The sequence below is a fragment of the Paraburkholderia sp. GAS334 genome, from assembly GCF_050436625.1.
GTDB lineage: Bacteria > Pseudomonadota > Gammaproteobacteria > Burkholderiales > Burkholderiaceae > Paraburkholderia.
Genome location: NZ_JBNDMO010000021.1, coordinates 56,916 through 111,784 on the forward strand (window position 1 = coordinate 56,916; position 54,869 = coordinate 111,784).

Sequence of the window (54,869 nt, forward strand, 5' to 3'; positions counted from 1 at the left end):
ACGATTCCGTCTGAGGCTCAGTGGGGCAAGCTGTCGGCGGTCAACATCGACACCGGCAAGATCGCGTGGGACTTCAAGACCGATCAGCCGTTGATCGGCGGCGTGCTCGCGACGGCCGGCAATCTCGTGTTCAACGGTGAAGGCAACGGGCTCTTCCGCGCATTCGATGCCGCGACCGGCAAGAAGCTCTGGGAATTCCAGTGCGGCGCCGGCGTGAACGCGCCAGCGGTCTCCTACACCGTGCACGGCAAGCAGTACGTTGCCGTCGCCGCGGGCGGGAACACGCAGATCGACTTCAAGCGGGGCAACTCCGTCATCGTGTTCGCGTTGCCGTGACTGGCGCATGGTGACCGCTATCGATGACGCCCGCCCACGCCGCCTGACATGGCGGGCGTGGGCGGCGACGCTGATGTTTTGCGTGAGCGTCGCAAGCCTGCTGCCAGCTGAAGTCGCGCGTGCCGATGCCGAAGCCGGCAAGGCCAGGGCGCAGGTCTGCGCGGCCTGTCATGGCCCGATGGGAAATTCAACGACGTCTGACTATCCGGTTCTCGCTGGCCAGAGCGCGCGCTATACCTATCTCGAACTGCGCGACTTCAAGGAAGGGCGCCGCACCGATCCGCGCATGTCGCCGATGGCGGCAAACCTGTCGCGGGAGGACATGCTCGATCTCGCCGACTATTTCGCCGCGCAGCAGGTTGTAGCGATACCGTACAAGGCTGATCCGGTGCGCGTCGATGCGGGGCGTCGCAAGTCGGCGGAGGTGTTGTGCACGATGTGCCATCTGGGCGGCTTTAGCGGTCAGAATGAGATTCCGCGTGTCGCCGGGCAGCACTACCCGTACATCGTGAAGCAGTTGCAGGACTTCCGCGAACGCAGGCGCACCAACGACGCCGGCAACATGACGAGCCTCACGAAAGGCCTCAGCGACGAGGACATCATGAATCTGGCCGCGTATATCGCGAACCTGCAGTAACTTCGGCGCCGATATGGACAACCGTCGTCGCGCAATCGACGCTACGTCCTTCAAGGGGAGACGTGATCATGAAGAGAACGACGGGCATCCGGGCGGCCGTCGCGATGCTGGCCATCGCATTGAGTGGCGCGCCGTCCTTGAGCGTCGCTGCCGACGACATCAGTCTCAACCAGCAACTGCTGAACGCAGCGAGAAGCGGCGACGTAGCGGGCGTCAATGCTGCGCTGGCCGCAGGCGCGGCGACGGATTCGCGTAATCGCATCGGCGACACGGCGCTGATCACGGCGTGCAAGAAAGGCTCGACCGGGATGGCGCGCACGTTGATCAGCCACGGTGCGAATGTCAGCCAGGCCGACGTGGCGGGCATCACGCCGCTGATGGCCGCCGCTTACGGGGGATCGGACGCCATCGTCAGGATGCTGCTCGAGCACAAGGCGGACATCGAGGTCACCGACCGCGTCGGAAAGACGGCGATGGAATACGCGGCGGGTCAAGGTGCGACGGCCGTGGTGCAGTTGCTGCTGGATGCGGGCGTCGAGGTGAACCGGCTGTACAAGAACGACCTGACCGCGCTGATGTGGGCCGCCGGCTACGATCGCGCGGACACGATCAAGCTGCTGCTCGCGCGTGGCGCCAATCCGGCACTGCGCGACAATCGCGGGATGACGGCACAGGACATCGCCACGCAGACCCACTCGACGCATGCAGCGATGCTGCTGCCCGCGACCCGGGCGAGCGGCTCCTGATACCCGCCCGGCGATCAGGCGATACGCTCAGCGCGATATCCACCGTCGCAGGAAATACAGCAAGACGCGCGCGAAGGTGAGCGGTACTATCGCGCCAAAGCTGGAAGCGGCCGCGCCGCTGCCGGCACAGACCGTTTTTCGGCCGTCCGGAATCTTCCCCGCGTACCCATGACCACCTCCGCCACGATCACCCTTCCCGAAGACGATGGCCCGCGCGCCGTCCTCTGGCGTTCCGAAGCGGCCGTTCCGCCGCCAAAGCGCGTGACCATCGCCGACGATCGCCTCACCGCAGACGCCGCCTACCGTCTCGCCTGCGAAGGCACGGCGCTCTTGTATCGCGGCGACTTCCAGAACGCGCGCCAGTTGCTGCAGGCGATGACGCGGCGCGTCGAACGCAATCCGCGCAAGGAAGCGGCCTCGCTGAAAGACGCGTTCAATTTCCACCGGCAGGCGCAGTCGCAACGCGCGCGCGTTCTCGGCATGGTGCTGATTCCGCTGGAAGGCGACTACACGATTCCGCTGCGTCGCGCGCCGGATGTGCGGGAGGCTTGCATCGAGACGTACGGCCCGGCGACGGACGAACGGTCGGTCGTATCGCTGCGTGAACTGCTCGGGCTGATCGGTGCGCACGAATGGCGCAAAAAGGGCGTCGAGATTCCGGTGCTCGCGGATCGCATCCATCCACACTACGGCGTGTTCTCGCCGGTGCGTGGCGAATACGTGGATCTGGTCGCGCGTACGCCGTTGCCCTCGCTGGAAAAGGCGTTCGATATCGGTACGGGCACGGGCGTACTGGCGGCGGTGCTGGCAAAGCGCGGCGTGAAGAAGATTGTCGCGACCGATCAGGATCCGCGCGCGCTCGCCTGCGCAACCGAAAATTTGACGCGACTGGGCTACAACCGCCAGGTCAAGGTCGTGCAGGCCGATCTGTTTCCTGAAGGCCGCGCACCGCTCGTGATCTGCAATCCGCCGTGGGTGCCGGCGCGGCCCGCGTCGCCGGTCGAACACGCGGTGTTCGATCCCGACAGCCGGATGCTGCTCGGTTTCCTGAACGGCCTCGCGGATCACCTGTCGCCGGGCGGCGAAGGCTGGCTGATCCTGTCGGACTTCGCGGAGCATCTCGGCTTGCGTACGCGCGAAAGTCTGCTTGCCGCGATCGACCGGGCGGGGCTCAAGCTGGTGGGTCGCGAGGACATCAAGCCGCGTCATCCGAAATCGACCGATACGAGCGATCCGCTGCACGCCGCGCGCGTGGCTGAAGTGACTTCGTTGTGGCGGTTGCAGGCGCGCTGAGGTTCAGCGATGCGCCGCCGATGGCGGTTGTGTTGCCAGGGAGCCGACGTAATCGGCGGCGCCTTGCCCTGCGACCAGCCCGCTCGCGAAGCACGCCGTCAGCAGATAACCGCCCGTCGGCGCCTCCCAATCGAGCATTTCGCCCGCACAGAAAGCACCGGGAATCCGCTGCAGCATCAGACGCGCGTCGAGCGTTTCGAACGGGATGCCGCCCGCGCTGCTGATCGCTTCCTCGATTGGCCGCGTGCGCGTGAGGCGCAGCGGCAACGCCTTGATCGCATGGGCGAGATGCTGCGTGTCGGCGAATTCTTCCTTCGACAGGCACTCGCGCAGCAAACCGGCTTTCACGCCCGTGATACCGAGCCGGCCGTGGAGATGCGTCGACATCGAGCGTGATCCGCGCGGCCGTGTGACCTCGTCGACGACACGCAGAGCGGAATGCGCCGGCGCAAGGTCGAGGTGGATCACGACTTCGCCATCGGCCAGCAGCCGGTCCCGGATCACCGACGAAAGGGCGTACACCAGACTTCCCTCGACGCCCGTTTCTGTCGAAATGAACTCACCTTTTCGATAATGGACTTTTTTGTCTACATCGATGACCGAAATGGCGACGGGTTTTACCGGCTGTCCGGCGAAGTGTTCGCGGAAATAGCTGCTCCAACCGGCGTCGAAACCGCAGTTGGCCGGAAGAAGCGGTGCGACGGGCACGTCGCGCGCCTGCATCAGCGGCACCCACGATGCGTCTGATCCGAGCCGTGGCCAGCTGCCGCCGCCGAGCGCGAACACAACGGCGTCGGCCTTCACGTGAAGTTCACCGCTATCGGATGGCGTCGTGAAGCGTAGCGTGTGCTGCCCGCCGACCGCACTCTCCCAGCCGACCCACTTGTGCCGCATGTGAAACCGCACGCCCGCTTCCTTCAATCGATGCAGCCAGGCGCGCAGCATCGGCGCGGCCTTCATGTCGGTCGGGAAGACGCGGCCCGAACTGCCGACGAACGTCTCGATGCCCAGTTCCGTCAGCCACGCGCGCAATGCGTCGGGCCCGAATGCGTCGAGCAGCGGCGCAATCTGCTCGCGACGCGCACCGTACCGTCCGAGGAACGGTGCGAGCGGCTCCGAGTGCGTGATGTTCATGCCGCCCTTGCCGGCCATCAGAAACTTGCGTCCGACCGAAGGCATCGCGTCGTACACATCGACACGCACGCCGCGCCGCGCCAGCGCTTCGGCGGCCATGAGTCCGGCGGGGCCGCCGCCGATGACGGCGACAGAAACGGAATCCTGGGAAAGGGGCATGCAGCGTAGACAGAAGAAGAGGGAAGGGTGAAAAGGGCGCGAGGTCCGCCATTTTCACATCCACAGCAGACGGGAGCAAACGCGCCGGTCACGTTTTGAATTCGCGTCGCGCGAAACCTATACTTTCAGCATCGTTTCCCATTCGATGCGGAGCCGCGCGCGCCGCGTTCATCTTCCCGCTTCCCGCTTCCCGCGTGCCGGGCTGTCCAGTCAGGTCGACCCGCAGACACATCCACGCGTCCCGCCGCTGTTCCTTTGAGGAGACGATCATGACCCGCAAGTACATCGACTGTCGCGAATGTCCGAGCGAAACGAACTGCTCGATCGCGCTATCCGCCGATTCGGAAAGCGAACTGCTCGAGGCCGCCGTGCAGCATGCGGTCGCCGTTCACAAGCACACCGATTCGCCCGAGTTGCGCGCGGAACTGAAGACGATGTTCCATGACGGCACGCCGCCCGTCGAAGGGCCGCGACTGGCGTAGCCACGCCAGTTGATGGCGCGTGAAAAACCGGGCGCGGCGGCTCGCCCTACGCGCCGCCTCCAGCGTCTGCCGGGAACGGCTCAGCCGGGATACTCCTCATCGACCTTCAGACCGGCGAGCTTGAAGATCACCCGCAGCGTCTGCGGTTTGATGTCGCGCCGTGAGGCGAGCGTCGTCATCACGAAGTCGAGCACCTTTGCGTATTTGAGTAGCGTGAGACAGGTTTCCATGTCGACGGCGCCATCACGCATCAGTTCGGCGATCCGCAGCATCTCCACCGAGATGTCGCGCGCCATTTCGAGTTCGATCTGCTGCTTTTCAGTCCACGCGGGCGTGGTGAGAAGCTTCGTCAGCATTTCCTGGAACTTCTGCTCCGCGTTTCCGTTCGGTATCGCGTCCATTGCAGCCTCATTTTCGTCCGAGCGTGCTTCTTGTCCGGTCACACGGCGCGCTGCAGGTTACGTAACGTTCGGCCCCATGTTCCGGGGCCGACCTCCCACACGCTAGCTGGTTCGCTCAGAACAGCTGCTTGTGTTGATGGTTTCTGCCGCGTGCCACAAGTGCGAGCGCGGTTTTGCCGTCCGTTCGCGCATCGCGCAACCGCGCGCGATCTGTCGCTTTCGGCATGAAATGTTCCAGGTGCACAGTGTGTCGCCGGCTGTTTTCTCGCTCTTCGCGCGGACGCACCCGGTTCGAGTCCGCGCTTTTCGGTAAACTGGCAGTATCTTTTCAATCCTTCCGTCATCTGTCGCACGTTCACGGTGCAGTTGGCGCTGCACAAATTCGATGTCGACCCGATCCCCCAAATCCGCGAAGCCGCCGAAAGCGGCTAAAACCCACGATATCCGTCCGAACCAGTCGATCGAGCTGCTGAAGGAACTCCATATCCTCACGCGCGACGGCACAATGAATCAGGACAGCCGCCGCAAGCTGAAGCAGGTCTACCATCTGTTCCAGTTCATCGAGCCGCTGCTGAAAGACCTGAAGGACGCGCAGGGCAGCCTCACGCTCGTCGATCACGGCGCGGGCAAGTCCTATCTAGGTTTTATCCTGTACGACCTGTTTTTCAAGGAGCAGCACGACACGTCGCACATCTACGGCATCGAGACGCGCGAGGATCTCGTCACGAAGTCAGAAGAACTGGCTTCGCGGCTGGGTTTCGAAGGGATGTCGTTCGTGAATCTGTCGGTGGCCGAATCGATCACGTCGGAGCGTCTGCCGGCCACGATCGATATCGTCACCGCGCTTCACGCGTGCAACACCGCCACCGACGACGCGATCCGCTTCGCGCTCGAGAAAAAGGCGAAGTACATCGTCGTCGTGCCGTGCTGCCAGGCGGAAGTGGCGGGCGTGCTGCGCAGCAACAAGAGCCGGTCGCTCGGGCATGCGCTGACGGAAATCTGGCGCCATCCGCTGCATACGCGCGAGTTTGGGAGCCAGATCACGAACGTGCTGCGCTGCCTGCAACTCGAAGCGCATGGCTATCAGGTGAGCGTGACGGAACTTGTCGGCTGGGAGCATTCGATGAAGAACGAACTCATCATCGCCCAGTACAAGGATCTGCCGCGCCGCCGGCCGGCGGAACGGCTTAATGAAGTGATGGAGACGCTTGGTCTCAGCGAACTACACGAACGGTTTTTCGCGCCGGAAGTAGTCTAGCGCTCGCGTCTGGTTTTCGCGTTGAGTGCTCATCTTCCGACGGTGCAGCTTCGCGTCATTCTTTAGCCGGCTCACTCATCCACTTTTGCCAGCCTTCGAGGCCGAGCCGCTGCATCGTTTCCTGATTGCGTTCGTAGATATCGGCGGCGTCGGGGAATGCATCGACGGCGCGCTCGATGCTTGCCTCGCGCAACAGATGCAGGATCGGATACGGCGCGCGGTTCGTGTAGTTCTCGATATCGTCAGGCTCAGTGCCGTCGAATTGATACTGCGGATGAAAGCTCGCGATCTGCAGTTCACCTTCAACGCGCATCTGCTTCAGCATCCGGTCCGCGAAAAACAGGCAGTCGTTGTACTCGAGGAAATCCGTGAGCGCGTTCGGGATGATCAGCAGCGTGGTGTCGATCGCGGCGGGATCAGCGTCGACCAGCGTCTGCAGTTCGGTTTCGAGATCGATCAGCACGCCTTCCCTATCCGTGGCCTCGCTGATCGCGTAGCGGATCTGGTCTTTCACATGCACGCTCTTTGCGAACGGGCACAGGTTCAGTCCGATGACCGCGCGCGTCAGCCAGTGACGGGTGGCGGAAAGGATCGTTTCGCGGGTTTCGGCGGACAGCGGCATGGCGGGAGAACAACGTGGAAAGCCGTATTTTAGCGGCCTTGCCGGCGGCGCTCATGCACGGCGTTGCAACGCTGAATCGTTTTGTCGCGGATCGCACGTAGTTTCGCGCCCGACGGCGAATCGATCGCGCTGCAAGCCCCGACGCTTATGCCCCGGAATGTCTCTTGCAGGCGATGTTGCGGATCGGCCAGTCCGTTCCGATCATTCTCCCGTGGAGACCGCTCATGAAAACCCGTCACGCTGTTCCGGTCATCGTTGCGCTCTCGTGCGTCTGGACATGTGCGCGTGCTGAGGATCCGCAAAAGCTGTCGAAAGAAGAACTGCAGCAGGTCATTCCCGGCTCGAAGGTGAACAGCACCAGTCCGCGAGGTTTTGCGCATCGCTGGACCAACGATGCGTCAGGCGAATTCACCGCCAACTGGGAAACGCCGCCCGGACAACGGCCGTTTTCCGGCAATGCGCCCGGCAAGTGGATGATCACCGACGACGGCAGGTACTGCGTTGAGATCGAATGGCCGAAGCTGCAGCAGGAAAAATGGTGCGCGGCCGTCCAGAAAACCGGTGAAGGAAAGTTCGCGCTGGTGACAGAAGGTGCCCGCGGGATTCCGCCGCAGCTGGAGATATCGAAGTAGCCTGGGTTGCGGCGACGCGTCGGCCGGATTGCTGCTAGCGACGTACGAAGCGTTCTGCGGGACGCGCGAGCGACGACCGGCGCGTGCCTTCTGATGTCAGGTCGCGCCCTGCGGCGCGCCTGCGCACGCCCCCGCGATCAACTGCGCCGCGACGCGCGGCGCAGCGAGAATCGGTCCGCAGCCGGGACCGTATGTCTGGCTCGCCGCATAGACACCTTCGATCAGCAGGCCGAGCGCATTGGCGAGTGCCTCGGGATCGTCCGCGCCCGCTTCGGTGGCGAGCGACAGGATCCGCGCCATCAACCGCGCCTTGTTGCCGACGACAAACTGGCGCGCCGGATGCATCACATCGGGAAACTCGACGGCCACGTTCACAAACGGACAGCCCCGATAGTCATCCACCGAAGCGCGCACGGCCAGATCGTCGAAATACTGCTGAAGCTGCTTTACCGGCTCGCCAGGATGCATCGCGAAGCTCTTTTCGACGTAGCCGAAAAACTGCGCATCCTTACGTTCCAGATAAGCGATGACAAGATCGTCTTTTGACGAGAACTGCCGGTACAGGCTCATCTTGTTGACACCCGCCCGCTCGACGACCGTGTCGACGCCGACCGCCCGCACGCCATCGCGATAGAACAGTTCGTCCGCAGCCCGGATCAGTTGCGCCTGCGCGTCGGGACCGGCCGTCTGCGTGCGTGTGCGACGCGTCGCCGTCCGTTTTTCCGTTTCGCTCTGTGCCATGGTCGTACCACCTTCGGATGCTGACGCTTGACATGTTACCGACCAGTAACTAATATCGCAACACGCATTGTGACAGATCTGTCACAAGTCTCTTGCTGAAGTGGTAACAATTCGCGATAGCAACGAAAAGCGGCGCCATGCGCCGGCTGGAGAAACCGATGAACTGGGCTGCAAGACTGATTGGCGGGCGCTTCCACTATGGATGGCTGACCGTGGCGGTGGTGTTTCTGGTGTTGCTCGCCGCGGCTGGCACGCGGGCGACGCCCAGCGTCATGATGCTGCCGCTCGAGCATCAATTCGGATGGAGCCGCGCGACGATTTCGCTCGCGATCTCTGTGAACATCGCGCTGTACGGCTTGATGGGGCCGTTTGCGGCTGCGGCCATGCAGCGATTTGGCGTCCGTCCGACACTGCTCGTCGCGCTGGCGACACTGGCTTCGGGTGTCGCGCTGTCGTCGCTGATGACGCAGCCGTGGCAGATGATCCTGATCTGGGGCGTGATGGTCGGCGGGTCGACGGGCGTGGCGGCGCTTTCGCTGTCGGCCACCGTGGTGACGCGCTGGTTCACCACGCACCGCGGCCTCGTAATGGGCATCCTGACCGCCAGTTCGGCGACCGGCCAGCTCGTGTTCCTGCCGCTGCTGGCCGCGATCGCGCAGCATCATGGCTGGCGTCCCGTGGTGTGGGTGGTCGCGGGCGCTGCGGCGATCGTGTTGCCGCTGGTCGCGTTCCTGCTGCCGGAACGTCCCGCCGACATGGCGTTGCGTCCGTACGGTGAACCTGCCGACGCGCCCGTTTCGTCGAATGTCACGAAGCAGAATCCGCTGGCGATCGCTTTCGGCACGTTGGCCATGGCGAGCAAAACGCGCGATTTCTGGCTGCTGTTCTTCAGCTTCTTTATCTGCGGCGCAAGCACGAACGGTTACGTCGGCACCCACCTGATCGCGATGTGTGGCGACTACGGTATGACCGAAGTGCAGGGCGCATCGCTGCTCGCCGCGATGGGCATCTTCGATCTGTTCGGCACGACCTTGTCCGGATGGCTGTCGGATCGCTTCAACAGCCGCGTGTTGCTGTTCTGGTATTACGGGCTGCGCGGGCTGTCGCTGATGTATCTGCCGCATGCGTTCGGCATCGACTTCTTCGGCTTGCCGCTGTTCGCGGTGTTCTACGGGCTCGACTGGATCGCCACGGTTCCGCCGACCGTGCGTCTTGCCACCGATGTCTACGGCAAGGAATCGGCACCGGTGGTGTTCGGCTGGGTGGTCGCGGGTCACCAGCTCGGCGCGGCGTTCGCAGCCCTCGGCGCCGGTATGCTGCGCGCAAGCCTCGGCACCTATACGGTGGCATCGATGATCTCCGGCTGCCTGTGCCTCGTCGCCGCCGTGATCGTGCTGCGGATCAATCGCGGTGAGCGGACGGTCGCCGCGCAGGTGGCGTGACGTCGGCGTAACGGCAGCCGATCACAACGGGTCGTGCGCGCTGAACCGGCCGCCGGCCCCCGATCGGTAACACCCAGGAAAAGAACGGAGCGGTCTTCATACCGCTCCGTTTTTTGCGGTGACGTTATCGCGCTTATGTGCGCCGGGACCCGGCGTCAGGCGTAAAGGCCGGTTATGCTATGTGGCCCGGGCGTCCGCCCGTCGACCGGATTTCGACCGAGAGAAGCGCATGATCACAAAACCCGCTCCAACTACCGTTCCCATCCACGAACTTCTTGCTAGCCGCTGGAGCCCGCGCGCGTATTCGAGCGAACCGGTGAGCCGCGATCAGTTGCATTCGGTACTCGAGGCGGCGCGCTGGGCGCCTTCGTCGTATAACGCGCAGCCGTGGCGCTTCGTCGTGTTCGACCGCACCACCGACGAAGTCGCGTTCAAGCGCGCCTTCGCGACACTGGTGCCGTTCAACCAGGGCTGGAATGCGCCGGCGCCGGTACTGATCGCCGTGACGACGCAGACGTTGACGAACAAGGGTGAAGTCAACCGCTGCGCTCCGTACGACGCGGGCGCGGCAGCGATGGCGCTGGTCCTGCAGGCGCACGCGCTCGGCCTCGCCGCGCACCAGATGAGCGGCTTCGACGTCCCTGCGTTCCGAAGCGCGTTTGCGATTCCCAGAGACGTCGAAGTGATCGCGATGATTTCGATCGGCCATTACGGCGATGTCGACAAGCTGGATCCGGTGTTGCGCGAGCGCGAGAAGTCGGTGCGTCAGCGCCAGCCGCTGGGCGAGATTGCCTTCGGCGGCGCGTGGAAGAAGGCGTTCTGATTCTGGCTGTGGCCTTCGCTGGCGATTGTGGACCGGCGGATAGAAAAACGCGCGGCATCGACCGCGCGTTTTTTTGCGTCTTACGTTCCCGCGCCGGTCTTGCGCGTTTCGATGCGCCACGGGTCTACGTCGTTCGCCTGCGTCGACGGTTTGCCTCAGCCATTCGGCTCAATCGTCCGCACTGACCGCCGAAAGCGGCGACGCCACGCTTTCGAGCGGCTTCCGCTCCGCGTCGATGCCCCAGATGGCCGCGATGACTGCCGCCGCCACCATCAGCCCCGCGCCGACCAGATATCCCGTGAACACCTGACCGCGCTCGTGCGTATCGATCAGACGGCCAAAGAACGCCGGCCCGGCGACGCCGCCTAACGCGGTTCCGAACGCGTAAAACACGGCGATCGCGAGCGCCCGGATTTCGAGCGGAAAGGATTCGCTGACGGTCAGATACGCCGAACTCGCCGCCGCCGATGCAAAGAAAAAGATCACCATCCAGGCGATCGTCTGCATCTCCACGGTGAGCACCTGCTGCTGGAAGAGATAGCCGCTGATCGCGAGCAGGATGCCGGAAATCGCATACGTCGACGCAATCATCTTGCGACGGCCAACCACATCGAAGAGCCGGCCGAGCAGCAGCGGCCCGAGAAAATTGCCGAGCGCGAAGGGCAGCAGATACCAGCCGATGTGGTCGCCCGGCACGCCGTAGAAGTCAGTCAGCACGAGCGCGTAGGTGAAGAAAATCGCGTTGTAGCAGAACGCCTGCGCGGTCATCAGCGACAGCCCGACCAGCGCGCGTCGCCGATGCAGCATAAATAGCGTGTGAAATACCTCGCGCAGCGTCGTCCGTTCGCGCGAACGCAGGCGCAGCGGCTGCAGGCTGTCGTTTGCGAGCGTGTGCCCATCACCATGAAAACGCGCTTCGATGCCTTCGACGATTGTCCGCGCCTCGTCGTGCTGGCCATGCGTCAGCAGCCAGCGCGGGCTTTCCGGAATCCACGCGCGCATCGGCAGGATTACGAGCGCGAGCGCGGCGCCGATGAAAAAGCACGCGCGCCAGCCCCAGTCGGCGGGCAGCAGGCTGTTGTCGAGCAGCACCAGCGAGCCGGCCGCGCCGAGCGCCGCGCCGACCCAGAATGTGCCGTTGATGCCGAGATCGGTCCAGCCGCGTACGCGCGCAGGCGTGAACTCCTGAATCGTCGAATTGATCGCCGTGTATTCGCCGCCGATGCCCGCGCCGGTCAGGAATCGGAACACAATGAAGCTCGCCAGATTCCATGAGAGCGAGGTCGCCGCAGTGGCCGCCAGATAGAGAGCGAGGGTGATGAAAAACAGCTTGCGGCGCCCGAGACGATCGGTGAGCCAGCCGAAACCGAGCGCGCCGAGGACCGCACCCGCGATGTACGCGCTGCCGGTAAGGCCGACGTCGGCGTTGGAAAAATGCAGCGTCGGGCTCGATTTCAGCGCGCTCGCGACGGCGCCGGCCAGCGTCACTTCGAGCCCGTCCAGCAGCCAGGTGACGCCGAGCGCGAAAACGATCAACGTGTGGAAGCGGCCCCACGGCAGACGGTCGAGCCGGGACGGCAGGTCGGTTTCGATGATGGCCGGCCGGGCGGCGCGAGATGCCCCGGCGGGCATCGGGCCACCTGGCGTGGCGGGCCGTTCATGCGTCGAGGCGGCGGACGGCTCGGTCATTCCTCAAGTTCTCCGGAAAATTGACGACATATCCTGCTTGACTGGAGACATTAGCAGGCACACTGCGTGAGCAAATTCCATACCGTGAGATGGCGCGTCGGGCCGGTTGATACTGGCCGCGCTTCGTGATACAAAGCCCGTCCATTTCCGTCTTTCCGTCCGCGCCAACCGTGAGCGATTCCTGCCATGACCTACTGCGCGATTGACTTCGGCACCTCGAACTCGGCCGTTGCGCTGCCTGACGGCGCAACGCTGCGCCTCGCGCCGGTCGAAGGCGACTACACCACGCTGCCGACCGCCGTCTTCTTCAACACCGACGAGAACACCCGCGAATTCGGCCGCGCGGCGCTCGAAGCGTACATTGACGGCTTCGACGGCCGGCTGATGCGCTCGATGAAGAGTATTCTCGGCTCTGCGCTCGCCGATACGACCACCGATCTCGGCGACGGCTCTGCGATCCGCTACACCGACGTGATCGGGATCTTCCTCGATAACCTGAAACGCAAGGCCGAGAAGGTCGCGGGCGCGTCGATCGATCGCGCGGTGCTCGGCCGGCCGGTCTTTTTCGTCGACGACGACCCGCGTGCCGACCAGCTTGCGCAGCAGCAGCTGGAAGCGGCGGCGCGCTCGGTCGGCCTGCGGGAGATTCACTTCCAGTATGAGCCGATCGCGGCCGCCTTCGACTACGAATCGCATCTAACCCAGGAGGGCCTCGTGCTGGTTGCCGACATCGGCGGCGGCACGTCGGACTTCTCGCTGGTGCGGGTGGGGCCGGAACGGATGCAGCGCATCGAGCGCAAGGACGACGTCCTCGCGCATCACGGCGTGCACGTCGCCGGAACGGACTTCGACCGGCGCGTCGAACTGGCGACGATCCTGCGCGAACTCGGCTATCAGTCGCTCGACCCGGAAGGGCGCGAGTTGCCGAACCGCGTCTATTTCGATCTCGCGACATGGCATCTGATCAACACGGTGTACTCGCCAAAACGTGTCAGCGAACTCGGTCTGATGCGGCACCTTTATACGGAAACCCGGCAGCACGACCGGCTGATGCGGGTCGTCGAGCGCCGTCTGGGTCATGCGCTCGCGGCACACGCTGAAGAAGCGAAGATCGGCGTGGCGGCGGGCGGCGAGACGGTGATCGATCTGGAAGAGGTGGAAGACGATCTGCGTCTTGCCTTCGACGAAGCGCAACTCGTGCAGGCCGGCAACGACGACATGCAGCGCATCGTTCAGGCGGCGCGCGACACGGTACAGGCCGCCGGCGTTGCGACGCGCGACGTGACGGCTGTCTATTTCACGGGTGGCTCCACGGGCCTTGCGTTTCTGTCGAACGCGCTGGCGGCGGCATTTCCCGCCGCGGAAGCTGTATTCGGCGACCGCCTCGCCAGCGTGGCGACGGGTCTCGGGATTCACGCACGACGCGTATTCCGATAATCGATGACCCGACTCGCCTGCGCATTAAATCGCAGGCATAAAAAAACCCCGCCGAGGCGGGGTTTTTTGCGTCCAGAAGGAAGCGTGTTGCTTACACCGGCTTGATGTTAGCAGCTTGCTTGCCCTTCGGGCCCGTCTTAACTTCAAACGTAACCTTTTGGTTTTCTTGCAGCGACTTGAAGCCTTCTGCGCGGATTTCCGAGAAATGCGCGAACAGATCTTCGCCGCCGCCGTCCGGCGTGATGAAGCCAAAGCCCTTTGCGTCATTGAACCACTTGACGGTACCGGTTTCCATATTACTTGTTCCTAAAGATGGTGAATAAGGCCGAAGCCCGGGTGTGCATGAAAATCAAGGAAGGGGCAATGGGACCAACCGGAGTACCGTTGATGGGCGAACTACGAAAGACCTTCACTCGCCGCTTGAAATCCTGCCCGAACGTTATACGGCGATTTCATAGGAAGGTCAACCCAATTCCCCCAAACTTTACAGTTTTTTCAGATTGGTCCGCTTGTTGCCCGCAGATTCTGCTGTTTGCGTTGATGTTTGTCGGGGACAGAACAGCCGATGCTGCATTGAGCGGGTGCAACCGGTAAACTACGCGCCCGCGTAGAGGTTGCACCTTTCAGTTGGTCAGCCGTACTGCGCGTGCGTGATGAAGCGTGGTTTCAGGCGTTAGCCTCGCCACACAGGGCTTCGCATGCTTTCGATACAGGAGAAGACGTGAAAAGTTCTATTCAGAGGAACATCGGGCCGGTCGCGCTGTTGCTGACGGGCCTTGGATCCATCATCGGATCGGGCTGGCTGTTCGGCGCGTGGAAGGCGGCAAAAATTGCAGGCCCGGCGGCAATATGTGCATGGGTCATCGGCGCTGTCGTGATTCTGGCCATAGCGCTGACCTACGCGGAGCTGGGCGCGATGTTCCCGGAATCGGGCGGGATGGTGCGATATGCGCGCTACTCGCACGGCGCGCTTGTCGGCTTTATCAGCGCGTGGGCGAACTGGATTGCGATTGTCTCGGTGATTCCGATCGAAGCGGAGGCGTCGATCCAGTACATGAGCACCTGGCCCTATGACTGGGCGCACGCGCTCTTCGTTGACGGCTCGCTCACTGCACCAGGTTTATTGCTCTCGGCGGCGCTGGTGGTCGTGTATTTCCTGCTGAATTACTGGGGCGTGAAACTCTTCGCGCAGGCCAACTCGGCGATCACGGTCTTCAAGTTCATCATTCCCGGCGCGACGATTCTCGGCCTGATGCTGAGCGGCTTCCATAAGGAAAACTTCGGCGACGCGGGCTCGTTCGCGCCATACGGCTGGTCGGCGGTGCTGACGGCTGTCGCGACGAGCGGCATCGTGTTCGCGTTCAACGGTTTCCAGAGCCCGATCAACCTCGCCGGCGAAGCACGCAATCCGTCGAAGAGCGTGCCGTTTGCGGTGATCGGCTCAATCCTGCTGGCGCTTGTGATCTACGTGCTGCTGCAGGTCGCCTACATTGGCGCGGTGAATCCGTCCGATGTGGTCAAGGGCTGGAGCCACTTCAATTTCGCGTCGCCGTTCGCTGAACTGGCCCTCGCGCTGAACCTGAACTGGCTCGCGTTCCTGCTGTACGTCGACGCGTTCGTGAGCCCGAGCGGCACCGGCACGACCTACATGGCGACCACGACGCGCATGATCTACGCAATGGAGCGAAACAACACGATGCCGAAGATCTTCGGCAACGTGCATCCGCTTTATGGCGTGCCGCGTCAGGCGATGTGGTTCAATCTGCTGGTTTCGTTCATCTTCCTGTTCTTTTTCCGCGGTTGGAGCTCGCTCGCGGCAGTGATCTCGGTCGCGACGGTGATTTCCTATCTGACGGGGCCGATCAGTCTGATGTCGCTGCGCCGCGCCGCGCCGGATCTTGAGCGGCCGCTGCATATCCGGGGCATGTCGGTGATCGCGCCGTTCGCGTTCGTGTGCGCGTCGCTGATTCTATACTGGGCGAAATGGCCACTGACGGGCGAAATCATCCTGCTGATGATCGTCGCGCTGCCGGTCTATTTCTATTTCCAGGCGAAGTCGGGTTTCGGCGGCTGGGGACGCGATCTGAAGGCCGCATGGTGGCTGGTCGCCTATCTGCCGATCATGGCGCTGCTTTCGCTGATCGGCAGCAAGCAGTTCGGCGGCCTCGGGATCCTGCCGTACGGCTGGGACATGCTGGTGGTGATCGCATTCTCGCTGGTCTTCTACTACTGGGGCGTGCACACCGGTTATCGCACCGAATATCTCGACGAGCGTGAATCGCGCGACGAGATTCTCGAAGGAGTCGGCGCGTAACGCGGTCTTCGTTTCGACCACGGCACCGGGCGTACGATGCGCCCGGCGTTGATGCAAAAAACCCCGCCTGGATTCATTTCAGGCGGGGTTTTTTCTTCGAGGCGACTGTGGAATCAGGCGTTGCCGAACACGTAATTCGTCATCGCGAGCGAACGCTGGTACGTGCCGAGTGACTGGATCGACAGCGTGAAATCGTCGTCAGCCGCGCCGAGGGCCGAGAAGACCGGCAGCAGGTGCTCGTCGGTCGGATGCATCAGCACCGCGTACGGCGCCTGCGCGCGATAGTCGAGCAATGCGTCGATGTCGCGAGCGGCGAGCTTCGACTCGAACCAGTCGGTGAACTCGGTCACGCGCGGATCGGCGTCTTCCGGACGCGCCGAGAAATCGGCGGCACGCAGGTTGTGTGTGATCTGGCCCGAGCCGATCACCATCACGCCTTCGTCCTTCAGCGCGCGCAGCGCGCGGCCAACCTGGAAGTGGTGCGCCGGGTCCATGCGCGGCTGGATCGACAACTGTGCGACTGGCACGTCGGCTTCCGGGAACAGCAGCAGCATCGGCACCCAGGCGCCATGGTCGAGACCGTGCGGCTGCGTCGCGGTCGGGATGCCCTGTTCGCCGAGCAGCGCGGCAGCACGCCGGGCGACATCAGGCGCGCCGGGCGCCGGATACTGGATCTCGTAAAGCTGACGTGGGAAGCCGTGAAAATCGTGGATGGTCTCCGGCGCTTCTGACGTGCTCGCGACCGGCTGCACCGTGCCCCAATGGGCAGACAGCATCAAAACGGCCTTGGGACGCGGCAGTTGCGCCGACAGCGTCGCAAATTCGACGGACGGCAGCGACGGGTCGATGGGCAGCGTCGGCGCACCGTGCGACAGGTAAAGCGTGGGTAAGCGGGTCATGGCGGCAAGGCCGCATCAGAAGCGGCCAGAAGGTTTCGTTACTACCACTATAGAGGCGCACTGTCGTTTGATAAACGGGGCAAAACGGATTTGATTGTCTCGTGGGTGTGGGTAATCGCGAGTTTGATGTCTGCCCGGGCGATGGTCGTCGCAATCGGATGTCTCCTTGATTCGAGCATCAAACGTCCGGTGGCAGGACCGGCAATAGCGAAACAGTCTCAGTCGTGTGTCCCGCGCAGCCCAGGCCACGCGGGCGCAAGCGCAGGCCCAAGCGCAAACAGATCCAGCACGCGCGCGACGGTGTGATCGACCATTTCGTCGATTGACGCCGGATGGTTGTAAAACGCCGGCAGCGGCGGAAAAATCACGCCGCCCATCTCGGTCACGGCCGTCATGTTGCGCAGATGCGCGAGGTTGAACGGCGTTTCGCGGACCATCAGCACGAGCCGGCGACGTTCCTTGAGCGTGACGTCGGCGGCACGGGTGATCAGGTTGTCGGCGAAACCGTGCGCGATGCTCGCCAGCGTTTTCATCGAACAGGGCGCGATGATCATGCCGTCGGTGGCGAACGAGCCGGACGCGATGCTCGCGCCGACGTCCCGCACGGAATGGACGACATCCGCGAGCGGATGCACGTCGTCCTTGCTGAGCTGAAGTTCGTGCTGGATGTTGAGCCAGCCAGCGCTGGAGATAAGCAGATGGCTTTCGACGCCGCCCAGGCGGCGCAGCGTCTCGAGCAGCCGGATGCCATAAATGGCACCGGTCGCGCCGGTGATGGCGATGATCAGCCGGCGCTTTGCCTGCGTTGACGCAGCCTGGGTGTCCATGGCGTGCGCCACGCGAGCGGAATTACGCAGCCGCGAACAGTTGCTGCAGTTCGCCGGACTGGTACATCTCCATCATGATGTCCGAGCCGCCGACGAACTCGCCCTTCACGTAAAGCTGCGGAATGGTCGGCCAGTTCGAGAATTCCTTGATGCCCTGGCGGATGCCTTCGTCGTCGAGGACGTTGACCGTCTTGAACTCGTCGACGTTGCATGCCTTCAGGATCTGGATGGCGCGGCCCGAAAAGCCGCACATCGGGAATTGCGCGTTGCCCTTCATGAAGAGCACGACGTTGTTTTCGTCGACGATTTGCTTGATGCGTTGTTGCGTATCCATGACTGACCTTGCGGTTTTCGGAAATTGCGGGATAGACCCAAATAATAGCGGATTTCGTTTGCTCAGGCTGAGCGCTGCTTTACTGTGACGCGCGCAGTGCCAGGCCTCGCGCGATGCCGGTGTCAGGCCGCAGCCAGCCGGCCGCCGCTGATGCGTTCGATACCGGCGAGATCGCGTTCCGAACGGACTTCGCTGAAACCGTGTGCCGTCAACAGCGCGCGGACCGCTTCGGCTTGATCGTAGCCGTGCTCCATCCAGAGCACGCCGCCGTGCGTGAGCCACACGGGCGCGCCGGCGACGATCGCGCGGATCGCGGACAGGCCGTCAGCCTCGTCGGTGAGCGCGCCGCGCGGCTCGAAGCGCAGATCGCCCTGCGACAGATGTGGATCACCGCTCGCGATATACGGCGGGTTACTGACGACGACGTCGAAGCGGAGCGCAGCGTTTGAGTCGAGCGCGGCGTACCAGTCGCCTTCGAAAAGCCTCAGGGAACCGCCAGGGCGCGCCGCGTCGAGCAGTTTCGAAGCGTTTCGTGCGGCGACGGCGAGCGCCTCGGGAGAGCGGTCGACCGCCCAGACCTGCGCGTCGGGCCGCGCGGAGGCAATCGCGACGGCAATGGCGCCGGTGCCGGTGCCAAGATCGAGCACGCGCGGTCTTGCGATGCCTTCGAGCGCGCTGAGCGCCGTCTCGACCAGCAATTCGGTCTCGGGCCGCGGAATCAGCACATCCGGCGTGACATCGAACTCGAGCCCGAAAAATTCACGCGCGCCGATGAGTTGCGCGACGGGCTCGCCGGCCACGCGGCGCGTCTCCAGCGCCCGATATAGCGCGACCAGCGCTAGATCGAGCGGCTCATCGCTGCGTGTGATCAACTCCGTCCGACGCCACCGCAGCACGTGTCCAAGCAGAATGCGCGCTTCGAGCGCGGGAAGCGGCGAGGCGCGCAGCAGTGCGGCGACGGTGTCGATCGTGTTGCTCATCGCGTGCGTCAATCCGCGTCGCCCAGCGACGCCAGCAATTCCGCCTGATGCTCGCTGACGAGCGCCGCGATCAGTTCGTTGAGGTCGCCATCCATGAGCGCGTCGAGGCGATAGAGCGTCAGGTTGATCCGGTGATCGGTGAGACGCCCCTGTGGAAAGTTATACGTGCGAATGCGCTCCGACCGGTCGCCCGAGCCGATCAGGCTCTTGCGCGTCGCGGCTTCCTTCGCGTGCTGCTCCTGCGACTGCTTGTCCATGATCCGCGCGGCCAGCACCTTGAGCGCGCGGTCCTTGTTCTTGTGCTGCGAGCGGTCGTCCTGACATTCGACGACGATGCCCGTCGGAAGGTGCGTCACGCGCACGGCCGAATCGGTCTTGTTGATGTGCTGGCCGCCCGCGCCGGACGCGCGGAACGTGTCGATCCGCAGATCGGCCGGATTGATCTCGACTTCGCCGATTTCGTCGGCTTCCGGCATCACCGCGACCGTGCACGCCGACGTGTGGATGCGGCCCTGCGTTTCGGTCGCCGGCACGCGCTGCACGCGATGTCCGCCGGACTCGAACTTCAGCTTCGAGTAGGCGGCCTCTCCGGCAATCCGCACGATCACTTCCTTGTAGCCGCCCAGATCCGATTCGCTCGCCGACATCATCTCGACCTGCCACTTGTTGCGCTCCGCGTAGCGCAGATACATGCGCAGCAGATCGCCCGCGAACAGCGCCGATTCGTCGCCGCCCGTGCCCGCGCGGATTTCGACGAAGATGTTGCGGTTGTCGTTCGGATCTTTCGGCAGCAGCATCGTCTGCAGTTCGGCTTCGAGCTTCGTCTTCTGGTCGCGCGCGGTGCGGATTTCCTCTTCGGCGAAATCGCGCATCGATGCGTCCGCGAGCAGTTCCTGCGCGGTCGCCTCATCGGTGAGCGCCTGACGCCACAGCGCGTATTGCTCGACAACCGGCCCGAGCTCAGCGTGCTCGCGTGTCAGCTTGCGGTACTGGTCGAGATTCGCGGTGATGTCCTCGCGGCTCAACAGGTCATTCAGTTCGGCCAGCCGGGTGGTGAGCTGGTCGAGCTTGCTTTGCATGCTCGTTTTCATCGGACGGGTCGGAGCGGGCTCCGGAAGGGACGACAGCTAATGGGAAATTCGGAAAATTCGGGAAATTCGCGGATGCGGGGCGAAAGCCCTGATCGACATGCGACGGGCGAGCCGCCGGCAGTGTCGCGGCGACAGCGTCGCTAACGGTCAGAAGGGTCGGACGGGTCAGACGGTGCGGAGGCGCCGCCGTGGTGATAGAAATCGCTCATCAGTTCGATGAGCCTGTCGCGGTTTTCGCTGCTGGCGCGGTTGAGCGCGTGCGTCGGGCCGTGGATCAGCTTGTTGGTCAACGCCTGCGAAAGTGCTTCGAGCACGGCCGCCGGATCGTCGCCGCGCGCGAGCATCTTCTGCGCGCGTTCGACTTCGGCGCGACGCAGCGTGTCCGCCTGCGTATGCATGTGACGGATGACGGGCACGATGCTACGCGCATCGAGCCACTGCATGAAGTTCTGCACGCGCGTTTCGATGATCGCTTCGGCCTGCGCAACGGCCGCCTGACGCGATGCGTTGCCTTCGCGGACGATCGCGCCGAGGTCGTCGACGGTATAGAGAAACACGTCTTCGAGCTTGCCGACTTCGGGTTCGATGTCACGCGGGACGGCCAGATCGACCATGAAGATCGGTCGGTGACGGCGCGCCTTCACGGCACGTTCCATCGCGCCGAGGCCGATGATCGGCAACGTCGACGCCGTACACGACACGATGATGTCGAACTCGTGCATGCGCGCAGGCAGTTCGGACAGCGGAATCGCACGGCCGTTGAAGCGTTCGGCGAGCCGCGAGCCGCGCTCGGCGGTGCGGTTTGCGACCACGAGCTCGCGCGGTTGCTGCGCAGCAAAATGCGTCGCGCACAACTCGATCATTTCGCCCGCGCCGATGAAGAGCACGCGCTGGTTCGAGACTTTATCGAAGATGCGCTGCGCGAGCCGCACAGCCGCGGCGGCCATCGATACCGACTGCGCACCGATTTCCGTCGTGCTGCGCACTTCCTTTGCGACGGCGAAGGTGCGCTGGAACAGCTGGTTCAGATACGTGCCGAGCGCGCCGGCTTCGGAAGCCGTGCGCACTGCGTCCTTCATCTGACCGACGATCTGCGTTTCGCCGAGCACCATCGAATCCAGCCCCGACGCGACGCGAAACGCGTGGCGCACGGCTTCCGACTGCGGCAGTGCGTAGACATGCGGCGCGAGTTCACTGACAGGCAGATTGTGATATTTCGACAGCCACTGGATAGCCGCTTCGCGGACGGCGTGGTCGTCGGTGGCGCAGTAGAGTTCGGTGCGGTTGCAGGTGGACAGAATCGCGGCTTCAGGCGCCGGGCGGGCAGCGGGGCCGAGCCAGATGTCCTTGAACGTCGCCAGCGCCGGCTTGATCTGTTCGAGCGGAAACGCCACGCGTTCGCGCAAGGCGACAGGCGCGGTGTGGTGATTGATTCCGATCGTTAGAAGCTGCATGAGGCGCGATTGTGGGCGGCGCTATGGTATAGCCCGATATTATAGCGTTTCCATGAATCTTTCATTGGACGCAGCTGATACCGGGATGAAGCCCCATGCGCGGTCAGGCAGCGACCCTGTCCAGCTGGTAGCCGTAGCCGTAGAGCGGGGTCAGCGCGTAGCCGAGTTCCGGCCGGAGCTGGAGTTTGGAGCGCAGGCGCGAGGCGTGGGTGTCGAGTGTGCGCGACCTTACGTCGCGGCCGCGCGCCCAGACGGTTTCGAGGATGTGCGCGCGCGAAACCGGCCGCGACAGGTTGGTGAACAGCAGCAGCGCGAACCGGAACTCTTTCGGCGTGAGGTCGACGCGCTGGCCGCGAAACGTCACAAAGTCGTGCGCTGCATCGAAAACGTACTCGCCGAAGACGTTGCGCAGCCGGTTGCGCGGCCGGCGAACGCCGGCCCGGCGGAGCAGCGCGTCCACGCGGGCGAGCATTTCCGGGCCGCGCACCGGCTTCGAGAGACAATCGTCGGCGCCGGCATGCAGGCTCGCGACGATCTCGCTTTCGCGCGGCGCCGTCACCAGCACCATCACCGGCAGCCCGGGCAGCACCTTGCGGGCGAGCGGGATGACATCTTCGGCGGCGAGGTCGCCGGACCAGATATCGGTGAGAAGAAGATCGAAGGTTTCGCTGGCGGCGCTCGCCAGAAATGGCGTGCTGGACGCGAAATGCGCGCAGGCGTGGCCACCGGCAAGCAGGAGGCGCACGATCAGTTCGGCTTGACGACGGTCGGGCTCGACGAGAGCAATTCGCATGGGGAAAAGCACGTTCAGCCGGCGGATGGGCGTGCTGCCGGGCAAGCCCCGTGGCTTGCCTTGCGCTATCCCGCCCCCTAAACTCATCCGCTACGCGGAAAGCGCCGTGCTGACCTGTTCGTACCTGATCGTTAATGAGGCAAAAATGCTAGCTGTGCAAACGCTTCGACCCTATAAGACCGGTCCGAAAATCGTCGAGGCCCGTCGCTGATGGGTTGGGCCGGCATCGTTATCGTCGGCGCGGTGGTCGGTCTGGTCGGCGGGTGGCTGCATCCGTTGCGGCGGACAGGTCGCTCGCGGTTCCTGGCGGCGCTCGTGGCCGGCGTTGCTGGTGCGGTGGTGGCGGCAATGGCCGGCAACGTCACCGGTCTCTTCCACGATGGTGATACGCTCGAATGGCTGGCCTGTACCTCCGTTGCCCTGATCGCCGTCACCGTGACGGTCGGCCTTTTGTCCCGTCGATAAGATGAATTCCCTGCAGGTGAAACAATGAACGCACGACTCCCCGAAACTTCGTCCATTCCCGAACGCATCGCGTTGCTGCGCGGCGCAATGAAGCGCGAAAACCTCGCTGCTTACCTCGTGCCGTCCGCCGATCCTCATCTCTCCGAATATCTGCCGGGACGCTGGCAGGGACGCGAGTGGCTATCCGGCTTCACCGGCTCGGTCGGCACGCTGGTCGTGACCGACGGCTTCGCCGGCCTCTGGGTCGACAGCCGCTACTGGGTGCAGGCCGAAGCGCAACTCGCCGGCACCGGCGTGCAGTTGATGAAGATGATGGGCGGCCAGCAAACGGCGCCGCACATCGACTGGCTCGCGCAGAACGTGGCGGGCGGCGCGGTGGTGGGCGTCGACGGCGCGGTGCTCGGCGTCTCGGCGGCGCGCGCGCTGACCGACGCGCTCACAGCGCGCGACATCAAGCTGCGTACCGACGTCGACCTGCTGGAAGTCATCTGGCCGCAGCGGCCGACGCTGCCGGTCGATGTCGTCTACGAACACGCCGCGCCGCATGCGAGCGTCGCGCGTGCCGACAAGCTCGATCAGATCCGTCGCGCGATGCAGGAAAAGGGCGCGCAATGGCATTTCATCTCGACGCTGGACGATCTCGCGTGGCTGCTGAACCTGCGCGGCGCGGACGTCAGTTACAACCCGGTGTTCGTCGCGCATGCGCTGATCGGCCTGGATAGCGCGTCGCTGTTCGTCGCTGACGGCAAGGTGCCGCAGGCGCTCGCTGACGCCCTGGCGCGCGACGGCATTCAGGTCAAACCATACCTTCAGGCCGCTGACGCGCTTGCCGCACTACCCGCCGGTTCGACGTTGCTGATCGACCCGCGACGTATAACGTTTGGTCTATTGCAGGCCGTGCCGCCGAAAGTGAAAATTGTCGAAGCGGTGAATCCTTCGACGTTCCTGAAATCGCGCAAGACCGAAGCCGAAGCGGACCATGTGCGCGCGACCATGGAGCAGGACGGCGCAGCACTCGCCGAATTTTTCGCGTGGTTCGAGGGCGCGCTCGGCCGCGAAACAATTACCGAACTCACCATTGACGAACGTCTGACGGCCGCGCGCGCCCGCCGGCCGGGTTTCGTCACGCTGAGCTTCGGCACGATCGCGGGCTTCAATGCGAACGGCGCGATGCCGCATTACCGTGCGACTCAGGCATCGCACGCCACGATCGAAGGCAACGGGCTGCTGCTGATCGATTCGGGCGGCCAGTACCTGAGCGGCACGACTGACATCACGCGCGTGGTGCCGATCGGCACGATCAACGCCGAACACCGTCGCGATTTCACGACCGTGCTGAAGGGCACGATGGCGCTGTCGCGCGCGCAGTTTCCGCGCGGCATCCGTTCACCGATGCTCGACTCGATCGCGCGCGCGCCGATCTGGGAAGCCGGTGCGGACTACGGCCACGGCACGGGTCACGGTGTCGGCTATTTCCTGAACGTGCACGAAGGTCCGCAGGTGATCTCGCACTACGCGCCGGCTGAAGCATGGACGGCGATGGAAGCAGGCATGATCACGTCGATCGAACCGGGCATTTACCGGCCAGGCAAGTGGGGTATCCGGATCGAAAACCTCGTGCTGAATCGCGACGCGGAAAAGACCGAGTTCGGCGATTTCCTGAAGTTCGAGACGCTGACGTTGTGCCCGATCGATACGCGCTGTGTCGATCTCTCGTTGCTGCGCGACGATGAGCGCGCGTGGCTCAACGCGTATCACGAGACCGTGCGCGCACGCGTGTCGCCGCATGTGTCCGGCGACGCGAAGGCGTGGCTGGAAGCGCGCACACAGGCGATCTGACGCGCGGCGGGCGCACCGCGCGGCGTCGCATTGACCCAATGACGAGGAAGTCCATATGGCAACCGTGGCAGTGCTGGTTATCGACGTGCAGCGGGAATTCTTCTGCGGCCCATCAGCTTCTTACCGGGGCGATCAGGTGATCGCCGGCATTAACCAGCTCACCTCCGCTGCACGCGCGGCTCGGGCGCCTGTTTTCTTCGTCCAGCACGATGGCGTGCCGGAAGAGGAACAGGTCGTGCCGGGCACCGAAGACTGGGAGCTGCACCCGGCGCTCGTGCGCACCGACGATGATCAGCTTGTGCGCAAGTCAGTGGGCGATTCGTTTCACGAGACGTCGCTGGCGGATCGTCTGGAGCGGCTGGGCGTCGACCGCCTGCTGCTATGCGGATACGCAACCGAGTTCTGCGTCGACACGACGGCGCGTCGCGCCGTCACGCTCGGCTACCGGACCACAGTCGTTTCCGATCTGCATACGACCCAGCGGAGACCGCACCTCGCGCCCGAGCAGATCGTGGCGCATCACAACTGGGTCTGGGAGAACGCGTCCATGTCGGGCAACTGCGTCGCTGTGCGCCCGCTTTCCGACGTACTGGCAACGGAGTTTGCATGACCATCAAGGCAGTCGTTTTCGATTTTGGCGGCGTGCTGATCGACTGGAGTCCGGAGTATGTCTACCGCACGCTGATTCCGGACGAGACGGAGCGCCGCTGGTTCCTCACACACGTCTGCGCGATGGACTGGGTCATCCGTCAGGACGGTGGGCAGACGATCGAGGAAGGCACGGCCGAGCTGATCGCGAAGTATCCCGAACATGAAACGCTGATCCGCGCGTTCTACGAGCGCTGGCACGAGATGATCGCAGGCGTGCTCGAAGACGGCATTGCGACGCTGGAGAAGCTCGACGCGGCTGGCGTGCCGCTCTTCGGTCTGACGAACTGGTCGGCGGAGACGTTCCCCTACGCGTGGGACAACTTTCCGGTATTGCGGCGCTTCAAGGACATCGTGGTGTCCGGTCGCGTGAAGCTCGTGAAGCCAGACCCGGCGATTTTCGCGGAGATGGTGAAGCGTATCGAGATGCATCTGCCGGGCATCCAGCCGGCGGAGCTCGTCTTCATCGACGACAACCTGAAGAACGCCGAAGCTGCGACTGCGCTTGGCTGGCATGGCGTGCATCACACCCACGCCCCGCAGACCGAAGCGAAGCTGCGCGAACTGGGTTTGCCGGTCTGACGGCCGGGACGCGTCGGACGCTGTGGTGCGGCTATTTGCCGTTACCGCTGCCGTTGCCGTTGCCGAGGAGATTCCGCAACGCGTTACCCAGATCCTTGACCGTTTCACCCGCGCCCTTCGCCACGCCTTCGACGCTCACGCCAAGCGCCGATGCGAAGCCGTTGCCCATCTTCGTCAGCAGGCTTTCGTTCAGTGAAAACTTTGGATCGCGCAGGTTGCCCTCGAGCACGAAATGCAGCGTGATGTCGTCGCCGTGTTTCTTGAGCGCCGCGACGGCCGCCTTGACTGGAATCGAAAGGAACGTATCGACTGGATTGTCGGTATCGGCGAGTTGCAGGTGGTGCAGCGTCGCGACGCCCGGCGCATGCAACTGATAGTTGCGAACCGTCGATTCGACCGTCATGTCGAGCGTGCCGCCCGTCACCTGGGCCTTCGCGCCGGCCTTCTTCAGGAAGTACGGATCGAGCGTCTTGATGTCGACGCCGCGCAGCGTCGTGGTCGTCTGCGAATCCCTGCTGGAGATTTTCATCCAGCCGCCGAATGAAACCGTGCCGGTATGCGCGGGTCCCCTGATCGAGCCATTTATGGCAACCGTTGTCGGCTCGTTGAGGTCGGGGAGATGAAGGTGATCGACGGTGGCGCTGACATCGCTGACGGTGACCTTGTACGCGGTATTGCTCACCGCGAGGTCGTAGAACACAAATGTGCCGTGCTGGAGAACGACGTGATCGATGAGCTTTTCCCGCGGCAGGGGCGATTCGTCGGTATCGTGTGGGTTGCCTGCGTCAGCGTTTTCGGGACGGTTCAACGTCTGCCGGAGGTTCGGCAGAATCTGGACTCCGCCGTCTTTCGTGCGCAGCATCGTGAGATTGAATCCGCTGACGACGATGTTGCGCACATGGACGCGCCGATTGAGCAGATCGCGAATGTCGGGCACGACGATAACCGTGTCGGCGTGAAACGGGTCGCCCGCTGGCCACCCTTCGGGTGCGCGCAGGCGAACATTGGCGAGGCGGATGGTCGAGAAGCCGACGTCGATGGTGTCAGCGCTGCCGAGCGGGCCGAGCGCAGTGATAACGCGCTCTTTCACTTCGTTCCGAATGAACAGGAGGCCGGCAATCACGATGACAATCACCGCGGCCACCACGCCCGTCAGCGCGACGGCCACACGACTGCCCTTCGACATCGCCATGCCTGCCTCCTCGTTGCCACGCATCTCGCGCGGCCAGACCGTTGAGCTGTACTGTAGCGATCAGAGGTAGAGCACCGATCGACCGGCTGTGGATCAGCGCCCGACCAGTCGCGGCGGGTCGGCCACAATAGAAGCCAACCCGTCGCGCCGACGCCGCCAGCCGTTACCGGGTGATCGGCTTGTAACGGAGACGCTTCGGCCGTGCGGCTTCTTCGCCGAGGCGGTTACGCTTGTCCGCCTCGTATTCCTGATAGTTGCCGTTGAAGAACGTCACCTGCGATTCGCCTTCGAACGCCAGAATGTGCGTCGCGATCCGGTCGAGGAACCAGCGATCGTGCGAGATCACCATCACCGAGCCCGCGAATTCCAGCAACGCGTCTTCGAGCGCGCGCAGCGTTTCGACGTCAAGGTCGTTCGACGGTTCGTCCAGCAGCAACACGTTGCCGCCCGCGATCAGCGTCTTCGCCAGATGCAGCCGGCCGCGCTCACCGCCCGACAGGTTGCCCACGTTCTTCTGCTGGTCGCCACCCTTGAAGTTGAAGCGGCCAATGTAAGCACGCGACGGCGTTTCGTACTTGCCGACCGTCAGCACATCTGCGCCACCCGAAATCTCTTCGAATACCGTCTTCGATCCATCAAGCGCATCGCGGCTCTGATCCACATATGCCAGTTTCACTGTCGGACCTTGCACGATCTCGCCCGAATCCGGCTGTTCCTTGCCGGTCAGCATGCGGAACAACGTCGACTTACCGGCGCCGTTCGGCCCGATGATGCCGACGATCGCGCCCGCCGGAATCTTGAAGCTCAGATCGTCGATCAGCAGACGGTCGCCGTATGCCTTCGTCACGTTCTTGAATTCGATCACTTCGTTGCCGAGACGGTCACCGACCGGAATGAAGATTTCCGACGTTTCGTTACGCTTCTGGTAATCCTGACTGCTCAATTCTTCAAAGCGTGCAATACGCGCCTTCGATTTCGCCTGACGGCCCTTCGGGTTCTGGCGCACCCATTCCAGTTCCTTCTTGATCGCCTTCTGACGTGCCGATTCCGTTGCTTCTTCCTGCTTCAGCCGCTCTTCCTTCTGGTCGAGCCAGCTGCTGTAGTTACCCTTCCACGGAATGCCATAACCCCGGTCGAGTTCGAGAATCCACTCTGCGGCGTTGTCGAGAAAGTATCTGTCGTGGGTAACAGCAACCACTGTGCCCGGGAAACGCGTGAGGAACTGTTCGAGCCACTCGACCGATTCTGCGTCCAGGTGGTTGGTCGGTTCGTCGAGCAGAAGCATGTCGGGCTTTTCGAGCAGCAGCTTGCACAGCGCGACGCGGCGCTTCTCACCGCCGGACAGGTGCTCGATCTTCGCGTCCCACGGCGGCAGGCGCAATGCATCGGCGGCGATCTCGATCTGCTGCTCGGGGCTACCGCCATCGGCGGTGGCGAGGATCGCTTCGTACTTCGCCTGTTCTGCTGCGAGCGCGTCGAAGTCGGCGTCCGGCTCGGCGTACGCGGCGTAGATTTCGTCCAGCTTCTTCTGTGCGTTGAAGACGTCGCCGAGACCTTCCTCGACGGCGTCGCGTACTGTTTTTTGCGGATCGAGCTGCGGCTCCTGCGGCAGATAGCCGATGTTCAGGTTCGGCATCGGCGTGGCTTCGCCTTCGATGTCCTTGTCGACGCCCGCCATGATGCGGATCAGCGTCGACTTGCCCGAGCCGTTCAGGCCGAGCAGACCGATCTTCGCGCCGGGGAAGAACGACAGTGAGATGTCTTTCAGGATTTGACGCTTGGGCGGCACGATCTTGCCGACCCGGTTCATGGTGAAGACGTATTGGGCCATTTGCTTGAAATCAGGCGTTGACGCCGCCGGCCGCGCTGAAACAGGGCGGGCGGACGTGGGTGGATGGGTATGCGTTTCCCGGACGGCGCCGGCAGCCGGCGCGCTGGGAGAACTGGCATTGTACTTCGCCGTCCAGGGCGCAAGCACCGTCGCAGGCCGTGTCTATGCCATCTGGCCAGGGCAATCCGGCTTGCGGGCAGGCGCGTTAAAGCCAGTCAGCGACGCCGCCGTGACGCGAACACGTTCCGCTGTGATGGCGGCTGAAGCTGTAGGTGCCGTCGCGGCAGCGCGCGCTCGCGCCCTCGGGAACCGCGCCGGACAACGAGCGCGCGGGCGCGTGGACCGTTGCGCCGTCGTGGTTCTGATAGGTGTTGTGGCTGCTGAGATTGGCTTCGTCGGGAGTGCCGGGCGGTGAAGCCTGATAGCTGAATGAAGTGGTCGTCGCGAACAGCAGGATGCTCGCGATGAGCGGCCGCAGGCGGGTCAATGTCGTTCTGGTCATGTTGTCTTTGTATTGTGGTGATCGATGCAGGTTGCCTTGCGTCACCCCGCGCATGATAACCAGCAATTTCTGATGGGAGATCGACCTGGTTTTGTCGACCATGCAAAATCCATCCGCCGAAAATCGGGAGTTCCCATGCTGCGTTCGTTTTATCGGGTTGCTGCTGGATCGATTGTTGTCGCGCTCTTTTCCGCCTGTGCTGCGCCGGTGCCCGGGCGTGACGTGGCCGCGCTGCCACGCATCGTCGCGCATCGCGGCGGCACGGGCGACGCGCCTGAAAACACACTCGAAGCGATCCGCCAGTCGGTCGCGCATCACGCCGACGCGATGTGGCTCACCGTGCAGTTGAGCAGGGATGGCGTGCCGGTGCTTTATCGTCCGGCTGATCTGTCGGCGCTCACCGATGCTTCGGGTCCGGTGTCGACGCGAACGGCGGCTGAACTGGCTCAGGTCAACGCGGGCTGGATGTTCAGGTCGCGCGATGCGAAGGGAAACGACGACTATCCGTATCGACGCGCGCCCGTTGGTGTCCCGACGCTGCGTGAAGCATTGCGGGCGATTCCGGTCGGGATGCTGGTCATTCTCGACATGAAGGCGCTGCCGGCCGCGCCGCAGGCGCAGGCCGTGGCGCAAGTGCTGACCGAAGAGAATGCGTGGTCACGCGTCGTCATTTATTCGACGGAGAGCGCGTATCAGCAGAGCTTTGCTGCGTATCCGCAGGCGACTGTGTTCGAACCGCGCGATGAGACTCGAACACGGCTTCTGCGTGTGCTGCTCAATGAAGGTTGCTTCAACGCGCCGGGCAAGGACACGTGGACAGCGTTCGAATTGCATCGTCCGCTCACCGTCACGGAGAAATTCACGCTGGGCGAGGGGATATCAAAGGTGAATGCAACGATGTGGTCGGGTTCGACTGTGGCGTGTTTCCGGCAACGTCCCGGCGTGCGCATTGTCGTGATCGCGGTGAACAGCGCTGAGGACTATCGCGCCGCGGCGTGCCTGGGGATCGATGCGGTGCTGGCGGATTCGCCCGCGCAGATGGAGCGAGTAAGAGCGGGAATCGACGCGGCGGGGGAGTGTCCGGCGATAAGCCGGGGCCAGCAACAAGGCGGCTTCACTTCTTCCAGATGACGTTGCACGCGGGCCCCTTTAAGGTGAGCGTGCGAAGTCGCGTCCCGGATGACCCGGCCGCCGCTTCGGCCCGCACCACCTCAATATATTCGAAGCGCATAGCCTGTTGTTTCGAGGCGTCAGACCGTGCGCTTTTGCAGTCATGCAAGCCAGCGTTTCTGATAAGTTACGTTCGGTTACAGATTTGTCAGATAAGCAGAAAGAAAGATTCATATGTCCGTTGACCGGACCAATTTCCAACCAACCACTACCGGGTGCGATTTTGAGTACATCCATGAAACGCGTCGTGCTGGCGATCCTGTGTCTGTCGAGTGCCTCCACCTTTGCCGCCAGCCCGATCCTGCTGGAAACTCCGGTGACATACGCGCCCGAAGCATCCGTCGTCGAGCAGGTCAAAACGGAATGCAAGATCGAAAACATGCTGACGGATCACGTCGGCGGCGTGCTGAGCAAACTCAACAAAACGGGCGACGGGACGATCGCATCGCAGAGCGAGGCCAACGGCGCAGAGATTCTGCGCCTGCAGATTACCCACGTGCTGGGCGTCGGCGGTGGCGCCTGGAGCGGACCGAAGGCCATTACGGTGACGGCGGACCTTGTCGAAGATGGGAATGTTGTCCGTCACACGAAGATCAACCGGTGGTCAATGGGCGGATTCTTTGGCGGCTTTAAGGGGACGTGCTCCATCCTTGACCGCAGCGCGGTTGCGATCAGCAAGGATCTGAGCCGCTGGGTGCGCGATCCTTCGTACGAGATCAAGGAAGAGGCGCCGCCAAAAGAAGCGTCGGCGCCGACGGCTCAAACCGAGCCAGCGAAGGCCGAGTAATCCGGCATCGTGCGTGAACACGTAGAAGAAAAAGCCCGCTTCGAAAGCGGGCTTTTTCATTGCATCGAACCAGATCGAATGCGCTTCGACCCGGTCAGACGTTAAACGGTAAGTCGGGCGTCTAAGCCCTGTGATTCCGTTGTTTTGTTCAATGTTAGGGATTCTGTATACGGTTTCGTATACTGTTTGTTCGCCGCGTAACCATAATTAAAACGGCAGCTGGGCGATCTGGCGCCCTCGCGGGTGTCCCGGCGAACCCCTTGCAGTGTCAACGTCATGGCGTCCGTGATGTAGCCGCTAGGTGACTGATACCTAGTCGTCTCTACCCCGACATAGTCGGAGGGAAGTCAATTTCATGGCGCTGGAAATGCTTCGGCATTCTGCGACTACAGCAATTTTCTGAGATTGATTTCTTGAGACAACTATGGAACCTGTATTTGATGAAGGTCGCAACCTAGTGGCGTGGCTCCACGTAGGGAGTGGGGTAATATATGACCCTAAGAAGAGCTATATTGCGTTCGAGCGAAACAATGGCCTATTCTCTTTGGATATTCTGCACCTCGGTTATTTTTTAAATGGGGTTTTTTGGGATCACTGGAGAAAACCTGTTGCTTATCTGCTTGGTGCGGATCCCGGCATTGTCATGCCTAATAATATTCCGTTTCCGGCTCGCCCCTCTAGAAAACCGTCCCAGCCTACAAATTTACGCTTTCCCGCAGTGCCAGCGAATCCCCCTTTGCTATCGCATGGAAAATTTTCGTTGCTTGGTTGGGATCAGTTGATTGGTGAGTAATGTTATTCTCGATTTAAAATTTCTGATTGATGGTATTTTTTTATTGATTGAGTGTTTTTGTTTTGTATTGTTCGATAGCAAAAGCCCTGCGCGTCATAGATGCCGCAGGGCTTTTTCGTTTGATTAGGGTGTTGGTTTGCTAAATTTCAGGCTTGATGCGATAGCTGGCTGAGTAAAAATTCTCGTTGCGACGGTGTATTGTGGTTGTGCTTTTTGTGGAGGATTATCGAATTCAGTCGAAATTATTTTTATTGAATTTAAAATCTCCAGTGCTTGTTGAAACTAAAACTTCCATGATATCGTCGGCGTGGCATGAAAGCTGCACTACCTTGTAATTTTGTCCATATTTAAGTGTTATCGGGAAGTCTGAGCGAGGAGTCGATTCTCCAAGGTGCATGAGCGGCTTTCCTGTTGCAGAGTCGCAACTATTTCCTCGATTTATTATTATTTTATTAATTATGACGTGGTCCTCTATTGCTGATACTTTGACGACGGTATCAAGCTCATTGGCAATATTTTCTAGGCTAACGCCTACCTTTACTGGTGAGACTCCCTTTTCGGATGCTGCGCCCTGATTCTTACTTCCTCGATTGTTGTCGGGTGCTCGCAATTGTTCGTTGTCACTTGCGTCCATGATTGCCATTTCTTTATCGACGTTGTCGTAAAGTTCTTTTTTCACCATTTCCAGATTGCGTTGAGCGTCGGTATCGCCTTGCGCTGCCGCTTTGCTATAAAAATCTATAGATTTTTTGTAGTCTTTCGCCACTCCTGCGCCTTGATAATACATCCAGCCAAGATAGGATTGAGCGCTTGGGTTTCCTTGGTCTGCCGCTTTGGTCAGCAATTCCCGGGCCGCTTTGTAATCTCGGGCAGTTCCCGTACCTTCGGCATACATTTGGCCCAGGGCGTATTCGGCATTGGCGTGGCCTTGGTTTGCTGCCTTACTAAACCAGTTCAGCGCCTGCTTATAATCTTGAGGTACACCGAGACCGTTAAAGTAAATAGCTCCTAGATTGAATTCGGCTCGCGCAATGTTTTTCTCTGCGGCTTTTCGATACCAGTCTTGGGAGATTTTATAGTCGCGCGCAACTCCGTAGCCATTCTGGAACATCAGGGCATAGTTGGCTTCGCCTTCGGCGTATCCTTGGTCGGCAGATTTCCGGAACCAATCCAATGCTTTTTGATAATCTTTTGTGACGCTGACTCCATTTAAATAAAGGAGGCCAACCATATTTTGCCCGTAGGCGTTATTTTGATTGGCTGATTTACTGAACCAAATCAGCGCTTGCTTCTGATCTTGTGAAACGCCGCCTTTCCCTAGACTGAACCGTCTGCCGAGTTCATTTTGAGCTTTGGGGTCTCCGTGTTCTGCAATTGGCAGTAATTCGGAGTAACTTAATTTTCCGAAATCGTCACTACTTGTAGTTGTGGAGTTTTCAGCGTAGATGTTGGTTGATGTGAGTAGGGCTAGAGCGCCGGTAAACCAAACGATATTTCCAAGCAACTTCATTTTTTCCCCGTTTTTGTTGTTGCATCAGATTTGGATTGTGCCTCAGAAAGGGCTTGTTATCTTTGGCCAATAACAGATATGTAGACAACTGTCCGTAGACCATAGTCTACGTATCGCTGCATCTTCCGTCTATGGGAGCTGCACCAAAAGGCGAATTGGAGGAGGTATTTGGGAATGTGCTTCGCACTCTGAGGGTAGAGTGCGGCATGTCGCAGGAGGTGTTCGCCTTTGAGGCTGGCCTTGACCGCACGTTTATCTCCATGCTGGAGCGAGGTCAGCGGTTACCGTCCATTGCTACGTTTATGGCCGTTGCCAAGCCGCTTGGTTTGACTGGTGCGCAACTCATGGCGATGTTGGAAGCGCGGTTGCGTGGCCGTTAAGTTTGCATGTGCTCTTCGAGCGCTGGCCCCGTTCCTTGCCCGTCCCGCTCGTTGAAGGCCTCCCAGTCATCGGAACTACCGCCAGCCGTTTTGGGGAGGCTGGCGGTAGTCTTCAGCGTGCCCGTTGCGTTCCTCTATGCAGGCGGTTCGCGTCGGTCGAGTTGATCTGCACGTATGGGCGCGCGTCGGATGAGTGTAAGCCGAGTTCCCTTGCGTTCGCTGGAAAGCTTGCTCGGGATAACTGCGGGGCTGGGGTGCGTGACGGTCGCTACTTGGTGATGTTGCTTCCGCTTTAGTTGAGGTGCCATTCCAGCCTCAATCAACCACTGCGGCGTTTTCGCAATGATTCCCGCTGTGGACAACACGTCGGCAAGAGAAATCGGTGGCCCGGGGACATTCGGGCAGTCGAGGTTGATGCCGCGCTCCTTGAAATACGCCCTGTGGCGAGTTCGTGTTCGTTCCGAATAGATCTGCTTCCAATCCGCGCCGAACTTGTGAAGTGCAAGTATTGGGCGCATTCGCTCCGCGGTATCATCGAAGTCGGCGCTAGACAACGGGCCGAAACTAACATCGTGCAGAGGCAATCGGGCGAAATATTGCCGGAAAACGTCGCGACTTGTTTCGGGCTTCCAATCGCGGGCGAGAGTCAACCCCAGTTTCTGAAGCTCTGGCCGGAGCAGCCGAACCTCTATCCTCAATATCGACTCGCACTCGGCAACAAGGCGTCGGAACGAGTCGTTATCATGATCGCCTGAGCTTTTCAACGCCAATTGCGCGCCCTTGTCATAGGCTGCAATGCGGTACTGCTTGCTATTGCGAGGGCACAATGCTGCGTAGCGGGCGTGAATGCTGCACTGTAAGCGGGTGGCAATCAATTGGCGTTTCAATTGCGTGAGCACCTCATCAACCTGTTGCTTGGAATCGAGGCGGAAGTTGACGGCAAGGTCGACACGGTGAAGCTCAATCTCTCCGCTGTTCCACGCTGCCACGGTATCGGGCGTAGCGCTGATATTCAGCTCACGAATGAGTCGCTGCACGGTTGAGGTGCAGGCCAATTTGACGCTCGCACGTGACCAGACATTCTGGCCATAGTGATTCGCGAATGGCGACCCTTCAACGAGGAGTTCTTTATCTTTTTCGGAGCGCGATGCCACGCGAATACACAAGGCATGACGTCCGTACTTGCCCGGGATGCGCTTTCGATTGGTAACCGTTTTTATGTATGCACCGTCTGAGTCAGCGACAAGCATTCGTGTTACGCCCTCTACTTCCACCTGCACGCCTTTAATCGAAAAGCGTACTGTATCCACATTAACCTGAAATTTTTCGGGAAGTATTTTATCTGCACTACTATTCATGTGACTAACCATAGTATGTATAGGTCATATTGGGTATACATGGTAGGTATTACAGGGGGCAAGGCACGCTACTGTTGAGCACGTGGCACGGTCAATTTGTCCGGTGAGCCCCTGTATGGGAGATGTTGCTTACGCCGCTTGTCGACGTGCTGCTCTTGCTTGAACCCAAGCAAAAACCTCATGTTCGAGCCAGCCCACCCTGTTTGGCGTCAATTTGACGGGGCGTGGGAATGTTCCGGCTTTCACAAGCTCATATATGAGCGAGCGGGAAATGCCCGTGACTTGCTCAACGGCAGGGCGTTTCAATACCCGGACATTTTGACGTGCGTCTTGTTGGTAGTCGTCGGCGTCTGTCGCGTGAACGTGTTGCGTGTTTAAAATCATAGATCCATCCGTCAAAGTTGCCGTGTTAAGAACGGCGTGGATGGACTATGTCATGGGGCTGAGGGGGCGTGGCATGGCCTGGTACGGTGTATCTTGTACGTACTCTGTACGTGCAAGAGATGCGCTTGTACGTACCTTGTTCTACTTTGCGGTACGCGAGGATTTTGACCGGGAGCGAGTTTGCGTTTTGGGTAAGGCGAGTCCGAGATAGCGTCCGTCAGCAAGTTCATGGGCTTTTCGCGCGAGGCTCTTTAAACGGATTGGCCACTCCCTCTTGTCAACGCCCTCTTCGACGGTATTTTGACAATGCTCGGGGTAGACTTGCTCGTATATTTTCGAGTGCGGCACGTTACAGAATTTCGCGTCCAGCGTTCTCAGCCACGCAAGCCGCTCCTCGGGTGTTTCTTCCGCGTCTCTTCGACCGGATCGTTTCGCTTGATCGGATTCCAGCAATTTCGCCAGCTGGGCTTCGAGCGCGAGTTCCGCATAATGAATTTGTGCTTTGATTATCCGCTCATCTTCAAGAGCGGGAAGCAGGTCGAATCGAACGACAACCTGACCTTTCCGGATTTGAACGTTGACTGTGCGTGACGAGGCACCGCTGGGAATTTTCGACCAGATGCGCGTTGGATTGAACCACGGACCGTCTTTGCCATCTTTGAACGGTGTCGTATAGTGAACAAAATGCCTTAGTTTGAAATTTTTTGCGATGCTGCGTGACTTTTTCTTGTATTCGTCAGATTCGACGGCAATCCTGCCTAGGTCGATGCACGCAGTACGGAATTTTTCATTGCGGCGCAAAAATTCCCATGCCCACTGCCGATTAGACCATCTCTCGTAACCCTGATAGTCATTGAGATCCATTCCGTCCGGGAAGGCTTTGCATTCAAGTGCATTTTTTGACGCCGCATCGGGATTTTTACCGTTCCCGTTTGCGCTATCTCTTTGCAGTTTTGAATGTTTTACGCTTGGCATTTGGCAATCCTTGTCTCAAATAGCATCTACGCTGCGTTACCAAATTTTCCGGGAATGATTTTCGCGCCGTCGCGAAGGGCATCAAGTAGATCGGCCCATTCCTGCATCATTTTTGCGCGGCCTTCGAGATATTCGGCGTGGTTGTACGCGCGCCTGACCGCGTTTGATTCCGCATGTGCGAGTTGCCGCTCGATCCAGTCGGATGAGTAATTCATTTCGTTCAAGCGTGTGCTGCCGGTCGTGCGCGTTGCGTGCGGGCTGTACTCGCCAGCCCATCCAAGCGTTTTGAGTGCCTGTCGAAAAGCTGCTGCGGTCATGGGCCTATTCCGATCATCGCGATTGGGAAAGGCAAAACGTCCCTTTCCGGTTACGCTTTGCATTGCGCGCATAACTTCGACGGCTTGGCTCGGTAGCGGCACCGTATGTTCGCGACGTTTTTTCATACGTGCTGCCGGAATGCGCCACACAGCGGCATCCAAATCGAATTCGGACCATTCAGCCTCAATGGCTTCGCTGGGACGACATAGCGTGAGCCACATCAGCCGGAAGGCGTTGACTGTCTGGAAATTGCCTTCGTATCCAGCTAGATCCCGCATCAGTCGCCCAATTTCGTCTGTGGTAAGCGGGCGTTTGTGCTGAGTTTTATTTTTCGGAAGCGCTTTGCGGATCGGATAGGAGGGGTCAGAGTCGGCGCGGAGCGTTGCTACGGCAAGTTCGAATACGCCTGAAATGGAACGCTTGGCTTCGGCTGCAACGCTAGGCCCGTTGGACGTGTGGGCTTTTTGAAGCACCTCCAAGACGATGGCGGGCGTGATCGCGTTCACTGGCAATTTCCCGAGTGTTGGGAATACCACGCGTTTGAACATATCGCGCCTACGCGCTTTTGTGTCGTCTTGCCAGTCCTTGGCCCCGAGCCATTCATTGGCGATAGCCTCAAAAGTCATGGCTCCCTGCTGAATGCGCTTGGCTCGGGTGATGCGGCGATCATGTACAGGGTTGATGCCCTGCTTTACCAATTCGCGCAGGCGCTCGCGTTCCTTTCGGGCGTCAGACAGGCTGATAGCCGGGTAGTTGCCCAGCGTGTAGATGCCGGGCTTCCCGCCAAGCTCGAATCGGTAGCGCCAGACGCCTGCGCCCTTGGCCTTGACCTCAAGCACAAGGCCGTTGCCATCAATAAGGCGGGTCGGCTGGATTGTGCCGTCGCCATTGGTCACCGGCTTGGCGTTGCGGCATTGGGTGTCGTTTAGCTTGGGCATGACAGAACCGTATACGGTTTGGGTTGCATGCTCCGTATCTTACACCGGTTCTTGTACGGTTTTGGGCTGGCAGGGGCTGGCGGTGTATGGATGGTGGTGGAATGAAAATCCCCGCCAGTATTGGGTTTGGCGGGGATTTTTGGTGTGATGTGGATCGCGCTGGATCGTCGGGTGGGGTTAGACGTTGAACAGAAAGTTCATGACGTCACCGTCATGGACAACATATTCCTTGCCTTCCGCCCGCATCTTGCCGGCTTCCTTCGCGCCCTGTTCGCCCTTGTAGGTTACGAAGTCATTGAAGCCGATCGTCTGCGCACGAATAAAACCGCGTTCGAAGTCGGTGTGAATCACGCCAGCCGCCCGCGGTGCCGTGTCGCCGATATGGATCGTCCACGCGCGCACTTCCTTCACGCCCGCCGTGAAGTACGTCTGCAGGCCGAGCAGCTTGAAAGCGGCGCGGATCACGCGGTTCAGGCCAGGCTCGTCCATGCCCATGTCGGCGAGGAACACTGACTTGTCTTCGTCGTCGAGATCGGCGATTTCCGCTTCGATCGCCGCGCACACCGCGACGACCGGCGCGCCTTCCGCTTCGGCAAACTTCTTCACCGCATCGAGGTACGGGTTGTTCGCGAAACCGTCGTCTTTCACGTTGGCGACGTACATCGTCGGCTTCGCGGTGATCAGGCAGAACGGCTTCAGCAGCGCCTCTTCTTCGTCCGACAGATCCAGCGCACGCACCGGCTTCGCCTGGTCGAGCTGCGCGCGGACCTTTTCCAGCACTGCCGCGAGTTTGCCCGCTTCCTTGTCGTTGCCGGACTTCGCGGCCTTCGAATAACGCGTCAGCGATTTCTCGACCGTCGCGAGGTCGGCGAGCGCCAGTTCGGTGTTGATGACTTCGATATCCGACAGCGGATCGACCTTGCCCGCGACGTGAATCACGTTCTCATCTTCGAAGCAGCGCACGACGTGCGTGATCGCGTCCGTTTCGCGGATGTTCGCGAGGAACTGGTTGCCGAGCCCTTCGCCCTTGCTCGCGCCAGCCACGAGGCCCGCGATGTCGACGAATTCCACGACCGCCGGCAGGATCCGCTCCGGCTTGACGATCTCAGCCAGCGCGTGAAGCCGCGCGTCCGGCACTTCGACGATGCCGACGTTCGGCTCGATGGTGCAGAACGGATAGTTTTCGGCGGCGATGCCCGCCTTGGTCAGCGCGTTGAACAGGGTGGACTTGCCGACGTTAGGCAGGCCGACGATGCCGCATTGGAGGCTCATGAGGGTTCTCTAAAAATCAGGTGATGACGTGCGTTACGGCGCGGCCGTTGGGCGGAAGGACAGCCTGGTAGCGGCTTCGCGTGCCGGCGGAAGTCCGCAAACGGGACTGCGCCAGACATCGCGGCGTAAGCGAAACGTCTTGTGCCGGTGACGGCCGTCACCGAAAACCGCAATTGTAACCCTTGTCTGTGCGGGTGCCGCTGCGCATGCCTTGTCAGCGCGAATCTGGCCGCCGGAACCCGATAGCAGACCCAGGTCAGGAAACCAGCGCAAATGCCGCACGCGCCGCATCCGTCCCCACGAACACCCGCGGCTATAATGCGCGGATGACTGTTCACCACCAGACCTTCGACGTTGCCGTGATCGGCGGCGGGCTTGTCGGCAAGACCGCGGCGCTCGCGCTGACGCAAGGCGGCAGGCGCGTCGCGCTACTCGCGCAGACGTGCGCGTCGCTCCCCGCCGGGGCCGCTTTCGATGCGCGTGTATACGCGCTTTCTGCGAGTTCGCAGACTTTGCTGGAGCGTCTGCGCGTCTGGCAGGCGCTCGATCTGCCGCGTCTCGCGCCGGTCTACGACATGCGCGTCTTCGGCGACGCAGCCGCCGAGCTCCATTTCTCCGCCTTCCAGGCTTCCGTGTCGCAACTGGCGTGGATCGCCGAATCGTCGCTGATCGAGCGCGCGCTCGACGCCGCGCTGCGCTTCCAGCCCAACCTGACGTGGATCGACTCGCGCGCCCAAAGTCTCGACGTGAAGGCCGATGCCGCGTCGATCGGGCTCGCGAATGGCGGCGTGCTGGAGGCGGATCTGGTGGTCGGCGCGGACGGTGCGCACTCGTGGGTCCGCGCGCAGATCGGCTCGAAAGTCGATCGACGCGACTACAAACAGACAGGCGTCGTCGCGAATTTCAAGGCCGGTCGGCCGCACGGTGACACCGCGTACCAATGGTTCAAGGACGGCGAAATCGTCGCGCTGCTGCCGCTGCCGGATGGTCATGTGTCGCTCGTCTGGTCGGCACAGACGGAACACGCGCACGAACTGCTGGAACTGGCGCCTGCGCAGCTTGCTGCCGAAGTCGAGCGCGTGACGCAAAGCCTGCTCGGGCCGCTCGAGTGCGTGACGCCGGCGCAGGGTTTCCCGCTCGCGCTGCAAACGGTGGATCGTCTGATCGCGCCCCGTGTCGCGCTGGTCGGCGATGCGGCGCATGTGATACATCCGCTCGCAGGGCAGGGCATGAATCTCGGATTGCGCGACGTCGCCGCCCTTGCCGACGTGATCGCGAAGAAGGAAGCGTTTCGCGATCTCGGCGACACGGTGCTGCTGCGTCGCTACGAACGGGCGCGCCGCGAGGACATCCGCGCGCTGATGATCGCGACCGACGGTCTGCAGAAACTGTTTTCCGTACCGGGCACGGTGGCCCGCGCGGTGCGCAATACCGGCATGGCGTTTGTCGGCGCGCAGCCGTTGCTCAAGCGCTGGCTTGTTTCAGCGGCGCTGGGCTAAAGGCTGCCGCCCGCCCACTCTGGTTTCCACAGCACACACGAAAGGCACGCAACCGCGCGTGCAACCGACTCAGGAATCGAACATGCAAAAACGTATCCGCATCGCGACGCTGGCACTGGCCGTTGCCGCCGCCGCACTCGGCTGCTCCGCGCAGGCCGACCAGACCACCGACAAGCTGAAGGCCGCGCTGGAGTCCCGCCTCGGTGACGCGACCATCAAGAGCATTTCGAAGTCGCCGATCGCCGGCCTGTACGAAGTGAACCTCGGCACACAGATCGTCTACAGCGATGCAACCGGCGACTATCTCGTGCTCGGCGACATCGTCGAAGCGAAGACGCGTACGAATATCACCGAGGCACGCCTCGCCGAAACCAGCAAGATCGACTTCGCGAACCTGCCGTTTGGCAACGCAGTGAAGGTCGTGAAAGGCAACGGCGCGCGCAGGATCGCGGTGTTTTCCGATCCGAACTGCCCATACTGCAAGCAGCTCGAAACCACCTTGAAGTCGATCGATAACGTGACGGTCTACACGTTCCTGTATCCGGTGCTCTCACCGGATTCGACGTCGAAATCGAAGTCGATCTGGTGCTCGACCGATCGCGCAAAGGCGTGGGAATCGTGGATGCTTGAGCATCGCGCGCCGACCGCGGCCGCAAGCTGCGACACCACGGCCATCGATCAAAACCTGGCGCTCGGCCAGCAGATGAACGTCAACGGCACGCCGACGGTGTTCCTCGCCGACGGCCGCCGTCTGCCGGGCGCCGTGCCGGCGGACCGGCTGGACAAGGAACTGTCCGCAGTCCGCTAACCGCATCGCATTTGTCGGACAGGAGGCGCGTCGTGCGCCTCCTGCCGTTTTAACGCCCCGCTCACTGCCTGGATGTCCCGCCGATGAAGCCGATCCGCTACACCATCGTCCCTAAGCAACCCGCCGCCCATCTGTTCGAAGTGAGCGTCACCGTTGCCGATCCCGATCCGGCCGGGCAGCACTTCATGCTGCCGGTGTGGATTCCGGGCAGCTACATGGTCCGCGAGTTCGCGCGCAATATCGTGACGCTGCGTGCGTTCAACGACGCGGGCCGCAAGGTGCGCGTCGAGAAAACCGACAAGCATACGTGGCAGGTCGCGCCCGTCAAAGGTGAGCTGACGCTCCGCTACGAGGTGTATGCGTGGGACATGTCGGTGCGCGCGGCGCATCTGGACGATACGATCGGCTTCTTCAACGGCACGAGCGTGTTTCTGTCGGCACTCGGGCATGAGGAAGCGCAGTGTGTGGTCGATATCCAGAAACCGGCGGGCGAGTCGCATCGCCATTGGCGCGTCGCGACGGCGTTGCCCGAAGCGCGCGGCACGAAGCGCTACGGTTTCGGCGAGTATCGCGCGCTCAACTACGACGAACTGATCGACCATCCGGTGACGCTTGGCGAATTCGCGCTAACGACGTTCAAGGCGCATGGCGTGCCGCACGATATCGTGATCGCGGGCCGCACGATTGCCGTCGATATGGATCGTCTCGCCGCTGACCTGAAACGCATCTGCGAAGCGCAGATCGCGCTCTTCGAGCCGAAGTCGAAGAAGGCGCCGCTGGAGCGCTACGTCTTCATGACGCAGGTGGTCAGCGACGGTTACGGTGGCCTCGAGCATCGGGCGTCGACGGCGCTGATCTGCAACCGCACCGATCTTCCGGTGACGGGCCGTCCGGAAACGACCGAGGGCTACCGGACGTATCTCGGCCTGTGCAGCCACGAATATTTCCATACTTGGAACGTGAAGCGCATCAAGCCGGCCGCGTTCGCGCCGTACGACCTGACGCGCGAAAACTACACGTCGCTGCTGTGGCTCTTCGAGGGCTTTACGTCGTACTACGACGATTTGATCCTCGTGCGCAGCGGGCTGATTTCACCCGACGAATATCTCGGTCTGCTCGGCAAGGTGGTCGGTGGCGTGCAGCGCGGCAGCGGGCGTCTGAAGCAGTCGGTCGCGGAAAGCTCGTTCGATGCGTGGGTGAAGTACTACCGGCAGGACGAAAACGCGCCGAACGCGATCGTCAGCTACTACACGAAGGGTTCGCTCGTCGCGCTGTGCCTTGATCTGACAATTCGCGCGCAGACCAGCAACCGCAAATCGCTCGACGATGTGATGCGTCTCTTGTGGCAACGCTTTGGTCGCGATTTCTATCGCGGCAAGCCGGTCGGCGTGTCGGAGGCGGACATTGAAGCGCTCTTCGCCGAAGCGACCGGCGCCAGGCTCGCCCATCTGTTCGAACACGGCGTGTACGGCACGCGCGATCTGCCGCTTGAACCGTTGCTCGCGCCGTTCGGCATCGGCATCGCGCCGGAGACGGAGAAGAGCGGCAAGCCGTCGCTCGGCGTGCGCGTGCGCGGCGGCGCGGATTGTACGCTCGCGACGGTGCACGACGGCAGTGCGGCGCAAAAGGCCGGTTTGTCGGCCGGCGACGTGCTGATCGCAATCGATGGCCTGCGCGTCACGGGTTCGAACCTCGACACGCTGCTGTCGCGCTACGTGCCGGGCGCGAAGGTGGAAGTGCATGCGTTCCGTCGCGACGAACTGCGCTCTACGCAGCTCAAGCTGGACGCGCCCGATGTCGCGCGCTACAAGCTTTCGGTCACCGACAAGCGCGTCGCGCCGCGGAACTGGCGTGAGCGCTGGCTCGGGAAATGACGCCGTCCTGACGGCGGCGGGGCGCCGTCAGCGCGCTGAAAGGTGGCGAAAGCGGCCAAATCTCGGGTTGGAGGCGGCGGATTGTTCTACTCATGCAACAATCCGTCGCCCGCGCGGTACTTTTTCCGCGGCGGGTAAAAAACCACAATGGCTCCACTCGCGCAACACTGCGCGCCCCAACTGGAGTCAACCATGACCACGATTCTGCAAATCAACTCGGCAGCCCGCTCGCAAGGCGCGAATTCGACGCTGCTTGCCAACGAACTGACCGCAAAGCTGCAACAGTCGAACCCGGGCGCGCAAGTCGTCGTCCGTAACCTGCAGGCTGAGCCGCTGCCCCACCTGGATGACACGATCCTCGGCGCATTCTTCACGCCGGCTGAACAACGCACGCCGGAACAGAACGCTATCGCTGCACGCAGCGAAGCGCTGATCGCCGAACTGCAAGCTGCCGACATCGTCGTGATCGCTGCGCCGCTGTACAACTTCGGCGTGTCGTCGCAACTGAAGACGTACTTCGACTTCATCGCCCGCGCTGGCATCACGTTCAAGTACGGCGCAACGGGTCCGGAAGGCCTCGTGACGGGCAAGAAAGTGCACGTCGTGTCGGCACGCGGCGGCAAGTACCTCGGCACGCCGGGCGACAGCCAGACGCCGTACCTGAAGATGTTCCTCGGCTTCCTCGGCATGACCGACGTGAACTTCATCTACGCCGAAGGCCTGAACATGGGTCCGGAAGTCGCTAACGCCGCACTCGCGGGCGCTCGCGAAGCTATCGCGGCTGCGTAAGCTGCTTTTTCGGCGGGACGGGGGCTGACGCCCCGGTCTCGCAGGAATGAAAAAACGCCACGGGGTGAACTCCGTGGCGTTTTTTTCTGCCGCGCTTCTCGGGGTGTTGCGTTACGTAGGGTCGTTGCGCGGTGCGCGAATGGCGACGCTTCACGTCGCGTTACGCCAGCGTTTGCGCTTCCTCGGGCAGACGCCAGTCGATCGGCAGACGGTCATGCTGTTCAAGATATTCGTTAGCCAGCGCGAAATGCCGGCAACCGAGAAAACCGCGATGCGCCGACAGCGGCGACGGATGCGGTGCTTCGAGCACGTAATGCGACCGGCCACCGAGCAGCGCGCGCTTGGTCTGCGCATGCGCACCCCACAGCATGAACACGAGCCCTTCATGGCGCATCGCGAGTTCGTGAATCAGCGTGTCGGTGCATTTTTCCCAGCCGCGCTTTGCATGGCTCGCGGCCGAATCGCGCTCGACGGTCAGTACCGTATTCAACAGCAGGACGCCCTGTCGCGCCCACGTGTCGAGACAGCCGTGACGCGGCGCCTCGTAGCCGAAGTTTGCAGCGATTTCCTTGAAGATATTGCGCAGCGACGGCGGCGGACGCACCGCCGGCGGCACCGAAAACGCGAGTCCGTGCGCCTGCGGCGTGCCGCGATCTTCGCCGTGATACGGATCCTGACCGAGGATGACGACCTTCACGTCGTCGGGGCCCGTCAGCCGGAGCGCGCGGAAGACGTCAGCGGGATAGACAGTTTTGCCGGCGGCGCGCTCAGCGTCGACAAAAGCGCATAAAGGCGCGTAGGCGTCGCTATCGATGAACGGCTTCAGGTGTTTGCGCCACGCGGGCGGCAACGCGTCGAACTGGGCTTCGAGCGTGGTCGTTGTCGTCGTCGAAGCGGGTTGTGCTGACGATGGAGCTTGATCAGCAGGCGCGTCGCCGAAAAGCGAAGCCTGCGACGAAGAAGAACGGGAGCGGGTGGCAGAGGTCATGGCGGGGAAGTGTCGCAGCAAACGGGACGCAGCTCAAGGCGGCTGGTGTGGTTCGGCCGGGCTATTGGTGGTCGGTTGGCTCGGACGACGGTGAGCGGTGAAGGTGGGCGCCAGCAGAGACACACGCTTGACGATTCGGTGCTCACGCGAACTGCAGCGTGCCAATGCGAGTGCGCGGTTCGGCGATGCAGTGGTTCAGCGCGTGGCATCGATCACCGCTTGCCATTCATCGCTCGCGCAGCCTGTAGCCGCGCTGCGCCTTGCTGATGTCGTCCGGCGTGAGGCCGGGGACTTTCGACGTCAACTCTTTTGCCAGCGCATGCAGTGCCGCTTCGTCACCGTCCTTCAATTCCAGCTCGACCTCGGAAATGGGCGCGCGGCGCGTTTCACCATTTACATGGGCAATGACTTCGCCCTGGTCGATCGCCGCTTCAACCTCTGCGCCGTCCTGCTGCACATGCCACACGGTGCGCGTGAAGTTCGTGCGAAACAGTTCGGCCAATTCAGGCGCAGCTTTGCGCAATGCCGCCGCGACATCCGGCGAGTCGCATGCGCGCAGCAATGCGTCGATTTCGAGCGCTTCGCCCGCGACGGGCATTTCCCATTCGTGACGACTATGCAATCCGGCTTTCGCGGCAACGGCCGTTTTGAACGTCTGCAGCCAGCCGTCAGGCGTGCGTCTCAGCCGTAGCGCGCTTTTGGACCGCGCGAGCGTCAGCTCGGGTGTATCAAAGTAAATGTTCTCGAGCGTGACGGGGTGCCCGGCTTCACCCGCGCGTGCGACGAAAAACTGCGTCGCCGCGTCAAACTGATCGACCGGCAGCGCCAGCTTGATTTCACTCTCGATACCCATCTCGTGCCTCGTTCGGTCCGGCTCGTCCAACCGGAAACTGTTTCGCGGAAGCCGTCCTGGTGGGGCAGTTTTGCCGAAGCCGCCGGGACGGACGAGTCGAGCCGCGCTCGTAAAGAAAAGCTCGTTCAGCCAGACTTCCCCCGCCAGACTCGTTCAGCTACTCCCCCAGCCACTCTTGCCCAGCCAGACTCAGTCAGCTCATCCAGCCAGACCCATTCGGCCAGCTCAGAAAAACATCCGCGCCAGTTCCACGCCCGGTTGCTCAGCGCGCATGAACGCCTCGCCGACGAGGAACGTATGCACGTCCATCGCCCGCAGCCGCTTGACGTCGACGCGCGACAGAATGCCCGATTCAGTCACGACGATACGATCGTCGGGAATCGATTCGAGCATGCCGATCGTCGTGTCGATCGACGTTTCGAACGTGCGCAGATTGCGGTTGTTGATGCCGATCAGGGGCGTCTTCAACGTGAGCGCTTCCATCAACTCGTCGCTGTCATGCACTTCGACGAGCACCGCGAGCCCCAGCGAATGCGCGAACGCTTCCAGATCCTGCATCTGCGGCGTTTCGAGCACGGCGGCGATCAGCAGGATCGCGTCGGCGCCCATCGCGCGGGCTTCGACGATCTGGTACGGATCGATGATGAAGTCCTTGCGCAGCACCGGCAGGTTGCAGGCGGCGCGCGCTTCTTCCAGATAAGTCCCGCTGCCCTGGAAGAACTGGACGTCGGTCAGCACTGAAAGACACGCCGCGCCGTGGCTCTCGTACGAGCGCGCGATGTCGGCCGGCACGAAGTGTTCGCGCAATATGCCTTTCGACGGACTGGCTTTTTTCACCTCGGCGATCACTGCTGCGAGACCGGCCTCGTGCTTCGCGCGCAACGCGCCGACGAAATCGCGTTTGTCGCGCGCCGACGCTTCGAGGCGCAGTTCTTCGAGCGGTGCGCTCATTTTCGCGGCGCGGACTTCGTCGCGCTTGACCGCGATGATGCGTTCCAGAATGTCGCTCATAGGTATCTCGATGCAGAAGTTATTTCTTGAATTGCTGCGTGAAGCGGATCAGTTCGTCGACCTTCGCCCGCGCGCGGCCGCTCGCGATCGTCTCGCGTGCCACCTGAATGCCATCGGCGATAGATGCCACGACATTTGCCGCATACAGCGCGGTGCCCGCGTTCAACACGACGATCTCGCGTGCGACGCCCTGTTTGTTGTCGAGCGCTTCGAGCAGCATGACTTTCGATTCGGCGGCGTCGTTCACTTTCAGTGTCCGGTTCGACACCATCTGCATGCCGAAGTCTTCCGGGTGAATCTCGTATTCGTGAACCTGACCGTCGCGCAGTTCGCCAACCGTCGTGGCCGCGCCCAGTGAAACTTCGTCCATGCCATCCATGCCGTACACGACCAGCACGTGCTTCGCGCCGAGCCGTTGCATCACGCGCACCTGAATGCCGACCAGATCCTGGTGAAACACGCCCATCAGCTGGTTCGGGGCGCCAGCCGGGTTGGTCAGCGGTCCGAGGATGTTGAAAATCGTGCGCACGCCGAGTTCGCGGCGCACCGGCGCGATGTTTTTCATCGCCGGATGATGGTTCGGCGCGAACATGAAACCCATGCCGGTTTCAGCAATCGATGCCGCCACCTGTTCTGGCTGCAGATCGATATTGACGCCGAGCGCCTCGAGCACGTCCGCGCTGCCCGACTTGCTCGACACGCCGCGATTGCCGTGCTTCGCGACCTTTGCGCCAGCCGCGGCCGTGACGAACATCGTCGCCGTGGAAATGTTGAACGTGTGCGAGCCATCGCCGCCCGTGCCCACGATATCGACGAAATTCGAGTTGTCCTGCACTTCGACGTGCCGGGCGAATTCGCGCATCACGGTCGCGGCAGCCGCGATTTCGCCGATCGTCTCTTTTTTGACGCGCAAGCCCGTAATGATCGCCGCCGACATCACCGGCGAGAGTTCGCCGCGCATGATGAGGCGCATCAGGTGCAGCATCTCGTCGTGAAAAATCTCGCGATGCTCGATCGTGCGCTGCAACGCTTCCTGCGGAGTAATCGACATGTTCTTTCCTCTTTCTTCAGGCGTTGCGGTGCGACGCGGCGGCGAGTTTCGACTGCTTCACGAAGTTTTCGAGCAGCGCGTGGCCGTGTTCGGACAGGATCGATTCCGGGTGAAACTGCACACCTTCGACGTCGAGCGTTTTATGACGCACGCCCATGATTTCGCCGTCGTCGGTCCACGCGGACACTTCGAGACAGTCTGGCAGCGATTCGCGTTCGATTGCGAGTGAGTGGTAGCGCGTGACGGTGAAATGCTTCGGCAGGTCGGCGAACACGCCTTTGCAGTCGGTTTCGATCTGGCTCACCTTGCCGTGCATGATCGTCTGCGCGCGCACGACGCGACCGCCGAATGCTTCGCCGATCGCCTGGTGGCCAAGGCACACGCCGAGAATCGGGATCTCGCCGGAGAATCTGCGCAGCACGTCGAGCGTGATGCCCGCGTGTTGCGGATTGCTCGGCCCCGGCGAAAGGCAGATGCGCTCGGGATTGAGCTTCGCGATTTCGTCGAGCGTGATTTCGTCGTTGCGGAAGGTCCGTACGTCTTCGCCGAGTTCGCCGAAGTACTGGACCAGGTTATAGGTGAACGAGTCGTAGTTGTCGATCATCAGCAGCATGGTCTGTCTCCGGTCAAAAGTCGCTATCGAGGCCGTCCTGCACCTGCTCCGCCGCACGCAGCACCGCGCGCGCCTTGTTTTCGGTCTCTTGCCATTCGGATTCCGGCACCGAATCCGCGACGATGCCCGCGGCCGCCTGCACATACAGATTGCCGCTGTGGATCACACCCGTGCGGATCGTGATCGCCAGATCCATTTCGCCGGTGAACGACAGGTAACCGACCGCGCCACCGTACAGGCCGCGCTTCACCGGTTCAAGTTCGTCGATCAGTTCCATCGCGCGAACCTTTGGCGCGCCCGACAGCGTACCGGCCGGGAATGTCGCGCGCAGCACGTCGAAATTGGTCACGCCGGGTTTCAGCTTGCCTTCGACCGAACTCACGATGTGCTGCACGTGCGAGTACTTTTCGATGATCATCTTGTCGGTCACGACGACCGATCCGATCTGCGCAATACGGCCGACGTCGTTACGCGCCAGGTCGATCAGCATCACGTGTTCGGCGATTTCCTTCGGGTCGTTCAGCAGTTCGGTGGCGAGTTCGGCGTCACGCTCCGGCGTGTTGCCACGCGGACGCGTGCCCGCGAGCGGACGGATCGTGACGATCCGGTCCTCGCCGCGCCTTTCCTGACGCACCAGAATTTCCGGCGACGCGCCGACCACATGAAACTCGCCGAAGTTGTAGTAGTACATATACGGCGACGGATTCAGCGAGCGCAGCGCGCGATACAGCGAGAGCGGGTTGTCACGATACGGTTTCGTCAGGCGCTGCCCCACCTGAACCTGCATCAATTCGCCCGCAGCGACATATTCCTTCGCCTTGCGCACAGCGGCGAGGTAATCGTCTTTCGCGAATTCGCGATAAATCTCGGTGCGCATGCTTGCCGACGTAACCGGCGGCTGAACGGTCGTGCGCAGACGCTGACGCAGTTCGCGCAGACGCTGCTTCGCTTTCGTGTACGCCTCGGGCACGGCCGGGTCGGCGTAGACCACGAGATACAGCTTGCCGGCGAGGTTATCGATCACCGCGACTTCTTCGGTCAGTAGCAACTGGATGTCGGGCAGACCGAGATCGTCGGGCGGCGCGGTGTGCGCGAGCTTTTTCTCGATGTAGCGCACCGCGTCATAGCCGAAGTAGCCCGCGAGACCGCCGCTGAACCGTGGCAGGCCGGGACGTTGCGCAACTTTGAACCGCGCCTGGAACTGCTGGATGAACGCGAGTGGATCGCCTTCGTGCGTCTCGACGACCTTGCCGTCTTTCACCACTTCGGACACGCCGTTGCGGGTGCGTATGAGCGTGCGGGCCGGCAGGCCGATGAACGAGTACCGCCCGAACCGTTCGCCACCCACTACCGATTCCAGCAGGAACGAGTTGGCGCCGCTGCGCTCGGACTGCGCGAGCTTGAGATACAGCGAGAGCGGGGTTTCGAGATCGGCAAGCGCCTCGGCGATCATCGGGATGCGATTGAAGCCCTCGTTCGCGAGGGACTGAAATTCGAGTTCGGTCATGTTCCGATCCTGTTCGTGCGTCCGGCACAACGTGCGTGTGCTTCGGATAAGACGGGGGCGTTGCGCTGCCGGTCAGGCGGTCTATGTCATTCGACAGGGAGAACCGACCGGTGCGTGCTGTCCCGATGACGCGTGCAAGGCCGCATGACGCAACGGTACCCCGATGGATACACGAAGGCCAGATGAAACGATGCAGCGGTTACTGGCGTAAAACTCGGGAAGCGCGCGAAAAGCGCAGCGAAGTAAAAAACGGTGCCGAAGACGAGCTTCAGCGTACCTCAGGCGAGGTCAGCGCGACCAGCGACGCCAGGGCCAGGCTCCCCGGTCGATGCTAATCAGACTCCGTTTTTTATTCAGAAACATGAGGATGAGGGACTTATAAAGTCGGTGATTGGTGCGCTGCGATTGCCTTGGCGGCATCGAGCAGCGAAGCAACTATACCATCCGATTTTATTGTTTGTACAGACTGGCCATGGTTGTAGCCATACGGGACAGTCAGCGTGGCCAGACCGGCCGCACGGCCGGCCATCGCATCATTCTCGGAGTCGCCAATCGCAACCGTCGCTGCCGGGGCGACCTGCATTTCAGCGCAGGCGGTGAGCATCGGCAGTGGGTCGGGCTTCTTTTTCGACAGCGTATCGCCGCCGATCACCACGCTGAAATAGCCGATCAGGCCATATTGCGTGAGCAGTTGCACGGCAAACCGGCGCGGCTTGTTCGTTACGCACGCGAGCTTCAGGCCGGCGTCGTGCATCGCTTTCAAACCCGCTTCGACGTCCGGATATAGCCGCGTGTGCGTGCCGTTGATTCGCGCGTACTCTTCCTGGTAGATCGCGAGCGCCTCGTCGAAGCGGTCCTGCGCGTGTTCCGCCTCGAAGCGTGGCGCGAGCACGCTGCGGATCAGATGCTCCGAACCCTTGCCGACGTAGTCGACGACTTCCTCGCGCGATGTTTCCGCCGCATCGAGCTGCGCGAGCATGCCGTTCAGGCCGGCGGTGAAATCGTCGGCAGTATCGACCATCGTGCCGTCGAGGTCGATGATTGCGGCCTCGATGCGAGGGCCGGTGAATGCCGGTGCGGGGGATGAGGGCGTCACGGTCATGTTCAGGGCTCGCTGGGTACGTGCTTGTCGCTCGTTTGTTGCGCGCTCGGTGCGCGCCTAGTGCTCGACGTGGGCGAGCGCGCTGCGCATCTGGTCGATGACCGCCTTGTAGTCCGGCTTGCCGAAAATCGCCGAACCCGCCACGAACGTGTCCGCGCCTGCAGCTGCGATTTCAGCGATGTTGTCGACCTTAACGCCGCCGTCCACCTCGAGATGGATCTCGCGGCCGGTTTTTTCCTTGTAAGCATCGATTCGCGCGCGCGCCTCGCGCAGCTTGTTCAGCGCTTCAGGAATAAACGATTGCCCGCCGAAACCAGGGTTTACCGACATGATCAGCACGAGATCGAGCTTGTCCATCACGTGGTCGAGATAGCTGAGCGAAGTGGCCGGATTGAACACGAGGCCGGCCTTGCAGCCATGATCGCGGATCAGGGACAGCGTGCGGTCAATGTGATCCGAGCCTTCTGGATGGAAGCTGATCACGTTGGCGCCGGCTTTTGCGAAGTCGGGCACGATACGGTCAACCGGACGCACCATCAGATGCACGTCGATCGGCACCTGCACGTGCGGGCGGATCGCCTCGCAGACGAGCGGCCCGATGGTCAGATTCGGCACGTAGTGGTTGTCCATCACGTCGAAGTGAATCCAGTCGGCGCCAGCGGCAACGACGTTGCGGACTTCCTCGCCGAGCCGCGAGAAGTCGGCGGACAGGATGCTGGGAGCGATTCTGAATTGCGTCATGGCGTGAGGAGTGGCGGGTCGAAAGTCGCTATTTTACCGGTTTGCGCGCGGAGAAACCCCTGTCCGGATGGGATAGCAGGTTGCGGGCGTCCGCTGCATCAAGCAGAATGCGAAACCAGAGCCGCTTCCCGCCGACAGGCCGGAAACCATTGATGTCTGGGTTTCCCGCAGATGTTATTCACACCGGAATCAGGATGAGCCAGTACGAATTCAGCGTGTCGGCGCAGGTCGCGTATCTGCCCGACGAATCGGATCCCGAGCGGCGCAAGTATGCGTTCGCGTACACGCTGACCATCCGCAACAGCGGCCAGGTGCCGGCCCAACTGATCTCCCGTCACTGGGTCATCACCGACAGCGAAGATCACGTTCAGGAAGTGAAGGGCCTGGGCGTGGTCGGCCACCAGCCGTTGCTGAAGCCGGGCGAGCAGTTCGAATATACGAGCTGGGCGTTGATCGCAACGCCCGTCGGTACGATGCGCGGGGAGTATTTCTGCGTCGCGGAAGACGGCGAGCGCTTCGAGGCGACGGTACCAGAGTTCATGCTGCGCATGCCGCGCACGCTGCATTGAGCCGGCGTAGAGCCTTGTTTCCAGCCGGAAGGGTTACGGCTGCGACTGCTGGTTGTCACTCTTTTTGCCCGAGGCCTTCTGCGTCTGCTTCTTCTTGCCGGACGCCGTCCAGACAACGATGAAAATCAGCAGGAACAGCGCCAGAAGCGACTCCAGCGCAAATATAAGCATCGGGTATTCGTCGAACAGTTCAGACATGGCGGTTTCCATCAAGAACGAACATTGTATGCGTATTGTCCGGACGGCCGCTGGTTGGGCGAGTGGGGTGGCGGTAACGGTGATGCTGGCTGCGTGTGGTGGAGGTGGATCGGTGAGATCGGCGGCCACGCCGCCAACGGGCGCCGCAATCATTCCCGGCCAGATCGCTTCGACACGGCTCACGCCTGTCGCATGGCAGCAGGTGCCCGGCTGGCAGGACGATTCGCTGATTGGTGCTGCAGCGGCGTTGCGGCAGAACTGCGCGAGGCTTGCACGTCAGCCGAACTGGCAGCGGGCGTGTGCCGCGGCGGCGGAACTCGACGATCTCGATGTCGCCAGTGCACGGACATTCTTCGAAACGTATTTCACCCCCTTCCAGTTCGCAAATACCGACGGGACGCTCGACGGCCTTGTGACGGGCTATTACGAACCTTTGCTGCGCGGTTCGCGTGTGCGACACGGCGTGTACCAGACGGCGCTGTATCGCTGGCCGGCTGGCTATCGCGCCGGCGCGCCTTTGCCGGCACGCGCGCAGCTCGAGCGCGCGGGCGTTCTGACCGGCAACGAACTCGTGTGGGTCGACGATCCGATCGAAGCGTTTTTCCTTCAGGTGCAAGGGTCTGGACGGATCGTGATGGAAGACGGCAGCGTGATGCGTGTCGGCTTTGGCGGAACAAACAATCAGCCCTACAAGTCGATCGGACGCTCGCTGCTGGATCGTGGCGAGCTCACGCCCGCGCAGGCGACGATGCAGGGTATCAAGGCGTGGGCGCGTTCGAATCCGACGAAGGTCGATGCGTTGCTCGATACGAATCCGCGATTTGTGTTCTTCCGCGAGATGCCTTCCGGTGAAGCGGCTCCGCAGGGTGGCGCCGATGGCCCGATTGGCGCGCTGGGCGTGCCGTTGACGCCGGAACGTTCGATCGCCGTCGATCCGTCTTCGATTCCGCTCGGCACGCCGGTCTTTTTGCAGACGACCCGTCCATTGACCAACTCGCCGATGAACCGTCTGGTTTTTGCACAGGACACCGGTTCGGCGATCAAGGGCGGTGTGCGAGCTGACTACTTCTGGGGCCTCGGCGATGACGCCGGGGATCTCGCCGGCAAGATGAAGCAGGCCGGACGTATGTGGCTGTTATTGCCGAATTCGTGAACCGCCGGCGGAGCGCTCGACGCGCCGGATGCCTCGATTGACGGAGGGCGTTCACCGCACGATTGCATCGCGATTCGCTGCGTGCCGCGCTGCGAATCGCTTCTTCATGATGGCTGGGATCTGAACCGCTCCTGCGTGTTCACGGGTATCCCGATCGTCGACTCTTCAGCCGCCGGAACGCCGCTTGTCGACGACGCGCCTTGCCTTGCCGACCGAACGTTCGATGCCGTTGACAGCCAGAACATTCACGACCGCGCTCACCCCGATCAACGCCTTGATGTCATAAGCGAGCGCCTGCTTCGCGGTATTGAGCGCGCCCGTATCCGGCGCCATCTCGGGACATGGTTCGACATTCAATGTCAGTACGTCGAGCGGGCCTTCCTTCGTGAGGATGATCTGATAGTGCGGCGCAAGCGCATGCTGCTTCAGCAGCAGTTCTTCAATCTGCGTCGGGAAGACGTTGACGCCACGCACGATCATCATGTCGTCCGAGCGGCCGGTGATCTTCTCCATACGACGCATCGTGCGGGCGGTGCCGGGCAACAGACGCGTAAGGTCACGCGTCCGGTAACGGATGATCGGCAGCGCTTCTTTAGTGAGCGACGTGAAGACGAGTTCGCCGAATTCGCCTTCCGGCAGCACTTC

General features: G+C 61.7%; 58 protein-coding genes (2 of these 58 cut by a window edge). 26 read left to right on the top strand and 32 right to left on the bottom strand.

What is annotated here, in order from left to right:
* The 4 genes from P3T21_RS28840 to P3T21_RS28855 all read left to right on the top strand — a co-directional run.
* Positions 1-336: the 3' portion of a pyrroloquinoline quinone-dependent dehydrogenase gene (locus tag P3T21_RS28840; RefSeq protein WP_429259422.1), read on the top strand. 1,347 nt of this gene lie to the left of the window's left edge; only the last 336 of its 1,683 coding nucleotides appear in the window; its start codon lies beyond the left edge, outside the window; its stop codon occupies positions 334-336.
* Positions 337-409: 73 nt separating this feature from the next.
* Positions 410-973: a c-type cytochrome gene (locus P3T21_RS28845; protein WP_429259423.1), complete on the top strand. Its 564-nt coding sequence runs from the start codon at positions 410-412 to the stop codon at positions 971-973.
* Between the two features lie 68 nt (positions 974-1,041).
* On the top strand, positions 1,042-1,719 hold the full coding sequence (locus P3T21_RS28850; protein ID WP_429259360.1) for an ankyrin repeat domain-containing protein: 678 nt from the start codon (positions 1,042-1,044) through the stop codon (positions 1,717-1,719).
* 168 nt (positions 1,720-1,887) lie between these two features.
* Positions 1,888-3,012 carry a methyltransferase gene (locus P3T21_RS28855; RefSeq protein ID WP_429259361.1) on the top strand — a complete coding sequence of 375 codons (1,125 nt, stop codon included), beginning with the start codon at positions 1,888-1,890 and terminating at the stop codon, positions 3,010-3,012.
* A 3-nt stretch (positions 3,013-3,015) separates the two neighbouring features.
* Here P3T21_RS28855 and P3T21_RS28860 read toward each other — a convergent pair whose 3' ends face one another.
* Complete coding sequence (locus P3T21_RS28860; protein WP_429259362.1) at positions 3,016-4,305, bottom strand: NAD(P)/FAD-dependent oxidoreductase; 1,290 nt, start codon at positions 4,303-4,305, stop codon at positions 3,016-3,018.
* A gap of 269 nt (positions 4,306-4,574) precedes the next feature.
* Here P3T21_RS28860 and P3T21_RS28865 point away from each other — a divergent pair, with 269 nt between their 5' ends.
* Complete coding sequence (locus tag P3T21_RS28865; protein WP_429259363.1) at positions 4,575-4,787, top strand: DUF1059 domain-containing protein; 213 nt, start codon at positions 4,575-4,577, stop codon at positions 4,785-4,787.
* A gap of 80 nt (positions 4,788-4,867) precedes the next feature.
* Here P3T21_RS28865 and P3T21_RS28870 read toward each other — a convergent pair whose 3' ends face one another.
* Positions 4,868-5,188 carry a DNA-binding protein gene (locus P3T21_RS28870; RefSeq protein WP_429259364.1) on the bottom strand — a complete coding sequence of 107 codons (321 nt, stop codon included), beginning with the start codon at positions 5,186-5,188 and terminating at the stop codon, positions 4,868-4,870.
* Positions 5,189-5,573: 385 nt separating this feature from the next.
* On the opposite strand from P3T21_RS28870, the gene P3T21_RS28875 reads away from it, so the two are divergent.
* Positions 5,574-6,446, top strand: coding sequence for a class I SAM-dependent methyltransferase (locus tag P3T21_RS28875; RefSeq protein WP_429259365.1), 873 nt, complete (start codon positions 5,574-5,576; stop codon positions 6,444-6,446).
* A gap of 55 nt (positions 6,447-6,501) precedes the next feature.
* On the opposite strand, the gene P3T21_RS28880 is transcribed toward P3T21_RS28875, so the two are convergent.
* Positions 6,502-7,068 carry a DUF1415 domain-containing protein gene (locus P3T21_RS28880; RefSeq protein ID WP_429259366.1) on the bottom strand — a complete coding sequence of 189 codons (567 nt, stop codon included), beginning with the start codon at positions 7,066-7,068 and terminating at the stop codon, positions 6,502-6,504.
* A 224-nt stretch (positions 7,069-7,292) separates the two neighbouring features.
* On the opposite strand from P3T21_RS28880, the gene P3T21_RS28885 reads away from it, so the two are divergent.
* Positions 7,293-7,700 carry a hypothetical protein gene (locus P3T21_RS28885; protein ID WP_429259367.1) on the top strand — a complete coding sequence of 136 codons (408 nt, stop codon included), beginning with the start codon at positions 7,293-7,295 and terminating at the stop codon, positions 7,698-7,700.
* A gap of 96 nt (positions 7,701-7,796) precedes the next feature.
* On the opposite strand, the gene P3T21_RS28890 is transcribed toward P3T21_RS28885, so the two are convergent.
* Positions 7,797-8,441 (bottom strand): TetR/AcrR family transcriptional regulator, encoded by a 645-nt coding sequence (locus P3T21_RS28890; RefSeq protein ID WP_429259368.1) that lies wholly within the window; start codon positions 8,439-8,441, stop codon positions 7,797-7,799.
* 158 nt (positions 8,442-8,599) lie between these two features.
* Here P3T21_RS28890 and P3T21_RS28895 point away from each other — a divergent pair, with 158 nt between their 5' ends.
* A complete protein-coding gene (locus tag P3T21_RS28895; protein WP_429259369.1) occupies positions 8,600-9,883 on the top strand; it encodes an MFS transporter in 1,284 nt (427 codons plus the stop codon).
* 229 nt (positions 9,884-10,112) lie between these two features.
* The gene (locus tag P3T21_RS28900; RefSeq protein ID WP_429259370.1) at positions 10,113-10,706 is read left to right on the top strand and encodes a nitroreductase family protein; all 594 of its coding nucleotides are present in this window, start codon (positions 10,113-10,115) and stop codon (positions 10,704-10,706) included.
* Between the two features lie 168 nt (positions 10,707-10,874).
* Here P3T21_RS28900 and P3T21_RS28905 read toward each other — a convergent pair whose 3' ends face one another.
* Positions 10,875-12,338, bottom strand: a complete 1,464-nt coding sequence (locus P3T21_RS28905) for an MFS transporter (RefSeq protein WP_429259424.1) — start codon at positions 12,336-12,338, stop codon at positions 10,875-10,877.
* A gap of 243 nt (positions 12,339-12,581) precedes the next feature.
* On the opposite strand from P3T21_RS28905, the gene P3T21_RS28910 reads away from it, so the two are divergent.
* Positions 12,582-13,832, top strand: coding sequence for an Hsp70 family protein (locus tag P3T21_RS28910; RefSeq protein ID WP_429259371.1), 1,251 nt, complete (start codon positions 12,582-12,584; stop codon positions 13,830-13,832).
* A 91-nt stretch (positions 13,833-13,923) separates the two neighbouring features.
* Here P3T21_RS28910 and P3T21_RS28915 read toward each other — a convergent pair whose 3' ends face one another.
* Complete coding sequence (locus P3T21_RS28915; RefSeq protein ID WP_090537350.1) at positions 13,924-14,127, bottom strand: cold-shock protein; 204 nt, start codon at positions 14,125-14,127, stop codon at positions 13,924-13,926.
* A gap of 426 nt (positions 14,128-14,553) precedes the next feature.
* Between P3T21_RS28915 and P3T21_RS28920 the strand changes: the two genes are divergently transcribed.
* Complete coding sequence (locus P3T21_RS28920; protein WP_429259372.1) at positions 14,554-16,146, top strand: APC family permease; 1,593 nt, start codon at positions 14,554-14,556, stop codon at positions 16,144-16,146.
* Between the two features lie 113 nt (positions 16,147-16,259).
* Here P3T21_RS28920 and P3T21_RS28925 read toward each other — a convergent pair whose 3' ends face one another.
* The 7 genes from P3T21_RS28925 to P3T21_RS28955 all read right to left on the bottom strand — a co-directional run bounded on the left by P3T21_RS28925 (position 16,260) and on the right by P3T21_RS28955 (position 22,524).
* On the bottom strand, positions 16,260-17,045 hold the full coding sequence (locus tag P3T21_RS28925) for a DODA-type extradiol aromatic ring-opening family dioxygenase (protein ID WP_429259373.1): 786 nt from the start codon (positions 17,043-17,045) through the stop codon (positions 16,260-16,262).
* Positions 17,046-17,263: 218 nt separating this feature from the next.
* A complete protein-coding gene (locus P3T21_RS28930; protein WP_429259374.1) occupies positions 17,264-17,872 on the bottom strand; it encodes a UbiX family flavin prenyltransferase in 609 nt (202 codons plus the stop codon).
* Positions 17,873-17,894: 22 nt separating this feature from the next.
* A complete protein-coding gene (gene grxD / locus P3T21_RS28935) occupies positions 17,895-18,206 on the bottom strand; it encodes a Grx4 family monothiol glutaredoxin (protein WP_429259375.1) in 312 nt (103 codons plus the stop codon).
* A 122-nt stretch (positions 18,207-18,328) separates the two neighbouring features.
* A complete protein-coding gene (prmC, locus tag P3T21_RS28940) occupies positions 18,329-19,186 on the bottom strand; it encodes a peptide chain release factor N(5)-glutamine methyltransferase (RefSeq protein WP_429259376.1) in 858 nt (285 codons plus the stop codon).
* 8 nt (positions 19,187-19,194) lie between these two features.
* The gene (gene prfA / locus P3T21_RS28945; RefSeq protein WP_429259377.1) at positions 19,195-20,277 is read right to left on the bottom strand and encodes a peptide chain release factor 1; all 1,083 of its coding nucleotides are present in this window, start codon (positions 20,275-20,277) and stop codon (positions 19,195-19,197) included.
* Between the two features lie 140 nt (positions 20,278-20,417).
* A complete protein-coding gene (hemA, locus tag P3T21_RS28950) occupies positions 20,418-21,731 on the bottom strand; it encodes a glutamyl-tRNA reductase (RefSeq protein ID WP_429259378.1) in 1,314 nt (437 codons plus the stop codon).
* A gap of 103 nt (positions 21,732-21,834) precedes the next feature.
* Positions 21,835-22,524 carry a response regulator transcription factor gene (locus P3T21_RS28955; protein ID WP_429259379.1) on the bottom strand — a complete coding sequence of 230 codons (690 nt, stop codon included), beginning with the start codon at positions 22,522-22,524 and terminating at the stop codon, positions 21,835-21,837.
* Between P3T21_RS28955 and P3T21_RS28960 the strand changes: the two genes are divergently transcribed.
* Genes P3T21_RS28960 through P3T21_RS28980 form a run of 5 tightly spaced genes read left to right on the top strand, consistent with a single transcriptional unit; the run spans position 22,523 to position 26,058 of the window.
* On the top strand, positions 22,523-22,735 hold the full coding sequence (locus P3T21_RS28960; protein ID WP_429259380.1) for a hypothetical protein: 213 nt from the start codon (positions 22,523-22,525) through the stop codon (positions 22,733-22,735). The two genes, P3T21_RS28955 and P3T21_RS28960, sit on opposite strands and share 2 nt — an antisense overlap.
* Positions 22,735-22,989: a hypothetical protein gene (locus tag P3T21_RS28965; RefSeq protein WP_429259381.1), complete on the top strand. Its 255-nt coding sequence runs from the start codon at positions 22,735-22,737 to the stop codon at positions 22,987-22,989. Before P3T21_RS28960 ends, P3T21_RS28965 begins: the two co-directional genes overlap by 1 nt.
* A 24-nt stretch (positions 22,990-23,013) precedes the next feature.
* Positions 23,014-24,828, top strand: a complete 1,815-nt coding sequence (locus P3T21_RS28970; RefSeq protein ID WP_429259382.1) for an aminopeptidase P family protein — start codon at positions 23,014-23,016, stop codon at positions 24,826-24,828.
* Between the two features lie 55 nt (positions 24,829-24,883).
* The gene (locus P3T21_RS28975; protein ID WP_429259383.1) at positions 24,884-25,438 is read left to right on the top strand and encodes a cysteine hydrolase family protein; all 555 of its coding nucleotides are present in this window, start codon (positions 24,884-24,886) and stop codon (positions 25,436-25,438) included.
* Positions 25,435-26,058 (top strand): HAD family hydrolase, encoded by a 624-nt coding sequence (locus P3T21_RS28980; protein WP_429259384.1) that lies wholly within the window; start codon positions 25,435-25,437, stop codon positions 26,056-26,058. The genes P3T21_RS28975 and P3T21_RS28980 overlap by 4 nt, the downstream gene beginning before the upstream one ends.
* A gap of 31 nt (positions 26,059-26,089) precedes the next feature.
* Here the strand turns inward: P3T21_RS28980 and P3T21_RS28985 are convergent, their stop codons facing one another.
* The 3 genes from P3T21_RS28985 to P3T21_RS28995 form a co-directional block, all read right to left on the bottom strand.
* Entirely contained in the window at positions 26,090-27,250 is a 1,161-nt protein-coding gene (locus P3T21_RS28985) for a DUF748 domain-containing protein (protein WP_429259385.1), read from the bottom strand.
* 163 nt (positions 27,251-27,413) lie between these two features.
* Positions 27,414-29,081 (bottom strand): energy-dependent translational throttle protein EttA, encoded by a 1,668-nt coding sequence (gene ettA / locus P3T21_RS28990; protein ID WP_429259386.1) that lies wholly within the window; start codon positions 29,079-29,081, stop codon positions 27,414-27,416.
* A gap of 205 nt (positions 29,082-29,286) precedes the next feature.
* A complete protein-coding gene (locus P3T21_RS28995) occupies positions 29,287-29,583 on the bottom strand; it encodes a DUF3761 domain-containing protein (protein WP_429259425.1) in 297 nt (98 codons plus the stop codon).
* 135 nt (positions 29,584-29,718) lie between these two features.
* Here P3T21_RS28995 and P3T21_RS29000 point away from each other — a divergent pair, with 135 nt between their 5' ends.
* The 3 genes from P3T21_RS29000 to P3T21_RS29010 all read left to right on the top strand — a co-directional run bounded on the left by P3T21_RS29000 (position 29,719) and on the right by P3T21_RS29010 (position 32,333).
* The gene (locus tag P3T21_RS29000) at positions 29,719-30,714 is read left to right on the top strand and encodes a glycerophosphodiester phosphodiesterase family protein (protein WP_429259387.1); all 996 of its coding nucleotides are present in this window, start codon (positions 29,719-29,721) and stop codon (positions 30,712-30,714) included.
* A 142-nt stretch (positions 30,715-30,856) separates the two neighbouring features.
* The gene (locus P3T21_RS29005; RefSeq protein ID WP_429259388.1) at positions 30,857-31,540 is read left to right on the top strand and encodes a hypothetical protein; all 684 of its coding nucleotides are present in this window, start codon (positions 30,857-30,859) and stop codon (positions 31,538-31,540) included.
* Between the two features lie 424 nt (positions 31,541-31,964).
* On the top strand, positions 31,965-32,333 hold the full coding sequence (locus P3T21_RS29010; RefSeq protein WP_429259389.1) for a 4-fold beta flower protein: 369 nt from the start codon (positions 31,965-31,967) through the stop codon (positions 32,331-32,333).
* Positions 32,334-32,565: 232 nt separating this feature from the next.
* Here P3T21_RS29010 and P3T21_RS29015 read toward each other — a convergent pair whose 3' ends face one another.
* Positions 32,566-33,843, bottom strand: coding sequence for an SEL1-like repeat protein (locus P3T21_RS29015; protein ID WP_429259390.1), 1,278 nt, complete (start codon positions 33,841-33,843; stop codon positions 32,566-32,568).
* Positions 33,844-33,974: 131 nt separating this feature from the next.
* Here P3T21_RS29015 and P3T21_RS29020 point away from each other — a divergent pair, with 131 nt between their 5' ends.
* Positions 33,975-34,223, top strand: coding sequence for a helix-turn-helix domain-containing protein (locus P3T21_RS29020; protein WP_429259391.1), 249 nt, complete (start codon positions 33,975-33,977; stop codon positions 34,221-34,223).
* A gap of 134 nt (positions 34,224-34,357) precedes the next feature.
* Here the strand turns inward: P3T21_RS29020 and P3T21_RS29025 are convergent, their stop codons facing one another.
* From P3T21_RS29025 to ychF, 5 genes are all read right to left on the bottom strand, one after another.
* The gene (locus tag P3T21_RS29025) at positions 34,358-35,581 is read right to left on the bottom strand and encodes a phage/plasmid replication protein, II/X family (RefSeq protein WP_429259392.1); all 1,224 of its coding nucleotides are present in this window, start codon (positions 35,579-35,581) and stop codon (positions 34,358-34,360) included.
* A gap of 129 nt (positions 35,582-35,710) precedes the next feature.
* The gene (locus P3T21_RS29030; protein WP_429259393.1) at positions 35,711-35,965 is read right to left on the bottom strand and encodes a helix-turn-helix transcriptional regulator; all 255 of its coding nucleotides are present in this window, start codon (positions 35,963-35,965) and stop codon (positions 35,711-35,713) included.
* 141 nt (positions 35,966-36,106) lie between these two features.
* Positions 36,107-36,940, bottom strand: coding sequence for a transcriptional regulator domain-containing protein (locus tag P3T21_RS29035; RefSeq protein ID WP_429259394.1), 834 nt, complete (start codon positions 36,938-36,940; stop codon positions 36,107-36,109).
* 26 nt (positions 36,941-36,966) lie between these two features.
* Entirely contained in the window at positions 36,967-38,196 is a 1,230-nt protein-coding gene (locus P3T21_RS29040) for a tyrosine-type recombinase/integrase (protein WP_429259395.1), read from the bottom strand.
* Between the two features lie 177 nt (positions 38,197-38,373).
* Positions 38,374-39,468, bottom strand: coding sequence for a redox-regulated ATPase YchF (ychF, locus tag P3T21_RS29045; protein ID WP_429259396.1), 1,095 nt, complete (start codon positions 39,466-39,468; stop codon positions 38,374-38,376).
* A 326-nt stretch (positions 39,469-39,794) separates the two neighbouring features.
* Between ychF and P3T21_RS29050 the strand changes: the two genes are divergently transcribed.
* The 4 genes from P3T21_RS29050 to P3T21_RS29065 all read left to right on the top strand — a co-directional run bounded on the left by P3T21_RS29050 (position 39,795) and on the right by P3T21_RS29065 (position 44,438).
* Complete coding sequence (locus tag P3T21_RS29050) at positions 39,795-40,967, top strand: UbiH/UbiF family hydroxylase (RefSeq protein ID WP_429259397.1); 1,173 nt, start codon at positions 39,795-39,797, stop codon at positions 40,965-40,967.
* Between the two features lie 82 nt (positions 40,968-41,049).
* Positions 41,050-41,775 carry a DsbC family protein gene (locus tag P3T21_RS29055; protein ID WP_429259398.1) on the top strand — a complete coding sequence of 242 codons (726 nt, stop codon included), beginning with the start codon at positions 41,050-41,052 and terminating at the stop codon, positions 41,773-41,775.
* Positions 41,776-41,858: 83 nt separating this feature from the next.
* The gene (locus tag P3T21_RS29060) at positions 41,859-43,649 is read left to right on the top strand and encodes a M61 family metallopeptidase (RefSeq protein WP_429259399.1); all 1,791 of its coding nucleotides are present in this window, start codon (positions 41,859-41,861) and stop codon (positions 43,647-43,649) included.
* Positions 43,650-43,841: 192 nt separating this feature from the next.
* Positions 43,842-44,438 carry an FMN-dependent NADH-azoreductase gene (locus P3T21_RS29065; protein WP_429259400.1) on the top strand — a complete coding sequence of 199 codons (597 nt, stop codon included), beginning with the start codon at positions 43,842-43,844 and terminating at the stop codon, positions 44,436-44,438.
* A 160-nt stretch (positions 44,439-44,598) separates the two neighbouring features.
* Here P3T21_RS29065 and P3T21_RS29070 read toward each other — a convergent pair whose 3' ends face one another.
* The 8 genes from P3T21_RS29070 to rpe form a co-directional block, all read right to left on the bottom strand.
* Positions 44,599-45,426, bottom strand: coding sequence for a uracil-DNA glycosylase (locus P3T21_RS29070; protein WP_429259401.1), 828 nt, complete (start codon positions 45,424-45,426; stop codon positions 44,599-44,601).
* A 226-nt stretch (positions 45,427-45,652) separates the two neighbouring features.
* On the bottom strand, positions 45,653-46,279 hold the full coding sequence (locus tag P3T21_RS29075; RefSeq protein ID WP_429259402.1) for a CYTH domain-containing protein: 627 nt from the start codon (positions 46,277-46,279) through the stop codon (positions 45,653-45,655).
* A gap of 225 nt (positions 46,280-46,504) precedes the next feature.
* Positions 46,505-47,290: an indole-3-glycerol phosphate synthase TrpC gene (gene trpC / locus P3T21_RS29080; protein ID WP_429259403.1), complete on the bottom strand. Its 786-nt coding sequence runs from the start codon at positions 47,288-47,290 to the stop codon at positions 46,505-46,507.
* A 19-nt stretch (positions 47,291-47,309) separates the two neighbouring features.
* Positions 47,310-48,341 carry an anthranilate phosphoribosyltransferase gene (gene trpD / locus P3T21_RS29085; protein WP_429259404.1) on the bottom strand — a complete coding sequence of 344 codons (1,032 nt, stop codon included), beginning with the start codon at positions 48,339-48,341 and terminating at the stop codon, positions 47,310-47,312.
* Between the two features lie 16 nt (positions 48,342-48,357).
* Entirely contained in the window at positions 48,358-48,954 is a 597-nt protein-coding gene (locus P3T21_RS29090; protein ID WP_429259405.1) for an aminodeoxychorismate/anthranilate synthase component II, read from the bottom strand.
* Between the two features lie 13 nt (positions 48,955-48,967).
* A complete protein-coding gene (trpE, locus tag P3T21_RS29095) occupies positions 48,968-50,461 on the bottom strand; it encodes an anthranilate synthase component I (protein ID WP_429259406.1) in 1,494 nt (497 codons plus the stop codon).
* A gap of 376 nt (positions 50,462-50,837) precedes the next feature.
* Positions 50,838-51,563 (bottom strand): phosphoglycolate phosphatase, encoded by a 726-nt coding sequence (locus P3T21_RS29100; RefSeq protein WP_429259407.1) that lies wholly within the window; start codon positions 51,561-51,563, stop codon positions 50,838-50,840.
* Positions 51,564-51,620: 57 nt separating this feature from the next.
* Positions 51,621-52,304: a ribulose-phosphate 3-epimerase gene (rpe, locus tag P3T21_RS29105; protein WP_429259408.1), complete on the bottom strand. Its 684-nt coding sequence runs from the start codon at positions 52,302-52,304 to the stop codon at positions 51,621-51,623.
* Between the two features lie 194 nt (positions 52,305-52,498).
* Here rpe and apaG point away from each other — a divergent pair, with 194 nt between their 5' ends.
* Positions 52,499-52,873, top strand: a complete 375-nt coding sequence (gene apaG / locus P3T21_RS29110) for a Co2+/Mg2+ efflux protein ApaG (protein ID WP_429259409.1) — start codon at positions 52,499-52,501, stop codon at positions 52,871-52,873.
* A gap of 33 nt (positions 52,874-52,906) precedes the next feature.
* Here the strand turns inward: apaG and P3T21_RS29115 are convergent, their stop codons facing one another.
* On the bottom strand, positions 52,907-53,071 hold the full coding sequence (locus P3T21_RS29115) for a hypothetical protein (protein WP_429259410.1): 165 nt from the start codon (positions 53,069-53,071) through the stop codon (positions 52,907-52,909).
* Here P3T21_RS29115 and mltA point away from each other — a divergent pair.
* Positions 52,992-54,224 (top strand): murein transglycosylase A, encoded by a 1,233-nt coding sequence (mltA, locus tag P3T21_RS29120; protein ID WP_429259411.1) that lies wholly within the window; start codon positions 52,992-52,994, stop codon positions 54,222-54,224. The genes P3T21_RS29115 and mltA overlap by 80 nt on opposite strands.
* Before the next feature lie 165 nt (positions 54,225-54,389).
* Here mltA and paaK read toward each other — a convergent pair whose 3' ends face one another.
* Positions 54,390-54,869: the final stretch of a phenylacetate--CoA ligase PaaK gene (paaK, locus tag P3T21_RS29125; protein WP_429259412.1), read on the bottom strand. 825 nt of this gene lie beyond the right edge of the window; the window shows 480 of its 1,305 coding nt (coding positions 826-1,305); its start codon lies beyond the right edge, outside the window; it ends in the stop codon at positions 54,390-54,392.

Excerpts from the sequence above, each read along its gene's own strand:
- P3T21_RS28845 (WP_429259423.1), top strand. The coding sequence starts at position 410 with ATGTTTTGCGTGAGCGTCGCAAGCCTGCTGCCAGCTGAAGTCGCGCGT.
- P3T21_RS28850 (WP_429259360.1), top strand. The coding sequence starts at position 1,042 with ATGAAGAGAACGACGGGCATCCGGGCGGCCGTCGCGATGCTGGCCATC.
- P3T21_RS28855 (WP_429259361.1), top strand. The coding sequence starts at position 1,888 with ATGACCACCTCCGCCACGATCACCCTTCCCGAAGACGATGGCCCGCGC.
- P3T21_RS28860 (WP_429259362.1), bottom strand. The coding sequence starts at position 4,305 with ATGCCCCTTTCCCAGGATTCCGTTTCTGTCGCCGTCATCGGCGGCGGC.
- P3T21_RS28865 (WP_429259363.1), top strand. The coding sequence starts at position 4,575 with ATGACCCGCAAGTACATCGACTGTCGCGAATGTCCGAGCGAAACGAAC.
- P3T21_RS28870 (WP_429259364.1), bottom strand. The coding sequence starts at position 5,188 with ATGGACGCGATACCGAACGGAAACGCGGAGCAGAAGTTCCAGGAAATG.
- P3T21_RS28875 (WP_429259365.1), top strand. The coding sequence starts at position 5,574 with ATGTCGACCCGATCCCCCAAATCCGCGAAGCCGCCGAAAGCGGCTAAA.
- P3T21_RS28880 (WP_429259366.1), bottom strand. The coding sequence starts at position 7,068 with ATGCCGCTGTCCGCCGAAACCCGCGAAACGATCCTTTCCGCCACCCGT.
- P3T21_RS28885 (WP_429259367.1), top strand. The coding sequence starts at position 7,293 with ATGAAAACCCGTCACGCTGTTCCGGTCATCGTTGCGCTCTCGTGCGTC.
- P3T21_RS28890 (WP_429259368.1), bottom strand. The coding sequence starts at position 8,441 with ATGGCACAGAGCGAAACGGAAAAACGGACGGCGACGCGTCGCACACGC.
- P3T21_RS28895 (WP_429259369.1), top strand. The coding sequence starts at position 8,600 with ATGAACTGGGCTGCAAGACTGATTGGCGGGCGCTTCCACTATGGATGG.
- P3T21_RS28900 (WP_429259370.1), top strand. The coding sequence starts at position 10,113 with ATGATCACAAAACCCGCTCCAACTACCGTTCCCATCCACGAACTTCTT.
- P3T21_RS28905 (WP_429259424.1), bottom strand. The coding sequence starts at position 12,338 with ATGCCCGCCGGGGCATCTCGCGCCGCCCGGCCGGCCATCATCGAAACC.
- P3T21_RS28910 (WP_429259371.1), top strand. The coding sequence starts at position 12,582 with ATGACCTACTGCGCGATTGACTTCGGCACCTCGAACTCGGCCGTTGCG.
- P3T21_RS28915 (WP_090537350.1), bottom strand. The coding sequence starts at position 14,127 with ATGGAAACCGGTACCGTCAAGTGGTTCAATGACGCAAAGGGCTTTGGC.
- P3T21_RS28925 (WP_429259373.1), bottom strand. The coding sequence starts at position 17,045 with ATGACCCGCTTACCCACGCTTTACCTGTCGCACGGTGCGCCGACGCTG.
- P3T21_RS28930 (WP_429259374.1), bottom strand. The coding sequence starts at position 17,872 with ATGGACACCCAGGCTGCGTCAACGCAGGCAAAGCGCCGGCTGATCATC.
- grxD (WP_429259375.1), bottom strand. The coding sequence starts at position 18,206 with ATGGATACGCAACAACGCATCAAGCAAATCGTCGACGAAAACAACGTC.
- prmC (WP_429259376.1), bottom strand. The coding sequence starts at position 19,186 with ATGAGCAACACGATCGACACCGTCGCCGCACTGCTGCGCGCCTCGCCG.
- prfA (WP_429259377.1), bottom strand. The coding sequence starts at position 20,277 with ATGAAAACGAGCATGCAAAGCAAGCTCGACCAGCTCACCACCCGGCTG.
- hemA (WP_429259378.1), bottom strand. The coding sequence starts at position 21,731 with ATGCAGCTTCTAACGATCGGAATCAATCACCACACCGCGCCTGTCGCC.
- P3T21_RS28960 (WP_429259380.1), top strand. The coding sequence starts at position 22,523 with ATGGGGAAAAGCACGTTCAGCCGGCGGATGGGCGTGCTGCCGGGCAAG.
- P3T21_RS28955 (WP_429259379.1), bottom strand. The coding sequence starts at position 22,524 with ATGCGAATTGCTCTCGTCGAGCCCGACCGTCGTCAAGCCGAACTGATC.
- P3T21_RS28965 (WP_429259381.1), top strand. The coding sequence starts at position 22,735 with ATGGGTTGGGCCGGCATCGTTATCGTCGGCGCGGTGGTCGGTCTGGTC.
- P3T21_RS28970 (WP_429259382.1), top strand. The coding sequence starts at position 23,014 with ATGAACGCACGACTCCCCGAAACTTCGTCCATTCCCGAACGCATCGCG.
- P3T21_RS28975 (WP_429259383.1), top strand. The coding sequence starts at position 24,884 with ATGGCAACCGTGGCAGTGCTGGTTATCGACGTGCAGCGGGAATTCTTC.
- P3T21_RS28980 (WP_429259384.1), top strand. The coding sequence starts at position 25,435 with ATGACCATCAAGGCAGTCGTTTTCGATTTTGGCGGCGTGCTGATCGAC.
- P3T21_RS28985 (WP_429259385.1), bottom strand. The coding sequence starts at position 27,250 with ATGGCGATGTCGAAGGGCAGTCGTGTGGCCGTCGCGCTGACGGGCGTG.
- ettA (WP_429259386.1), bottom strand. The coding sequence starts at position 29,081 with ATGGCCCAATACGTCTTCACCATGAACCGGGTCGGCAAGATCGTGCCG.
- P3T21_RS28995 (WP_429259425.1), bottom strand. The coding sequence starts at position 29,583 with ATGACCAGAACGACATTGACCCGCCTGCGGCCGCTCATCGCGAGCATC.
- P3T21_RS29000 (WP_429259387.1), top strand. The coding sequence starts at position 29,719 with ATGCTGCGTTCGTTTTATCGGGTTGCTGCTGGATCGATTGTTGTCGCG.
- P3T21_RS29005 (WP_429259388.1), top strand. The coding sequence starts at position 30,857 with ATGCAAGCCAGCGTTTCTGATAAGTTACGTTCGGTTACAGATTTGTCA.
- P3T21_RS29010 (WP_429259389.1), top strand. The coding sequence starts at position 31,965 with ATGGAACCTGTATTTGATGAAGGTCGCAACCTAGTGGCGTGGCTCCAC.
- P3T21_RS29015 (WP_429259390.1), bottom strand. The coding sequence starts at position 33,843 with ATGAAGTTGCTTGGAAATATCGTTTGGTTTACCGGCGCTCTAGCCCTA.
- P3T21_RS29020 (WP_429259391.1), top strand. The coding sequence starts at position 33,975 with ATGGGAGCTGCACCAAAAGGCGAATTGGAGGAGGTATTTGGGAATGTG.
- P3T21_RS29025 (WP_429259392.1), bottom strand. The coding sequence starts at position 35,581 with ATGAATAGTAGTGCAGATAAAATACTTCCCGAAAAATTTCAGGTTAAT.
- P3T21_RS29030 (WP_429259393.1), bottom strand. The coding sequence starts at position 35,965 with ATGATTTTAAACACGCAACACGTTCACGCGACAGACGCCGACGACTAC.
- P3T21_RS29035 (WP_429259394.1), bottom strand. The coding sequence starts at position 36,940 with ATGCCAAGCGTAAAACATTCAAAACTGCAAAGAGATAGCGCAAACGGG.
- P3T21_RS29040 (WP_429259395.1), bottom strand. The coding sequence starts at position 38,196 with ATGCCCAAGCTAAACGACACCCAATGCCGCAACGCCAAGCCGGTGACC.
- ychF (WP_429259396.1), bottom strand. The coding sequence starts at position 39,468 with ATGAGCCTCCAATGCGGCATCGTCGGCCTGCCTAACGTCGGCAAGTCC.
- P3T21_RS29050 (WP_429259397.1), top strand. The coding sequence starts at position 39,795 with ATGACTGTTCACCACCAGACCTTCGACGTTGCCGTGATCGGCGGCGGG.
- P3T21_RS29055 (WP_429259398.1), top strand. The coding sequence starts at position 41,050 with ATGCAAAAACGTATCCGCATCGCGACGCTGGCACTGGCCGTTGCCGCC.
- P3T21_RS29060 (WP_429259399.1), top strand. The coding sequence starts at position 41,859 with ATGAAGCCGATCCGCTACACCATCGTCCCTAAGCAACCCGCCGCCCAT.
- P3T21_RS29065 (WP_429259400.1), top strand. The coding sequence starts at position 43,842 with ATGACCACGATTCTGCAAATCAACTCGGCAGCCCGCTCGCAAGGCGCG.
- P3T21_RS29070 (WP_429259401.1), bottom strand. The coding sequence starts at position 45,426 with ATGACCTCTGCCACCCGCTCCCGTTCTTCTTCGTCGCAGGCTTCGCTT.
- P3T21_RS29075 (WP_429259402.1), bottom strand. The coding sequence starts at position 46,279 with ATGGGTATCGAGAGTGAAATCAAGCTGGCGCTGCCGGTCGATCAGTTT.
- trpC (WP_429259403.1), bottom strand. The coding sequence starts at position 47,290 with ATGAGCGACATTCTGGAACGCATCATCGCGGTCAAGCGCGACGAAGTC.
- trpD (WP_429259404.1), bottom strand. The coding sequence starts at position 48,341 with ATGTCGATTACTCCGCAGGAAGCGTTGCAGCGCACGATCGAGCATCGC.
- P3T21_RS29090 (WP_429259405.1), bottom strand. The coding sequence starts at position 48,954 with ATGCTGCTGATGATCGACAACTACGACTCGTTCACCTATAACCTGGTC.
- trpE (WP_429259406.1), bottom strand. The coding sequence starts at position 50,461 with ATGACCGAACTCGAATTTCAGTCCCTCGCGAACGAGGGCTTCAATCGC.
- P3T21_RS29100 (WP_429259407.1), bottom strand. The coding sequence starts at position 51,563 with ATGACCGTGACGCCCTCATCCCCCGCACCGGCATTCACCGGCCCTCGC.
- rpe (WP_429259408.1), bottom strand. The coding sequence starts at position 52,304 with ATGACGCAATTCAGAATCGCTCCCAGCATCCTGTCCGCCGACTTCTCG.
- apaG (WP_429259409.1), top strand. The coding sequence starts at position 52,499 with ATGAGCCAGTACGAATTCAGCGTGTCGGCGCAGGTCGCGTATCTGCCC.
- mltA (WP_429259411.1), top strand. The coding sequence starts at position 52,992 with ATGAAAATCAGCAGGAACAGCGCCAGAAGCGACTCCAGCGCAAATATA.
- P3T21_RS29115 (WP_429259410.1), bottom strand. The coding sequence starts at position 53,071 with ATGTCTGAACTGTTCGACGAATACCCGATGCTTATATTTGCGCTGGAG.